Below are 57,671 nucleotides of genomic sequence, written 5' to 3'. Positions count from 1 at the left end.
ATACGGTCCGGATTCAGTCCGGGCAGAAGGAGAGTACCCTCCCGGACCCGCTCCCCACGCTCGCCCATGCGTTCGAATCTGCTGATCCCCGCGCAGTCAAGAGCATGCGGCAGAGCGAAATAGAGAGCATCCGCTGCGCGTTGGCAGCAAGCGGCGGAAATGTTGTGGGGGCCGCCCGGATGTTGAATATCGGCAAGTCGACCCTGTACCGCAAACTGGCGGAATACGGCATTGGCAGAGAAGAGGCTTGACGCTAAAGCCTTCTATTTCGACGGTAATGGATGCCCTTCCAGCGAGAACGGCGCAGCCGTTTGCCTAAATATAAACGTTCTCCTCAGCGGCCCTTTTTGTTCTTACTTAGCGCCTTCCGTTCGGCATTCTCCCACTGCTTCAGCAGCGGATAAGGATCGAAGGCCCATTCTGTAAGCCCTCGGTCTTTGTAAATGCCGTAATGCAGATGCGGGGGGAATTTCCCCTGAGTGCCCGGTTTGCCGTAGCCGGAGCTGCCAGCCCAGCCGAGCTGCTGTCCGGGAATGACGATATCGCCGGCGGACAGCGATTTATCGAATCCGGACAGGTGGGCGTAATAATGGTAGCGGTTCTCGATGTCGCGGATGCCGATCCGCCAGCCGCCGTAGCGGTTCCAGCCCTTGGTCTCCACAATACCGAAGCAGGTACTCCGTACGGTTACTCCGTGCGGCGTGAACAGGTCGGTGCCTTCATGTATCCGTGCACCGCCCCAGCTTCTTCCGGTTCCCCAGGTGCTGCGGAAGGAATATGTGCTGCCGAGCGGGAGCGGAAAGGCGCTGCCCGACAAATCCAGGCGGTCGAAATGATCGTACAGCTTGGCGAATTGGGCGATGCGCTGCGAGGCGCGGCTGTTGTGGTAATACTCCCAGACGCCAATGCTGAAGTCGCTCCCGGAATTTCCGTATTTCATCAGGTGGCGGGCCATAGTGTACAGCGCGTCGAGATCATTCTCCGGATCGGCCTTGCCGTCTCCGGAACCGTCGCGGCCAATGCCATTGAAGAAGGCGATTGTAGCTGGAGAGGTATCCTCCTGGTTGGGATTCAATGGTCCGCACCACACCGGCGCCGGGACGTGAATTCCGGTGAGGCGTTCAGGCGCGCCGTTCTCGTCTTTGCTTTTTTTGGCAAGGGTTCGCTCATATTGGTCAATCGCTGCAAAACGGAACCAAGGAATGCCAGTGGCCGCGCCCATTTGATCGTATAGCGCCTGGCGGACGGTATAAACGTTTCCGGCGCTGGTAGAGCGGAGGGCGTTCCGTGAACCGGCGGCAGCACTGCCGCTTTTTGCGGCTTGCGGTTTGTCCGCCGCCTTATCTTTTTGTTGCGGGGCAGCTGTAGTCTTCGTATCCTTCGGGGCGGCAAGCCCGGCATTTGCTGCCGGATTGTCAAGGCTTCCCCACAGCAGAGCTGCCGCAGACAGAGACAGCAGTGCCCGTCTCGTATTTACGCTCCATAACGGCACAGTAATAGTTCTCCTTTCATTCCCGTATGAACTAACGCTTTACCTTAGATTGAACAAATCCGCGCATTTTATCCATGCTTAATGGGACGAAGGGGCGGAGAGGATTATCTTGTCCAGTCTACGGGCAGGCATAAGCTTCCGATTAAGAAAGCGGCGTAGTTCCGTTCTCCTTATCGATTTTGTCACTCTTCTTTCACAAAAGCAGGCATTTCCCGACGGCGCATGTTATAATGTAAGGCAGTAACTTTAAAGCTTTTCACATTCAGGCGGAAGAGGGGTTTACTACCATGACAAGAAAAGAAATTGCCAAACAACCCAAGCCGGATTGGATTCGGATTAAGCTGACGACCGGCGAGAATTATCAGGATATTAAAGGAATGATGCGTTCTAAAACTTTACATACCGTCTGCGAAGAGGCGCGCTGCCCGAACATTTACGAATGCTGGGCGAACCGTACCGCTACTTTTATGATCCTGGGGGATATTTGCACCCGCGCCTGCCGCTTCTGTGCGGTTAACACCGGGATGCCTACCGAACTGGATCTTCAGGAACCGGAACGGGTAGCAGAAGCCGCGGAAGGCATGAACCTGCGGCACTGCGTCGTAACGAGCGTGGCGCGCGACGATTTGAAGGACGGCGGTGCGAAGATTTTTGCCGAGACGGTAGCCGCGATCCGCAGACGCCTCCCGCTGTGCAGCGTGGAAGTGCTGATTCCCGATTTCCTCGGCGACCGTGACAGTCTCCAGATTGTTATGGACAGTAATCCCGACATTCTGAACCACAATATCGAGACCGTTGAGCGCATGTCCGACCGGGTGCGGGCCAAGGCGAAGTACCGCCGCTCCCTGGAGCTGCTGCGCCGGGCTAAGGAAATGAAGCCGAACATTCCGACCAAGTCCAGTATTATGCTGGGCGTTGGCGAGGAATGGGATGAGATTTTGCAGGCGATGGACGATTTGCGCGAGGTGGACTGCGATATCCTTACGCTGGGCCAATATCTGCAGCCTTCTCCGCAGCATCTGGAGGTCGTCAAATATTATCCGCCTGAGGAGTTTGCACGGCTGAAGGAAGAGGGACTGAAGCGGGGCTTCAGCCACGTTGAGGCTGGGCCGCTCGTGCGCAGCTCCTATCATGCGCATGAGCAGGTTGAATCGGCCGCGAAGACTCGCGGGGAACGCATGGCGGCCAACTGACCGCCGGCGCAACATATTTTTTGTGAAAGGCAGGCGAGTCTTGCTTGATCATTATAGGCGGCAAAAGCTACGAGCTCATGGTGAATCATAAGGAAGGCTGGAATCCGGAAAGCTTCCGTGGAAGGTACAGCGAAGTGCTTGACCGCTACGACTATATTGTCGGCGATTGGGGCTACAGCCAGCTGCGTTTGAAAGGATTTTACCGGGATAATCATCCGAAAGTGAATAGGGATACGGCAATTTGCGGATTGGTCGATTATATCAATGAATATTGCAATTTCGGTTGTGCCTATTTTGTCCTCCGCAAACTGAAGGATGCTCCCAAGGACCCGAATGCCAAAGATATTCTGATCAAGGAGCCGGGCGAGACTGCGAAGGAAGTTCACGTCAATGAGGCTGCTTTCCAGGAGACTTCCGCCAAGGAGGAAGCAATTCCGCAATTATCCTCCAGGAAGTTCCAGGCGGAATCGGCGGTTTCCCGGGAGCAGCCGGCCAAAGAGTATACTCCCAAAGAGAGACCGTTCAAGGAGCGCAACAGAGATAATCGGAACAAGGATTATCAGGGCAAAAAAAACGGATCGCGTGAGACTCAGGCGAGGGAAACTCAGGGCCGGGGGAATCAGGCGAGGGAGAACCAAAGCAGGGAACATCAGACCCGTGAAGCCAAAGCCAGGGACACTCGGCAGAAGCCGCCCCAAGGTCCTGCTGGCCAGTCGTAATGCCTTCGAAGACATTGGCTCATAATTAATAAAGGTGCCGCCGACGTTCAGCCGAACGTCGGCGGCACCTTTTATGTTTTAGGCCGGATAATGGATGATTGCCCTTTATTTTACGGTTAGCGTCAGACGATTTTGTGTCTGGTTATACTCCCAGACCAGGGACGGAAATTTCTTCTTGAAGGCATCCAGAGCGATGAAGGTTTCCCCGTTTTGGGAGAGCGCTTCTTTGGAGGAAACGGTAAAGCTGGATGCTTTGCCTGACCCGGTGGTTACAATGGCCCTCTTATTCTTGGCATCCCATGTCAGATCGCTTTCTACAAGAGCGGAGAGAACGCGGGCAGAGGCGTAGATCCTGCCGCCCTGTTTCACCAGACCAACATTGCCGGCAAAGGCGGTTCCGCTAACGTCGAGAATGTGATTGTCGCCCGCAGCCTCAATCGATTTCATGCCCGCGAGCTGAAGGGCGGTAATAATCTGCGCTGCCTCACCCTTTACCTCAAGATCCGGCAAGAGCCCGATATGGTTGAAATCGGCTTTGTTCGGAGTCAGATACCGTTCCGTAGTCAGCTTGAGCAGGCCGCCGTCCGACAGGTCCAGCAGGCTCTGAATCCGTGCTTTTCCGAAGGTTTTGGTGCCGACAACGGTGGCGAGATGATTATCATGCAGGGCCCCGGTCAGTGCTTCGGAGGCGCTGGCGGTATATTCGTTTGTTAGAATAACTACGGGCACATCCATTTTGGAGCCGTCCGTAATCGTTACTGGTGTAAGCTCGCCCGTATTGTCCGCAGTGTACATCATGATTCCCTTGTCCATGAATTGAGATGCGATGTTATAGGCGGAATCCATGTACCCGCCTCCATTGTTCCGGAGATCGAGGATCATGGATTTCATTCCGGAAGCGCGCATATTTTTCAGTACGGCCGCAAATTCTTCGTCCGAATCCTCTGTGAAGCCGTTCAGCGAAATATAGGCGATTTTCGGCCCTACGATTTTGCCGGTGACGGATGGATAATTGATCTCGCTGCGCTTTACGGTGTAAGTCTTGGCTGCGCCGCCGCGCTGGATGAGCAGCGTGACTTTGGTGCCCGCCTCTCCGCTGATCGGATCGTTCTTTATCTCGCTGATTTTCACACCGTTAATCTTCAGGATCGTATCCCCGCGTTTCAGCCCTGCGCTTTCCGCAGGCGATCCGGGCATGACCTGCTCGATATACAGCTCGTTACCCGAGAAGACCAACTGTACTCCGATACCCACATAATCCAAAGCCAACTGATTTTGAAGCTCTTTGCTCTCATCGCTGCTGAAATACTGGCTGTATGGATCGCCCAGGGAGTTCACCATACCGTCGACCGCAGCGCGGATCAGGGCATCCCTGTCAGCACCGGTCAGGCTGTAGTTCTCTACATACTGCATAACCTCATTGATCAAATCGGTTTCCGAAGAGGTCTGGCTGGCAGTCTCACTGCTGCCTTGGGCAAAAGCGGCGGGAGACAGAATCAGCGATAAAGCCAAACAACTGCCTGCGGCTGCGGCCGCTAACTTCTTGAATGTCATCATTGATACGCCCTTTACGGATTATTTGATCCGTCTTCCATTGTATCGGAGACGGTGTAGCTGTCACTGATGGTCCAGGTGCCTTCTGCTGACTTGTTCAGAATCAGAATGAGGGTCTGGTTGTGAGACGCCGATTCATTCTTATCCGTAATCTGCCGCTCGACATAGGCGGCTGCTTCATTTTCGCTGTAGTAAAAGACATTTGAAGCTGAGACGGCATAGCTCAAATTATACGACTTGAAGAAATCCTCCCAAGATTTTTTTTGCGTATCTTTATGTGCTTCGCCATGAGAAGTTAAGGTGGATAGCGTTCCGGCCACATTTTTGTCGTTCAGGTTCTGATAATGGCGTTTGAGCAATTCCTGAATGGCCGTGCTGATGCTTTGCGGCATTTCAGCGGGCTTCATGCCTTGGTCTCGCGTCAAGAGAAGGGTCGATTTCTGATTCTGTATATTCGATACCTTCCATGATCCGTTACGGACAAGGGTATAGATATACTCGTCCTGCGTGTCCGGAATATAGGCTCCTCCGATGCGGGTGGAGGTCTCTACTGTAGCCACCGTAGCTTCATTCGCCTCAAGGCTAAGGATATCGACGCTTTTGATTTCGCTCTTCAAATCGTAATTGCGGAATGAAAATTCAAGGGCGCTGATACTCAGAGCGAAGTCCGAGCCTGCCTGGGACAAAGAGGTAATCCCCGCTGTATTCTCCGAGTTAAAATAGCTCGTCAGCGTGCTCATCAGGGAGACAATGTCCGCTTTATCCCGGCTGCTGGATATGGGTCTCGTAATTTGGACGCTTCTTGAGGACGCGTTCCAGACTACGCCGCCGCCGGTGGCTTCGCCGACAAAACGCAGCGGCACATAAGCGGTTCCGCCGGACTCCACGGGAGCGGCCGGCAGCTTGCGGACCACGCTGTTGACCGCGGCGCGGCTGCTGCCGATGGTCAGCTTCAAGCTAAGCTCCGGGCTTGTGCCGGTTACTGCGCGGCTGGCGGGGTCCCAGCCTACCTTCAAGCCGAGCTTCTCGAACACGGCCCGGAATGGGACCATAACGGAGCCGTTCTGCAAATAAGGAGAGCCAGAGGAAAAGGAAAGCTGGATGCCGTCAATATAAACCTTGATCGGCGCGGGCGCGGCGAGCGCGGGGACCGCTAGAGCCAGGGACAACAACAAGACCCCCAGCATAATGAACCATTTTTTCAACAAATTTCTCTCCTTCTATATGTAACTATTTGTAAAATAGGCTCATTATACCATTCCGTTTCTCTCTCTGTCTATCAAATTAAAAGCCTGTCCCACTAGATTGATAGGGCGGTAAAGCCCATGCGGCGGCGGCCGGCGCATAGATAACGCACCGGCTGTTTGCACGAGAAGCTGAACTAGTGAAGGGATGACGGTAACTGATGCTATACCAGGAATGCGGAACGCACGCGCTTCCAGAACGGAAACGGACGGTAACGGGCGAAGCTGACCTTTTTCTCCGATACCTGGCATCTGACAGAGATCAGATCATCGATAGGGTAGTTGGTATGGTCAACGGTCAGCATCAGCCTCTGCTCTCTCCGGGAGAAAATATCACAGTGATGATGCTTGGGCAGGAGCAGCGGGGAGCCCATCGTCCGGAACACCCGATTGTTAATCGACGCGACTTCCGCAATCTGCAGCGCCTCAATCGAGGGATGAACCATCGCGCCTCCGAGACTTTTATTGTAGGCTGTGCTCCCAGAGGGGGTGGAAACACAGATGCCGTCGCCGCGGAACATCTCGAATGTCTCGTCGTTAATGTCGATCTGGAGAACCACCGTGCCCTCAACCCCTTTAAGAGTGAACTCGTTAAGGGCGATATGCGAAGTAGTCCCCGATTTCCTATGGATTTCCAGCTCAACAAGCGGGTATTTCACGATGCGCGGCTTATGCGGCCCGGGATCGCCTTTTCCGCACATATAATCGACCAGAGTGGAGAGTTCCTCGCACTTCCAGTCGGCATAGAAACCGAGATGGCCGGTATGAACGCCGACGAAGGCGAGCTCGGGAATCCGATCGATAAAGGTATGGAAGGCATGAAGCATTGTGCCGTCTCCTCCGATGGAGACTACGATTTCGGGAGACTCGGCATCGAGCTGCAGACCCCGCTCTTCAGCAAGCTTATGAAACTGTTGACTGAGATCAATGGACAGTTGATCGCCACGGTCCAGGACATAATATCTCAAGATGAATAGACTCCTTTGTTGGTTCTGTCATACACCGATCATAATCAATCTTGCTTAGGAAAACAATGTTTAACGGGGGAAAGACTGAGCCCGAAAAAAACGAATGCATCTCTTCGTCCGAGAAAGGCGGCCGTTCTTAAGGAAATTTCGGCGAAAAGCGCCTTTCCCGACGTGCGGGCATGCACGTCCCTCTACTATCAGCGCCGGAGAAGAATCCGCAGGACTCTGCCGGAGGCGGCCGCCGCAAGCGACAGCAGCAAGGTGCCGGCCAGCAGCAGGGCGAGAAGCACGAACCCGGCTGCGGGAGAGTACAGGGCGGGACCCGGCGTCCAGGGCGGAGCCAGCGCCGGCGAAGCTTCCATCATCGGCCGCCAGAGAAGCAGCGTCAGTCCGGCCGACATGAAAGCATGCAGTATACGAGCGGCGGCAAAAGGCAGATAACGGAGTCCCGTCCCGTTCCAGATGCTGGAGACCTGAGCATGCACGGACAGGCCGCCCCAGGACAGAATGAATGCGGCGGCGGCGGCTTTGAAGGGGAGTGCGGCTGACGCGCTTCCGGCCGCTTTGGCGCCGAGCGTAACCTCGAAAAAGCCGCTGGTTACCGCCTCGGTCAGCCCCGAAGGGAAACCTAAAACCGAAAGAAACCGCCCGATTACCGAGAAGAGGAAGGCCATTACTCCCGCCCGGTTCAGCAGTTCCATCAGCACAGTGAAGAATACAACGAGCCCTCCTACGACAATAATAAGCTGCAAAGAGGATTGCACCGCCCCCTTCAGCAGTTCCCCGAGCGTCCGCCCGTCCCGGCGGCGCGCTTCGGCCATGGAAGCGAGGGCGGTACGGAGACGGCCAGCTTCCGGCCGCTCCTTCTCCGGCTTGCCGGATCGAGACGTTTCACGCAGCGGGGCGGACTTCTGCCCGGCCGCGGCGTTTCGCTCTTCCCTTCGTCCGTGAAAGGACATCAGCAGTCCTACGAGCAGGCCGCTCCCGTAATGGGCCAGCGCCAGGCAGGGTCCCAACGCTGGATTATGAAAAAATCCGACCGAAACAGCGCCTAGCAGGAAGATTGGATCGGAGGAAGTCGTACAAGCTACGAGCCGTTCCCCTTCGACGCGGGTGAGCAAGCTCTGCTCCCGCAGCTTGGCCGTCAGCCGGGCTCCGACCGGATAGCCGGACACATAGCCCATCGCCAGCACGAAGCCGCCGCTGCCTGGAATGCGGAACAGCGGGCGCATCAGCGGATCGAACAGAGCGCCGAACAGGTGGACGACTCCGAAGCCGAGCATGAGTTCGGAGATGACAAAGAAAGGAAAGAGCGACGGGAACAGCACATCCCACCAGATAGCCATTCCCCGCAGGGCGGCACCAAGAGAAGCTTCGGGATAAAGCAGTACCAATAGCATACAGCCGGCGAGTCCCAAGGCCCAGAGCAAGCGGCTTAGCTTTTTTAAGGTCATTTTATACGCCTCCCGGTCTATGGTAAGATGTATGTATGTAGAGGGACAAACAGTACAAAAAAATAAGTAAGCGGTTACAATCGAGGGTGCATTTTTACTGTATTTGTGGTAATATAAAATTAATTAAAGCACCTTTCCGAAAACTTTAATATTCAGGGATGGAGTGATGATGATGAGCGTAGTTGCCGGCGTTCTCGTTTGCGCTTTTGTTTATGTCATCCGGGCCTCCCTCGTCTCTCCCGGTGATGAGGATTGGCGGACCTATTAATATGCTGCAGACGCTAAACATTGGTTTAGCGTCTTTTTTGGCTTTTTTTAGGGAATATTGAACTTTTTTTCACATTTAAGCGATAGGTACCTTTTCTTAGGACGAAGGTTTGGGGTATGGGGCTTATTTATTAGGTATATAGGAATTTTTTCTCTCGTTTTTCGCGTTAGCAAGATGCCGAACGACCCTGATTTTGGTATAATGAGTAGGTCAATACTATTAAAGTCGGCAGAAAGTTGGTTGCATCAATGAATCCGGAGAAAAGCATATTTGAAAATTTGGGAGGAGCCGAGAAGCTGCGCAAACTGGTGGAAGTGTTTTATAGTAAAGTGCAGGCGCATCCGCGGCTCGGCCCGCTGTTTCCGGCAGACATCGCCCCCGTTATGGACAAGCAATACCGCTTCCTCACTCAGTTCTTCGGCGGTCCGCAGCTGTATTCCGAGCTGTACGGTCAGCCAATGATGAGAGCGCGTCATATGCATGTGCCGATCACGGAGGAACGGTCGGAGGAGTGGCTGGGCTGCATGGGAGAAGCGCTGGAGGAAACCGGAGTAGAAGAGACGCTCCGATCGCTCATACTGCACCGGCTTGCAGGCCCGGCCCGCCATTTTGTCAACATGCCCGGAGAAAGAGATTGAAGCATGACTGACGCGAAAGGATTGAGGGCACATGACCTATTTGGAGCCCCTATACTCCATTAAAGTAACCTGTTGCAATTGTGAACGCGAATTCGTAACCTCCAGAGTGCGTCCCAGCCTTAAGAGGGCTGTTCGCCGGGATGCGGATTTTTGCTCATATTACAAGGAAGAAAATCCCGATTACTACGTCGTCCGGGTATGTCCCTTCTGCGGCTTCGCCTCCACGGAGAACTCCGCGGGCAAGCTGGCCGAATGGCAGCGGAAGGCTTTTAGTGAGCGGGTAGGCAGCCGCTGGCAGCTCCGTGATTTCGGAGGCAAGCGGAACTGGGAGGAGGCGCTGGAGACATACAAGCTGGCGCTGCTCTGCGCGCAGGCCATAGGCGACAAAGAGCGCATCGTTGCCAGCCTTCTGCATCATATCGCCTGGATGTACCGGTATCAGGGCAACACCGAGCAAGAACAGCGCTTTCTTCATTATTCGCTGGAGTCCTACATTAATGTATTTGAGCGGGACGGGGTAGCCGGAAATGATGCGCGCCTGATGTTTCTGATCGGGGAACTTAACCGGCGCATTGGCTGGTTCAATGAGGCGATTAAATGGTTCTCGCGTCTGGTCAATGACCAGAAAATTATGGATGCGGCGATGATTCGGGCGGCCCGCGAGCAGTGGGCGATTATTCGCGAACAGATGCTCGGAGAAAAAGGCGGTTCGAGTACGGGGACGGAAGGACTGAGGGGGATATTATAAGAAAGATTCCTATCGGGGTCTTTTCGAAGAAGTTGTCTAATCCCTCATTAGCGGTTGTTTTTTCTTGCGATTAAAGAATCGTTCAGCTCCGCTGAAAACTTATAAATTCTTTAATCTAAAAAAAGAGCCGGACGGTGCCTTTAACGCACCGCCCGGTCGAACAGCAGATAATCGCCGTCGCTGTCCACGACAACAGGTCTTTCGCTGCAGCAGGGGAAGACAAGCAGCTTCTTCTTGCCTTCCCGGACGCTCTGAAGTTCTTTGGGCTTCATGGGGAGCAGCACATTCTCCGCGCTGCAGAATGGGCAGGATTGGACGTACAGATCGCCCAGTATGAGTTCGTATGGCCACGTGTGGCTGAACGGAATCATGCTTCGTCCTTGCCTTCTGCACCGTCTTTCGGTTCCCCGCCATCCGTATTTTTCTTGGATAGTTCGGCTATTTTTTGCAGCAGAATATGCTGGGGCATATGCATTAAATGTTCCAGAGGCACACCCAGCTGCTTGGAGAGCGCCAAGGCCGTTTCCGGCGAAATTTGCAGTGGCCGCATCATTAATGTCCTCCTGTTCTTTAATGAATGGTATGGCGTGTTATTCACTTTACCATGGGATACGTCCGATTACAAAGTGAATGTTGTATGATGTGAATGGTGAACCGAATGAAAAGTAAAGGAATGGTGGTACAAAAATGAAACAGCCGTTGTCTTTAACTTGGGAGCTGGATTCCATTTTTGAAGGTGGCTCGGCATCCCCTGGATTTGAACGATTCTTGAGCGAACTAGAAGGCGATATTGGCAAGCTCGCGCAGCAAGTAAGAGCGGCTAAGGCTCCGGTGGATTTGGAGTCGACGAAGGCGCTGGACGGCGTCATTGCGCTTCTGCAAAGCTGTACCGCGCGTGTTGTTCAGGCCTCGGAGTTCGCCGGATGCCTCGGAGCGCAGAACCAGCAGGATAAAGCAGCCGTACGCCTGTCGGGAACCGTTGCCGGACTAAGCGCCCGGTTTCAGGGCGTATCCTCTGAATTCGAAAATGTGCTTCGCCAGACGGAAGACGATGTATGGCGGCAATGGATGGCCCGGCCCGAGATCGCGCCGCTGACGTTCGTGCTCAGTGAGAGCCGGGATCAAGCCCGCGAGAAGATGAGTCCGGAGCTGGAGAGCCTGGCGCTTGAGCTTGCGGTGGACGGTTATCACGGCTGGAGCGAGCATTATGAAACAATTGTCAGCTCCATCGCGATTCCCTACACGGATGAGGACGGGGAGAAGCTGCTGTCGGCGGGCCAGGCTTTCAACAAGCTGCACGACAATGACAATCAAGCCCGGAAGGACATGTTCGTCAAATGGGAAAAGGCGTGGGAAGGCGTCGCCGATTACGCCGCGGATACACTCAATCATCTGGCCGGCTTCCGCCTGAAGCTGTATGAACGCCGGGGATGGGACGACGTGCTGAAAGAGCCCCTCGGCATCAACCGCATGTCCCGCGAATCGCTGGATGTCATGTGGGATGTTATCGTCAAGAGCAAGCCGGCGCTCATCGCCTATTTGGAACGCAAGGCGAAGCTGCTGGGACTTACGAAGCTCGGCTGGGAGGACGTGGAGGCCCCGTTGGCACGGTCCTCAGGCAAGATATCCTATGACCGGGCGGCGGAAGAAATCATCACCCAGTTCGGTAAATTCAGTCAGAAGCTTGCGGAATTTGCCGAGCGGGCATTTGACAGCAGCTGGATTGAAGTGGAAGACCGGCCGGGCAAGCGTCCGGGCGGCTTTTGCGTCTCGTTCCCGCTTAGCAAGGAATCACGGATATTTATGACATACAGCGGCACGCCTTCCAATGTCGCGACGCTGGCGCATGAACTGGGCCATGCTTACCATTCCTACCTGCTCGATGACCAGCCGGTGCTTAACCAGAACTATGCCATGAATGTGGCGGAAACGGCCTCGACCTTCGCCGAAGTCATCGTCTCCGACGCGCAGGTCAAGGCGGCAGGGAGCGATGAAGAGAAGCTGGCTCTGCTGGAAGAGAAAATCCAGAACAGCGTTGCTTTTTTTATGAATATACATGCCCGGTTCCTGTTTGAGACCCGTTTCTACGAGCAGCGCAAGGCAGGACTGGTCAGCGCAGAAGAGATTTCCGCGCTGATGGTTGAAGCGCAGAAGGAAGCTTTTGGCGGCATTCTTTCCAGCTACCATCCGCATTTCTGGGCGTCCAAGCTGCATTTTTATATTACCGGCGTGCCGTTCTATAACTTCCCTTATACCGTAGGGTATATGTTCAGCACCGGACTGTACCGTCTCGCCCTGCAGGAAGGCCCCTCCTTTGCGGACAAATATGATGCGCTGCTGCGTGACACAGGCGTAATGACGCTTGAGGATCTGGCAGGCAAACATCTGGGAGTGGATCTGTCGCAGCCGGACTTTTGGCAGGGAGCCGCCGACCTGATTCTTGAAGATATTTCCACCTTCCTGGATATGACTAAGTACTTAGCTTGACTTCGTATTTATGAAAGATTCGCTATTTGTCAGTGTAATTAAGCGCAAGTAATGGATTGAATATTACGTAAATGCGAAATGACCCTCATGATGGATTTAGTCGTGGGGGTCGTTTTTTATGCGAATTTGTCGAAAGTGATCGTTTTATCGAGGTGAAGTTGGAAGAAGATAGAAGAAAAAGCGCATTTTATAGGGATAATAACCCAATTATGTTGATAATTGTTGTGGGGTGTTGCCTTCTATCCTATAATGAGTCCTAAGCCTTAGGGAGTAAGGTAGCAAGCAAGACAGAGGAGGAAAAATATGCTTAAGACGGATCAATTGTCTTTGGCTAGGCAAATGGACCTGGTATTTAAAGAGCTTCAGGAGGAATTATCGGGGGTATCTTCCGGTACGGTTTTTGTGCAAATACGAAATAATATCATCGGAAAGTTTGGAATTCGTCATAATCCTCTGTACGGCCGCAGTGGAACATTTGCGGAGGAAACGGAGGGGCTGACAGCCTCGCAGCAGTCTTCATTTCGTTTGATGGCACTCGAGAGTCTGAAGTTTAAGCGCCGATGGACGCATGGAGAGATTAGCTATGAGTTTGCCGTGAAGAAGGGGATTATCATTGTCGATGCTGTTTTGGAGTCCAATTACAATATGGCTAACCTGATGATCCGGTACCCGAGGAATGTGCAGCAGGATACGGAGGACTGCGGATAACCGGTGCGAACCATGAAAAAGCCCCCGCGCTTCCTTGTGGAAGCGGGAGGGCTGCAAATCATCTCGGCGGACCCTTACGGGCAGACCGAATAAAAGCGATAAACGAGGCATTACAGACCCGAACGACCGGAGAGCTGCTGCTCTGCCAGTTGTACGAGACGCTTGGTGATATAACCTCCCAAAGAACCGGTTTCGCGGGAAGTGTAGTTACCGTAGTAACCGTCTTGAGGGATGGTTACACCAAGCTCTTGTGCCGCTTCAAATTTCAGTTGTTGCAGCGCGGCGTTTGCTTGAGGAACGATCAGATTGTTGGAACGACTGCTGCGACCTTGGCTTTGACCTACTTGACCCATGTTTGTCACCTCCTTCGTCCTTGGTAGAGATAGTATGAGCGCGGTGACGGGAAATCATGCATGGTGCAAGAAGGTTATAAGGCTGGGAATAAGTGTATAAAAAGCGAGCTTTGGAAATTAAAATAAGAGGGCGGTCCAAATGTTTCGGCGGGCCGCCCTCTTGGCAAATAATAGCAGCATGCTCAATTGGCTGCAAATCTCAAATGTCAGGATATATCATTTCAATTGAAGTAGTCAGTTCAAGGCTCTGTCCGGGGGCAAGCGTGAGCAGGCCGGTAAAGTTCGGATCAGAGGAGACATTGGGTGCATCCGGCAGCCATGTATATGGCTCGGCGCAGAGAAATTGGTCGGCGGATCCTTTTGTATAGATAACCCAGTGGCGGAAATAGCTTTCGTCTGCAAGGTAACGCAGCCCATAGCCGTCATCCCGGAGCAGCAGAGCTTCTACGGGCCGCTTCTCTCCAATTCGCAGGGCGGTGTCGAAGCCCGTGCCCTGCAGGTTCATCCCTTCATTCAAGGTATCCAGCGAACCGAGTGGAAGCACATTTCCAGTGGGCAGCAGTTGGTCATTCAATTCGTAGATGCTCTCTACCGGCAGCTTGAGGCTCCATCGCTTCGGCTGACCGTCAATCATGAACCAGGTGTGATAGCCGATTCCGAAGGGAATGCTCCGTTCGCCGCCAAGGTGGGTTACCTTCAAGGTCTGCTTTAAAGACGCATCCTGCAGCCGGAATGTCATCTCGAATTTGAGCGGCGCCGGCAGCTGCTCCATCCAATGGGCATCGTCTGCCGTCTTAAACTCGGTCGTCACCGCGCATCCTTCTTCGTCTTCCTCGATATCGCTGACGCACCAGGATTGCGTCCGGTGCAGGCCGTGAATGTGATTGTCACCGGCGGTGTTGCGGTCGAACTGGTAATGCGCCCCATCAAATTCAAACTGTCCCTTGGAGATACGTCCCGGCGGAATTAAGAGCGGAATGCCGAAGTGATACGGCTTCTGCATATAAAAATCCAGATCGGCCTCTTCCGGCCGACGCAGAACCTCTCGTCTTTCCTTTCGGTCCCACAGGGAGATTACGTTGTTGCCCAGACGTGGCAGCAGCGTGACTTCCAAGTCGCGGCTGTGCAAAATATAAGTATCATAACCGCACCATTGCCCTTTGGTCACCTGTTTCATGATCCATGCTCCTTTATCATTCACTTAATACAAAATGTGAACACGATAACCTTATCATAACAGATTTATGTTCGAGGGGATAAAAATTTGACAAACATCTTTCCCGGCTCTATGATGAACTCAGTTAACTAAGTTGTCAATGCGATGACGGGGATAAGTAGGCGGGAGCGAGGACTTCAGAAAGCCGGTGGATGATGCGAACCGGAGGATGCCTCCCGGATGAATGGACCCCTGAGCGCCGCGCTCGAACGGGAAATCTTTCCCTAGTAGACCGGCCGGATCGTCCCCGTTACAGGATGTCTTAAGGCTGTTACAGTATTCCGCAATGCGGTCCGTTTAAGGGCGCAAGCATGGGAAGGCTGCGGCGGCGAATAAGGGTGGCACCACGGTCTCACGTCCCTTCGGAGTGAGGCTTTTTTGCGTTCTTTTGGAAGCAAGATAACCATTGATCGGAGGAGTTACAGTATGAAAAAAGTTCTGTCCGGCATACAGCCCAGCGGTAAGCTGACGATCGGCAACTATATCGGTGCAATGAAAAATTTCGTCAAGCTTCAAGAGGAGCATGAATGCTATTTCATGGTGGTTGACCTGCATGCCGTCACCGTACCGCAGGAACCGGCCAGCTTGCGCGAACAGTCCGAGGCGGTTGCCGCGCTGTTCATCGCAGCGGGAATTGATCCGAGCCGCTCCAATGTATACCTTCAGTCGCATGTTCCCCAGCATGCCGAGCTGGGCTGGTTGATGACGACGCTCACCTCGATGGGCGAGTTGGAGCGGATGACTCAGTTTAAAGACAAATCATCGGGGAAGGACAACGTGGGCGCGGGATTGTTCGTGTATCCGGCGCTGATGGCCGCCGACATCCTCGTATACAACGCGGACCTCGTTCCGGTAGGCGAAGACCAGAAGCAGCATCTTGAGCTGACACGTGATTTGGCGGGACGGTTCAACCACCGCTACGGCGAGTTCTTCACCATTCCGGAGCCGTATATTCCTAAGGTCGGCGCCCGGATAATGTCGCTGGATGACGGCACGAAGAAAATGAGCAAGAGCAGTCCGAATGCGGGCAGCTATATCGCTCTGCTCGATCCCCCGGACGTTATCCGCAAAAAAATCAGCCGGGCCACTACGGATTCCGGACGCGAAGTCGTGTACGACCCGGCGAACAAGCCGGAGGTCAGCAATCTGATGGGTATTTACGCGGAATGTTCTGGGCTGTCCCTTGCGGAAATCACCGACCGTTATGAAGGACAGATGTACGGCGGTTTCAAAAAGGATTTGGCCGAGGTCATCGTGGCAGCGCTTGAGCCGATTCAGGAGCGCTACCATGAGATCCGCAGTTCCGGCGCCATCACCGATATTCTCGCGACGGGCGCGGAACGCGCCCGCGCCGTGGCGTCGGTGACGCTGGACGGAGTCAAGGAACGCATGGGATTCCTGCCTGCACGGTCAAAGTAAAAGGTTGCGTCGCGGGTACAGCCGCTCGGCCAACATAAATCGCGAGCGGCTGTCACTCTCTTGCGCTGCGGGCTTTGATAATGAATCCCCAGCCGATATTCAGCACGCACAGTGCTCCCAGCAGCAGCGCGGCCCATAGCCGGTAGCTGATGGCGATGGAAGCCGCAGCAAGCAAAAGAATGGAAGAAATCGCGAACCAAAGCGAGAGTCCTTTGCTCAAGGTGTGACTCCTTTCGTTTCACGACGGATTTAGCCGCTTCCGATAAGGTAATGGCGGCCGCCGGGTATATCTCTATTTTATTATGAAATCAGGTAGATGTTAAAGTCTTTCTGAGTACATTCAGCGTGATAAGCGACAAATCCCGGAGCATTGGGCGCTCCGGGATTTGTTTGGTTTTGAGGACTAAAAAAGAGCCGGACAGCAGCCATTTAGCCTGACGCTATTCAGCACGGATGCAGCCTGAAACTATACTTTCATTGAGCCGGGTTCAATCGCGAAACGCTCATCCAGCTTCTCGCTGCTGAGCCAGCCTACATACGTCTGAAGCGGATGATACTGGTGATCCATGACCAGCACGGCGACAAATGGAAATTGTTTCCGATGCAAATAACGGACGTCTCCCCAGCGTACAATGTAACCTGAGGGCAGTTCCTCCACCTCGGCAATGGCATAGGAAGTGAAGTACAAGAAAGCCTGAATATCCGGATGGGACTTGGAACGCTCCACAGCCGGATGCTGTGAGTTGACCGCGTGCTTGAGCCATTCCAGGCGCCCGTAGTTAAGCTGGCCGACGTAGTAGCTGCCATCCTGTCTCGTCTTGACGACATTCCATCGTCTTGGCGTTATCGTGGGAATAAGGATATATTTCTCGCCGGGTTCATGATGGAGATCTTTGGCCTTAATACTGCGGGTTATCCGGATATGGGCGGTGGTCCTCCAAATATAATACAGGACGATGATGCTGTACAGCGATACGAACAAGGGCGCCGGGGGAACAATACCGGTGATCCACAGTGCAATGGCCGCAACATGGCTTCCAAAAATAAACGGATCGAAAATATGGATAATATTCCACGCGATCCAGCGTTCGGTGAATGGCCGCGCCGCTTGGGTGCCGTAGGTATTGAACAGATCGGAGAAGACGTGCAGGGCTACGGCAATAAAGCTCCAGAGGGCAAGATGACCGACGGAACGGATGTCGTTCAGACCGAAGATCGGACTGAGCACAAGGGTAATCAGCGCGGGCCAGAGCAATAAAAAAGGAAGGGAGTGCGTAATCCCTCTGTGATTGCGAATATACACCGCATTATTCTTCAGGCGCAGAGCCGTGTCCGCATCAGGAGCCTGCGAGCCGATAACGGTGGCCAGCATAACGGCGCCTGAGAGCATTGGCTGAGAACCAACGGCGGGATCGACGAAGGAGAGCCCGGCAAGTCCAAAACCCATGACGAAGTGTGTAGCAGTATCCATAGCACAGATCTCCTTTGCACGGAAGTTCTCTATTAATAACTACCCATTTTATCATCTTTATATTTATATTGTAACGAAATATTTCCGTCACGCAGTTGTCAAATTAATGAACATCTTGGTCAAAGATTGTCAAAGTATTTTGCGGTTTGTTATGATAAAGTTAACAGCGGAAGGCTGAGATTTGTCAACGAGAGCTGATAAACAGGCTTGCAAGTTCGTTCTGTCTTTAAAGACTGAACATGAAGGAGGAACTCGAATACGTGAATAATCAATGGAGATATCAAGCCTCTTCCGATTCCGCGGCTATGTCCGCCAAACTCCCCCCTGAAGCTGAGCGGGCCAGTTGGCGCGATTTCATTACGGTAACCAAACCGGGCATTATCCGTTCGAATCTTATCGCCGCCTTTGCCGGCTTCTGGCTGGCTTCCGGCTGGGATGTTAGCTACGGCAAGCTGCTGCTGACCCTGATCGGCACCATGCTTGTTATGGCTTCGGCCTGTGTGTTCAATAATTATTTCGACCGCGATCTGGATATGAAAATGGAACGGACCAAGAAACGCGGACTGCCGACCGGGCGGCTTAAGCCTAATACGGTTCTGCTTTATGCTGCGGCTCTTGGCATTGCGGGACTCATCACGCTGTTTCTTTTTTCCGGAATTCTGGCCGGTCTGTTCGGAATTGTCGGCATGTTCGTCTATGTGGTGGTATATACCCTTTGGCTGAAGCGGACCTCCACCTGGAGCACTTCGGTCGGCGCGATTTCCGGCGCAATGCCGCCGGTAATCGGCTATGTTGCCGTGACGGGCAAGGTTGATCTTGGCGCCTGGCTGCTGTTCGCGATGCTGTTCCTGTGGCAGCCCCCTCATTTCTGGGCGCTCGGCATCCGGCGCAAGGAAGAGTACCGCAATGCGGGGTTTCCGCTGCTTCCAGTTGTGAAAGGCACACGCCGGACCAAAATACAGATGATTCCATATGTCGCGCTGCTCGTTCCGGTTTCGGTGTTCATGTATGGGTTTGGCTATGCCGGCATTTATTATTTGATTGTTTCCGCCGGGCTATCTCTTACATGGCTCTATCTTACACTTAAAGGCCTGAAGGCGAAAGATGACGACGCCTGGGCGAAGCAGAATTTCTTCTTTTCCATTAATTATTTGACTCTGAGCCTGATCGCGCTGGTGCTCAATACGATTCACGGATAATGAAGGGAGAAGATCATGCACATCCTGACACGGTATAAATGGACTTGGCTTCTGCTGCTGCTTGCGCTGGCCATGGCGGCCTATCTGGTCGTAAGCTCCTGGGCTTCCCGGGCGGGAAAGCTGCCGGTTATCGGGGAAGTGCAGGACTTCTCCCTTGAAAATGTAAACGGTGACATCGTTACGCTTTCCGATACGGAAGGCAAGGTGCGGTTAGTTTATTTCTTTTTTACCCAGTGCACGGATGTGTGCCCGATCACGACCTTCGCTCTGTCGCAGGTACAGGATCTGCTCATTAAGGACGGCAGTTTTGGTAAAGACACGGCATTCCTGTCGATTTCATTTGACCCTCAGAACGATACGCGTGAAGCGATCAAGACGTTCGCCGACCGTTTCCACGCTGATTATGCCGGCTGGTATTTTCTGCGAGGGGATCAGGAGAAGGTTCGGGATCTGGCGGCAGGTTCCTTCAAAATACTGATCGCCGGAAACAACAAGGACAATTTCGCCCACGCGAACCTGATCGGGCTTGTGGACCGGAAGAACCGGCTGCGCGCACTGTATAATGCCAGCGAGACAGACCAGGTTACTCCGGAACTTTTGGCGGGCGCCGTGAAAAAGCTGGCTCGCGAGTAACGCAGGGCATGATGCGGCAGCGTGAAAAGCGTCTTTTCGCTATCACCTTTTAAGATGATGAAAGGTAGAAGCCGAAGGCGCTTTTTCTAATAAGGAGTTGGATCAGGGTAGATAATGAATTCTTCCAGTCCCGCTTTTTCCAGCTGAGAGATGTTGTATTCATCGGGAGTGCCTTCGACTCCGGCATAACCCCGGCGGGTGTAAATATGCTCTGCGCCCGGGAAAGCGTCGCGCAGAACGCCGCGTATTTTTTTGCCGGAGCTGTCGTTATCCATATAGAGATAGACTTCACTGTCGCCGACTTGTTTGCGCAGTGTTTCCAGCTTGAGCGTATTGAGTGTGCCAAAGGTGCATAGAATCTCGACTTCGGGCATCAGGAGACGCCGCAAACGGCTGCGGTCATTCTTGCCTTCGACAATAATAGTAATGGACATAATCGTGGCGTCACCTCCGTCCGAATAGTGGCAGCGAACGGCACAAAATGCCGAGTTGCGTACGGGCTTAACTATATTTTACCTAATGTTTGTCGTTTTTAATAGAAGGGCGACTGGGTTGCAGTCATTCCCCGGGAAATGTCGCATATCCGCAGGCTGAATTGCAGAATATGTTTAAATAATGCCACAAACAATCACCCGGACGCCAGCGGCGGTCCGGGTGATTGCGCAAGATTTGCACATTGACAGAGAATTGGATGGATGTTAAACCCAGAAAGTTTTCAGAATGATGACAAGCAGAACGTAGAGAACCAGAATGACACCGGCAGAAGTAGGGCATGGAGCGACAATAGGTTTAGGACAGCACGGATTGGACATTTGCAGTTCAACTCTCTTTCGCAGTGGATTCTTAACTACACGGTATTATATGTCAATTCATCCACCGGGTTTGTGTCCTTGCCCATTGTGTATGGAGCAGACATCATGTTTTTGGGTCTTATTGCACCGGCGTCCGTCATCAGGCAGCACGGCTGTTCCAATCAGGGTGATAAGCGGAAAGCTTCCCCGAACCGTAAAGCGGAAGCAGCAGCAGCGCCATCATCATCAGCAGAAAGGCAATGAAGTATGGCGAGACCATCCCCCGCAGCTGTCCGGCAGCAACGGGTCCGGCGAAGGCGCCAAGGGAGGTCGCAATCGACTGCAGCGAGAAAGTCCTTCCCATACGTCCGGGGCCGCTGATGCCGATGAACAGTGAGGCCATTGCCGGGAACAGAACTCCTTTGGCGGTCCCGAGCAGAAATAGGACAACCGCCGGAGGAATGGAAGGGACAGCGGCGAGAGCGAAGAAGCAGAGCGCCAGACCGAGCAGCGCCGCGCCGATCCGCAAGAGCACGGACACACGGTTCAGAAACAGCATGCTCAGGGTAACAAGTGCGCCCAGACTGAGCAGTGAGAGCAGAATACCTATCGAAAAGATACCTTCGGTTCCGTTGCCGGCCTGGGAAAGAGGAAGCTCGAAGAAGAGCACCCCCTGCGCAGAGGCGATGAAGAACGGCAGCAGGAGATAACGGAAGGAAACCGGCATCACTGAGCCAGAATCTGGTGAAAGCCGCGCTTCGGTTTCGGAGCGGCCGTCCGCTGCTGCGGAGCTTACAGCCTTCGCAGGAAGCTCCCGAACGGCCTTCGGGACGCTAAAGTATGCCATTACGCCGGTGGCAATCAGCAGCCAGCCAAGACTCAGGAAAGTGCCGGAGAAGCCGGCTTTGGCAACGATGAAAGCGCCTGCTGCGGGAGAGAGGACGGAAGCAAGTGTATGCACAATCCCTTGGCCGGACATATATTTGCCCTGCTTCACTGAATCGCCCGACAGTGAAGCGAGTAGCGCCATACAGGCGGGAGAAAGGAAAGCCAGCGCAAACCCGCTTGCCGCCCTGAGGAGCAGCAGATGCCACGGCAGATGGGCATAAGCCTGGAGCAGCAGTATCGCTCCCGCTGAGATCAGACTGTAGACGATATAGCGGCGGCTGCCCTTTCGGTCGATCAGCACGCCGGCGAGCAGATTTCCGGGGAGATGCGTGAGCGAATACATGCCCATCATCCAGCCGATAAAGGCAGGTCCGGCACCCAGCGAGACAGCAAAGGGTGTCAGAATGGGATATTGCGCATGAAGATCAAAGTACGCAAGAAACAAGAACAGATACAACCATAGCGCGGTTTTCAAGAAGTCTCACCTCCGAGCGTCCACCCTGGCCTCCCCGCCAGGGTGGACAGAAATGTAAAGTGAAGAGACACCTTTCTGGAAGGCGTGGACAATCGCTACTTGTACTTTACGTGAGGGTGGAACGGCATATGCTGTTTTTTTTCACTCGCCCGCAGAACCGCCGCCGCAAAGCTTACAATGTTGTCATCCCTTGGCGGATTTATGAATTAAGGCGAATGATCATGTATAATAATGAATATCCGTGGCACGCTGCCGGATTTGGCGGAAAGCACGGGCAAATGAGTAATGGGAGTGTGTTGCCGGAGTGATGGATACTCAGGTGTGGTCGCAGTTTATCAGAGAAAATTGGCTTGTTATCGTCATTGCGCTTGTACTGCTGTTCGCTGTTGTCAATTTGGTCAAAACGATGCTGAAATGGGCCATTGTCATTGTTATTGTTGCAGGCTTGCTCGTTTACAGCGGAGTTACGATAGATCAGATCGGAAATGCCGTAAGCAAGGTGAAAGAGGAGACGGTCGGAACGCTGAAGAACGAGGCCCAGGAAGTGATGCTGAAAGAAGCGCGAGACGCCGTCTACACCTCAAATAGCGACGGAACCTTTACCATTACGACACCCAATATTGAGGTGAAGGGAACGGCTGGTGAGGACAAGGTTAATGTTACCTTCCGGGGAGTCAGTCTCGGGCAGTGGAGTGTAAACGAAACCGTGAAGAGCTTCATTGAGGAAGCACGTAAAGCTCAGGGTGCGAATCAATAACGCCAGAGCAGGAGGGGAGACATGTTGAACGAATGGCTGCAAAGCCTGCGCAATGCCAATATCATAACGATATTTCTGCTGGTTATTGTCGCCCTGTCGCTGATTCAGGGATGGGTCAGGGGATTTTCTTTATCCGCAGGCAGATTATTCGGGCTGATTGGTTCAGGCATTCTGACGATTGCGGCGCTCATTCTAGCCGCGCTCACCGCCGCCTATTTTTCGCCATATGTTCAAACATGGGCTGCGGATACGGCGGCGCCCAAGGGCGAATTGAACCAGTGGCAGCAGATTTATTATACTGCCGTATCGGCGCTTGCGGGACTTCCGCTGCTGCGGTTCCTGTTTCTGCTGATGGTAAGCTGCAGTTTGATTCGGATTGTTCTGGGGCTTCTGGCTTTGCTGCTGCCGATTCCGCGCTTCCGTAAATCCGGCGGACTTTGGGACCGCAAAATCTCGGCCGCAAGCCGGCTCGGCGGGGCAGGTATTGGACTTTTCATAGGCGCTGTCCGGTGCCTCTTGCTGATCATCGCTCTGTATGTGGGAACCAGTCTTATCCCGAGCAGCGGTCTGGCACGCTATGTTGAGGATTCACCGGTATACCGCCAGAGCGTCGAGTCGTTGATTGAGCCTGTGACCGGCACAGCCGTACAGGACAAGCTTCCGGTTCTGACCAAGGCGGTTGCTGCGGAAATGAACGATATCCTCCGGCGCAAATACGAAATTATAGACCGGGACGTTTCCAGCGATATTACCACCGCTGCGGCGGATATTGCCGGAAAGGCGAATAGCGACGAAGAGAAGGCTCAGCTGCTCTACGATTGGGTCGGAACGAGAATTTCTTACGATTACGCCAAAGCCGAGAACTATGAGCAGAACCGGATATGGAAAGAACAGACGCCGCAGGATACCTTTGATACCCGGCTCGGCGTATGTATTGATTATGCGCGGCTGTATGCTGTGATGGCCAGATCTCAGGGCCTTGACGTGCGGGTGGTGACCGGGCGCGGTTACGACGGACGCGGCGGCTATGGGCCGCATGCCTGGAACGAAGTTTATATCTCGGAGCGGAAAGCGTGGATTCCTCTGGATTCTACCTGGGCCAAAAGCGGAGATTGGTTTAATCCGGCGGATTTTGACTCCACTCACATCAAAGAAAGTGTGCTTTGAAGCATTAGAGGCGCGGCTTCGCTTGTGATACAATGGATGAGTCTGATTACAAAGCCTCATTCCGGCATTTATTTTAAATATTTCAATTTATAAAGGAGAGAACAAAGTGAGCCTTTTTCGCAAGCAGGGATCGCCCTCGGACGAGACCAATAGCAAAAGCACCCTGGCGCTGCGGATCAATGTGTTCTTTTTCAGTACGTTTGTCATTTTCTGCGTAATTATTATCCGTCTTGCCGTACTGCAATTCGTGGAAGGTCCGACGCTGACCGAGGTGGAGGCGAACCGGGATACGAAAAATGTGCCGCTTGCCGCCATGCGCGGTTCAATCCTCGCCGCCGGGGGCGAGAAAATCGCTTACTCGACTCCTGTCCAGTCGCTGTACATTACGCTGACCAAGGAGTATTTGCAGCAAAAGACGGACAAGACAACCCGCGTAACGGATTATACTCCGGAAGCGAAGGCGGCTGTCGATAAGCTGGCGGCAGATCTGGTGAATAAATTTAATGAACTCGGCGACAAGAGCGAGGAGAAGCTGACGGTGGAGCAGGTAAAGGACTCGCTCGACTTGAAGTTCAGGAAGTATAACGGCTATACACCGCGTCGTATCAAGGTAGGACTCTCCGCTAAGGAAGTCGCTTATTTTATGGAGCACAAGGATGAATACCCCGGCCTGGAAGTCGTGGAGGAGAACGTGCGGCATTACGACAAGGATAAGGTAGCTGTGCAGACAGTTGGCTATGTCAAGCTGTTCAAGAATTCCAACAGTCTTGGCATCTACCAGAACGTTCTGAACGCGATGAAAAAGAATCCGACAGCGGGCCTGACCTACAAAGATGATGAGTTCGTCGGTTTCGACGGTCTTGAGCTTCAGTACCAGCGAGAGCTTCGGGGGCAGAATGGATACCAGGAAATTTCCATCAATCCGCAGAACATGGCCGAGAAAATTGAGAAGGTCGCTCCTCCCGTCAAAGGCAATGATATCTGGATGACCATCAACAAAAATGTTCAGCTCAAGACGGAGCAGGCGATAACGGATCAACTGAGATGGCTGCATACACACGCCGTTCAGGGCAAGACGCATCCCAACGCCATAACGGGCTACGCGGTCGCGATGGAAGTCGATACGGGAAATATCGTAGCCATGGCCAGTATGCCGGATTACGATACGAATGCGTGGACTGATGGCAGCATTTCGAAAGTCTTGGACATAACCAATTATCAGAATGGTACGATTACTCCTTATTCGTCGGGGCGATCAGGCAATAATTTTGAATCGACGGTTCTAATGGGTTCCACTATCAAGCCGCTGAGCGTATTGATCGGACTTAACGAGGGACTGTTTACGACCTCCACTTGGTATACGGACAGGGGGATTACTTCCTTCGGTAAGGCTGGCCATGAAACGAGTGTTCGAAACGCATCCGGCCACGTCTATGGAGGAATGGACCCAGCCCTGGCTATTGAACATTCATCCAACGTCTTTATGGTTGATATGGTTGGCAAGAGACTTTATGAAAAATATACTTCCAAGGGCATCGACGTATGGGATAAATATATGAAGGAGTTTGGACTGGGCGTGTCGACAGGAGTTGATCTGCCCAATGAGTTTCTAGGTAGAATCAACTATACGAATCTAAAGGCAGCAGGCAGTGCCCAGGCAGCTTTGGTTTATGCTTCTTTTGGTCAACAAGGAGCTTACACCACACTACAACTTGCTCAATATGCTTCTACGCTAGCCAATAAGGGCGAGCGGATCAAGCCGCATCTTGTCAGCAAAATCACGGATCCCTCGGGGCAAGTGGTCAAGACGTTCGGACGCGAGGTACTGAATACCGTCAAAATGGATGATGCTTACTGGAACGAAGTCAAGCGGGGGATGAACAGTGACGTTAGCGCGTTCGATAATTTTCCCTATGACTTCGCCCGGAAGACAGGAACCTCACAGCAGTCGGCAAGAGGAGTATTAAAAGATAACGGCGTCTTCATCGCCTACGCGCCGCGCAACAATCCGAAACTAGCAGTTGCCGTTATCATCCCCGAAGGGGGCTTCGGCTCGAACAGCGCCGCGCCGGTGGCGCGCAAAATTTTCGACGCCTATGACTGGGAGTACGGACTTGACGGCGTGCCGAAGAAGAGTCTTCAGCAGAATCAATCGGCGGCTCAAAGCGGCAGCTCCGCCGCGAACGGCACAACTGGTACGAACTAAAGGAGCTGAAATCAGCCTTTAAATTCGGTATATTAAGAGAGGGGGCATCTTTTTTTGTATGGAAATTGTTTGGTCGGTGACCTCAATTCCTCACAAAAGAACGATGTCCTTTTTATTTTATCCACTCAACGAAAGTTCTAATAAATAGCATAACTCACATTAATTTGACGGCGTTATTTTTGTAGCATGATGCATATTCTTTGATGGCTGCTGCAAGAATTACGATTTTTTATTCGCGCTGATCTTCAGCATGTCGAGAAAAGTGTGTTGAAAATATTAGAGCCGCAGCAATGATTATGTTACAATAAATGGGTTCTGTAGACATCGGCCTACTTCCTGAGATACATATGAATTCTTAAATGTTATAATTGAGGAGAGAACAAAGTGAGCCTTTTTCGCAAGCAGGGCTCGCCTTCGGACGAGACCAATAGAAAAAGCACCCTGGCGCTGCGGATCAATGTGTTCTTTTTCAGTACGTTTGTCATTTTCTGCGTAATTATTATCCGTCTTGCCGTACTGCAATTCGTGGAAGGCCCGACGCTGACCGAGGTGGAGGCGAACCGGGATACGAAGGATGTGCCGCTTGCCGCCATGCGGGGTTCGATCCTCGCCGCCGGAGGCGAGAAAATCGCTTACTCCACTCCTGTCCAGTCACTGTACATTACGCTGACCAAGGAATATACGGAGAAAAAGACGGACAAGACAACCGAGGTAACGGATTTTACTCCGGAAGCCAAGGCGAAGGTCGACAAGCTGGCGGCGGATCTGGTGGATAAATTCAATGAACTCGGCGACTCAAGCGAGGAGAAGCTGACGGTGGAACAGGTCAAGGAGTCGTTCGACCTGAATTTCAGGAAATACAACGGCTATACCCCCCGCCGGATCAAGGTGGGACTTTCCACCAAGGAAGTCGCTTATTTTATGGAACACAAGGATGAATATCCCGGGCTAGAAGTCGTAGAAGAGAACGTGCGGCATTACGACAAGGATACGGTGGCTGTGCAGACGGTTGGCTATGTCAAGTTGTTCAAGAATTCCAACAGTCTTCCCATCTACCAAAATATTCTAAATGCGATGAAGAAGAAAGATTCGAACCCGGGGCTGATGTACAAAGACGAAGAATATGTTGGCTTCGATGGCCTTGAGCGGCAGTATCAGCGGGAGTTGCGTGGGCAGAACGGTTATCTGGTTATCTCAATCAATCCGCAGAACATGGCCGACAAAATTGAGAAGGTCGTGCCTCCCGTCAAGGGCAATGATATCTGGATGACTACTAACAAAAATGTCCAGCTCAAAACTCAGCAGGCGATAACGGATCAGATCAAATGGCTGCATACACATGCCGTTCAGGGCAAGACGCATCCAAACGCCATAACGGGTTATGCGGTGGCGATGGAAGTCGATACCGGAAATATCGTAGCCATGGCCAGCATGCCTGATTATGATACGAACGCCTGGGTTAACGGAAATATTATGGAAATATGGGATGCGATTCAGAACAATTATCAGAACGGTACGATTACTCCAATAATGGCGGGACGCTCCGGACATGGTTTTGAGTCAATCGTGCTCTTGGGTTCCACTGTCAAGCCGCTGAGTGTACTGCTCGGGCTTAATGAAGGACTCTTTAAAACCTCAGATTGGTATACGGACACAGGGATTACCTCATTTGGCAAAGCCGGCTATGAAACGAAGGTCAGGAATGCATCCGGTCACGTTTTAGGCAGAATGTATCCGGCCGAGGCCATAGCGCAATCTTCCAACGTCTTTATGGTGGACATGGTGGGCAAGAAATTAAATAACAAATATGGTTCCAAAGGCATTGATGTATGGGATAAATACATGAAGGAGTTTGGTCTTGGCGTGTTCACGGGCGTTGACTTACCAAATGAGCATAGAGGCCAAATTAACTATAGAAAAGAAGCGAAGACAGGTAGTGTTCAGTCCGCGCTGGTGTACGCCTCTTTTGGTCAACAGGGAGCTTATACGACCCTTCAGCTTGCTCAGTACGCTTCGACGCTGGCCAACAAGGGCGAACGAATCAAGCCGCACCTGGTCAGCAAAATCACGGATTCCTCTGGAAAAGTAGTCAAAACGTTCGGACGCGAGGTACTGAATACCGTCAAGATGGACGACTCTTACTGGAATGAAGTAAAAAAAGGAATGAATAGCAAGGTTGACGTCTTTGACGGTTTTCCCTATGATTTTGCACGCAAGACGGGAACCTCGCAGCAGGATTATTACGATAAGAGCGGCAAACACACCGTCGACAACGGCGTCTTCATCGCCTATGCGCCGCGCAACAAGCCGAAGCTGGCCGTAGCCGTTATTATCCCCGAAGGCGGCTTCGGATCGAACAGCGCCGCTCCGGTGGCACGGAAAATATTCGACGCCTATGACTGGGAGTACGGTCTTGACGGGGTACCGAAGAAGAGCTTGCAGCAGAATCAGGCCGCTCAAAGCGGCACGAATCAATAAATATAAAGAAAAATGGAGGGATGGCGATGACTGCCAAATACCGCCTGCTAGCTTTGGATATGGATGGAACCCTGCTGAATAGTGAAGAACGGATTACACCAGAGACTGTGAAATGGATACACAAGGCGGTGGAAGCGGGCATTTATGTCTGCTTGTCCACCGGGCGGGCGTTTAACTCCGCATACCCTTACGCCAAGCAGCTTGGACTGAAGACGCCAATGGTTACAGTGAACGGAAGTGAAGTGTGGCGGGCGCCGCATGAGCTGTACCGCCGTTCCCTGATGGACCCTCAGCTGATCAAACAAATGCACGCGATTGCGATAGAGTATGGCATCTGGTATTGGGCGTATTCAGTCGATGGCGTTTATAACAAGGAAAGCTGGGACGGTAATATTGACGGGCGGGAATGGCTGAAATTCGGCTATGACACGGAAGATGATGATATCCGCCATCAGGTGCTGATGAAGCTTCAGGACATGGGCGGTCTGGAGATTACCAACTCGTCTCCCTATAATCTGGAGATTAACGCTCTTGGTGTGAACAAGGCGTCGGGCATCAAAGAAGTGTGCGGCTTGCTGGGAATCAAGATGGAGGAAGTCATCGCGGTTGGCGACAGTCTGAACGATCTTGCGGTGATTCAGCAGGCGGGTCTTGGGGTAGCCATGGGCAATGCCCAGGATACCGTTAAGCAGGCAGCGGACGCGGTAACCTCGACGAACAACGAAGATGGAATCGCCGAGGTCATCCGCCGTTTCATCTTTCACGATGAAGCGGCGGCTTTACGGGAGCTATAACCTGATGCGGAGCCTTTGTATTCGCAGATCCTAATATACAGGAGGGACCAAGCTTGGCTATTCTCGGATGGATTCTAATTATCGCACTGTTTGCCGTCGGCTTGGCAGGAGCCGTCTATCCCATTTTGCCGGGAGCATTGGCGATCTACTTTGCCTTTTTCGTCTACGGCTGGTTCTTCGGCTTCGCCTCGTTCGGGCCATGGTTCTGGATTATCCAGACGCTGATCGTCGCCGCGCTGTTCATTGCCGATTATGTCGTGGGGGCATGGGGTGTCAAAAAATTCGGCGGTTCCCGTTCCTCCATCATTGGCAGTACGATCGGTCTGATCGCTGGGCCGTTCGTTATTCCGGCGTTCGGCCTGATTATCGGACCGCTCCTGGGAGCGTTTATCGGCGAGATGATCGCCGGATCAGATCCGGGCAAAGCGCTCAAGGTCAGCGCAGGCTCCATGCTCGGGCTGTTCAGCAGTACGGTCGTCAAAGTTGTGCTGCAAATCGTTATGGTCATCCTCTTCTTTATTTGGATCGGCCTGTATTAAATTCACTGTAAAGAAGGGGAAACAGGTTGTCGAAGAAGGATTCTTTTATCAAAGGCACGATTATTCTCGCCGCCGCCGCTTTGGTGGCGCGCGTGCTTGGTATTTTTCAGCGGGTTCCGCTTGAGCATTTGTTCAACGATGTCGGGGATGCGGCCTTTTCGCAGGCCAACAATGTGTATCTGATGCTGTTGACGCTCGCCACGGCGGGTATTCCCAGCACGCTCAGTAAAATGGTTTCAGAGCGCTACGCCCTGAACCGTCCGGACGAAGCGCGGCAGGTTTACCGAGCCGCGCTTATTTTTGGCGCCGTCGTCGGCGTAATCATCAGCGCGGCGCTGTACATAACCGCTCCACTTTTCGCGAAGCATGCGGGCGTGCCAGAAAGCACGCTGGCGATCCGGGCCATTGCCCCCGCGCTGCTGCTGTTCCCCACAATCGCGATGATGCGCGGGTACTCGCAGGGCCGCAACAATATGATGGCCAACGGGATCTCGCAAATCGTGGAGCAGATTGCCCGCGTGTTTACGGCCATCCTGTTGGCGTTTTTCCTGCTTCACCAGGGTTACGGGAACCCGGTTATGGCGGCAGGAGCTTCGTTCGGCAGCGTGTTTGGCAGCGTCGGGGCATTCGCCATTATGCTGTATGCGGCCATCAAGATGAAGCGGAGCGACAAGCAAAGCGGAATCCACGCCTCCCCGGAAGCCAAACTGCCGCTGCTCGGTATTTATAAGGATATTTTCAGCTTGTCCATTCCGATCATCCTGTCTTCCATGACCATTCAAGCCGTCTATTTCATCGACTCATCCCTGATCGTTCCCCTGCTTAGCGGGCAGGTGGGCGGCACCGAAGCGACGCGGCTGCTCGGTATTCTCGGCCAGAAAGCGCAGAGCATCGCGGGCATCCCGCCCGTGCTGGCGATTGCCCTCAGCACCTCGCTGATTCCGGTCATTTCGGCGGCCTACGCCCGCCGGGACGAGGTTCACCTGAAGCGGCAGATCACACTCGCGATGCGCATCGCGATCCTGACCGGAACGCCGATCGTGCTGTCGCTTGTCGTCGCGGCCTACTCGGTGAACGGCCTGCTCTTCACCAGCCCATCCGGCAGCGGAATGATTGCTCTGCTAACGCTGGGCACCATTTTCCAGATTACAATGACCACCTCGAACTCCATTCTGCTCGGTATGGGTAAATCGCGCATTTCCATGTTCTACGTTCTGGCCGGGATTATCGTCAAGCTCGCGGCGAGCGTTCTGCTCAGCCGGTTCATGGGCATTTACGGCATTATTATCGCCACGGCGCTGTGCTTTATCGTCATTACCGGCCTCAATCTCCGGCTGCTTCGGAGCATCGTGCCGTTTGAGATTATGGGCAAGCGCTGGCGTGGGTATCTGCTGGCGGTGCTCGTATCAGGCGCGTCCGGTTACGGTCTGAACGTGGCAGCGATCAGCCTGACGGGAATGATGCCTGCGCGGCTGGCCTATCTTGTTGGTTGTCTGGCTGCCGGGGCAGTCGTTGTTATCCTTTACCTGGTCTTGCTGATTGTTCTGGGCGTATTAAGCGCCGGGGAGCTTGCGAGCTATCCGCGTCCGGTGCGGAAGCTGCTTAACCCGCTTATGAAGCTGCAGCCGGCGCGCGCGCGGGAAAGAGAGTAAGAGCGGCAGTTGACTTCCGCTGTGCATTTTGCTTCACTTAAAGGGTAACAAGAGACAATTGTCATATGAGAAGGGACGGTGCAAGTTATGGACAAAATCAGCTCTCCCGCTGAATTTCAGGCTGCCATCCAATCCCCCAGACTGACCGTGGCCATATTCAAGGCAGACTGGTGCGGAGATTGCAAGTTCATCAATCCGTTTATGCCGGAGGTTGAGCAGAATTACGCAGATAAGCTGACGCTGGTAGAGGTTGATGTCGATGCGGTGGGCGAGGTCAGCCAGGAACAGAATATACTTGGCATTCCCAGCTTCGTCGCCTACTCGGAAGGCCGTGAACTGGTCCGGTTCGTCAACAAGCTGCGCAAGTCGAGACAGGAAATCGAAGATTTTCTGAACCGCGCGGTGGAGGTCCACCAGAGCATCCACAAGTAATCGCCATTCGCCGCTTTCGCTGAATCTGTGCGGAAGCGGCGTTTTTAATAATCAGCGAGTCCCATCAAGTTTTGCACAATGCAGGTATGCCGCATCCACCCTTATCGGTTATAATGGAAACGCATAACTTTTCTGAAATGAAAGGCCGGGTTATACTCCAGAAAAATCCCATAAAACGGCGGGTGATCGGATTGACGGCGAAACAGTTGAAATGCCTTGGGTACATAACCTGTCTCATTATGTTTCTCGCCCTGCTTGGCGGTGCGCTCGTTACCAAAACGGGGTCCGGCCTCGAATGCGGAAATGAATGGCCGCTGTGCAACGGCAAGCTGGTTCCCGCTTATACGCTCGGACAGATGATCGAATGGAGCCATCGGCTGCTCAGCGGCCTTGCCGGTCTGGCTTCTCTTGCCTCGGCGCTGGCCTTCTGGCGCTATGCCCGGGATCGCCGCGATTTGCAGTCGTATGCCTTCATGACGCTGCTGTTCGTCGTTATTCAGGCTGCCATGGGCGCGCTCGCAGTCGTCCGGTCGCAGTCCGCCGCCGTCATGGCGCTGCACATGGGCTTCTCGCTGATCGCCTTCGCCAGCTCGTCGATGCTGGCTCTTGGTGCCGGCAGACGCCTCTCCGGCGAGCAGACCGGCGCCCTTCCGCCACTTGGTAAGGGCTTTCGCAATCTGACCTGGATTACTACGATTTATGCTTATATCGTCGTCTATATCGGCGCTTTGGTCAGTCATACGGGTTCGCAGGGGGGCTGCTCGGGCTGGCCTTTGTGCAACGGAGAAGTGATTCCGGAGCTTTCCGGAGGAGCCGGCATTATGTTTTTTCACCGGATTGCGGCTATGCTGCTGTTCATTCTTACGGCCGTGCTCGGACATCTGGCGTTTTGGAGGCATGGCGGCTACCCTGAGCTTAAGAAGCTCGGCGTCGCGGCCGTCATTCTGTGCGCTCTGCAGGTGTTCAGCGGCGCGAGCGTCGTATTCACTCTGTATAACGAACAGTGGTACCTGTTTGCCGCATTGGCCCATATTGTGCTGATATCCGGTCTGTTTGGCGTGCTGTGCTACATGAGCGTACGCGTGTGGCAGCTTAGTAGGATTAACAAAGAGAAGATCTCGGCTGCAATCAGCCATTTTGGATAGAGCCCGTTCAAGGAGGAACAATATATTGGGATACAGTAATTTGCGCCAGTGGATAGAACAACTGCGGAAGGACAAAGACCTTGCCGTCATAGAAGCGCCGGTCGATCCTTATCTGGAACTGGCGGAGATCCATCGCCGCGTCATCCAGGAAGAGGGGCCGGCTCTGTTGTTTACGAATGTAAAAGGAACTCCCTTTCCGGTCGTCACCAATCTGTTCGGCACGGTCCGGCGGGTGGATCAGGCTTTTGGCCCCCGTCCCGAAGCGCTCATGAAGTCGCTTATGGGCGCGATGGAAACGCTGCTTCCGCCGACGGTAACCGGGGTGTGGCAGGAGAAAGGGCTGTTGTTTGATCTGCTCAAAGTGGGCATCAAGAATGTTCCGCAGGGCGAGGCGCCTATTTTAAAAGTCTGCCAGAGCACTGATCCGCTTAAGGGATTGCCGCGAGTCACAAGCTGGCAGGAGGACGGAGGACCGTTCGTCACGCTGCCGCTCGTTTATACCGAAAGTCCTTCCAATCCTAAAGACCATAATCTCGGGATGTACCGGATTCAAATATACGATGATCAAACGACAGGCGTTCACTGGCAGATTCACAAGGGCGGGGGATTTCACCATCATGAGGCAGAGCAGCGGAATGAAGCGCTGCCGGTATCCGTCTTTATCGGCGGCCCGCCGGCCTTGATCGCCACGGCTATCGCCCCGGTGCCGGAGCGCATGCCGGAGCTGCTGCTGGCGTCCATGGTGCTGGGCGGCCGTCTGCCGATGGTCAAGGACCCGATGGGCGGCCACCGGATTCCGGCGGAGGCGGAATTCGCAATCCGCGGATTTGTCCCGCCGCATGAGCGCAGGCCGGAAGGACCGTTCGGGGATCACTACGGCTATTACTCGCTAAAGCATGACTTCCCGGTCATGCATGTGCAGCGCATGTGGCATCGCAAGGACGCCATTTATCCGGCGACTATTGTCGGCAAGCCAAGGCAGGAGGATTACTACCTTGGCGACTTCCTTCAGCGGCTGCTGTCTCCGGCTTATCCGCTTGTCATGCCGTCCGTCCGCTCCCTGTGGGCGTACTCGGAATCGGGCTCCCATACGCTGGCGTCCGCCGTCGTGCGGGAGAGCTATTCGCGCGAAGCGCTGGTCTCGGCGTTCCGCATCTTGGGCGAGGGGCAGCTATCCCTGACTAAGTTCCTGATGCTGACGAACGAGCCGGTCGATCTCTCCGATTTTCCAAAGCTGCTGGAAACGGTGCTGGAGCGGTTCGATCCGGCAGTCGATCTGTTTATTTTCAACAAAACATCGCATGATACGCTCGACTATACCGGCCAAAGAATGAATCACGGCAGTAAAGGCGTCATGATGGGGATCGGCGACAAGGTACGTGAGCTTCCGCGAAGCTACGAGGAAGGCAATCTTACCGGCATTCACGCGGCGCTGCCATACTGCGGCGGCTGTCTCGTCGTCTCCGGCCCGTCTTATACGGAAGATCCGGAGCTGCCGCAGCGCCTGGTCGGCACCCTTCGGGAGAAGAAAACCGCCTGGCCGCTGGTCATTCTAGTCGACAATGCAGCCGAAACGGTTAAGACACAAACCTCCTTCCTGTGGACGGTGTTTACCCGCTTCAACCCGGCCACCGATATTTTTGCCGAAGCCACGGTCAAAAATCATCATATCGGCTACGAGCTTCCCATCGTCATTGACGCCCGCATGAAGCCGGGATATCCGGACGAGCTGTTCCCGAGGGAGGACATCGTAGAGCTGGTCGACCGCAAATGGAAGAATTATTTCCCTGCGGGTACATTTTAATTAATCATTCGTTGGCGTTTAACGCGTAACAGGAGGACGGATTATGCTGCGGACTATGCTGGGGGAGCCTCCCCGCGAGAATACCGGAGTGCTGGCCGATGCTATGGGACATATGGCCCAAACCGTATCGATGCTGCGCAGGGAAATGAATGTCCATGAAGACGGGGACCATGAATACCGGAAGCTGGAGATTTGGATTCAAGGGCTGATCTCTTCGCTCGACGAGCTGGAGCAGAGCTTGTTCGCCGCTTCCTTTTTTCGCAAATCGGTGAAGGCGGGCATCATGGATGATATGTCCGTGAACGAGCAGGGTGATTATGCGCGCTATGTCTATTTTTACAAGAACGGCTTCATTCGCGTCTTCTCCCTGCTGGACAAACTTGGAACGGTGCTGAACACGCTTTACGATCTGAATACCTCAAGGGTTAAAGCCCATTTTTCTTACTTTACCGTGCTGCGGCGGTTCCGCTCGTCCAAGAGGCATAGAGAACTGTCCGGCAGGCTGGAGGAAATCAAAGATTCGTACCGCGACCCGCTGGAGAAACTGCGAGGCCGCCGAAACGCTGAAATTCATTATATGAATTCCGAAATGCAGGACGATCTATGGCAGCGGCATCAAGGCCTGCACGATAAAATCCAGCTTGAGGATCTGGACGAGCATCTGGAGGATCTGCGCCAGGGACTTGAAATGGTATGCAAAACTTTGGCCGAAGTCTTCCGTTACAGCAATGAACAGCTCGGCCAGAGCCTCCAAAATCGTAATAAAGTAAACAATAACCTTTAAAAAATATTTGACAAAGATTCCCCATATGCGAATCTGCTTGTCACCCGTTCGGAGGACAAGGACAAGGGCGCGATCAAGAAGCTGGCTGCCGCGCTGACTTCCCCGGAAACCAAGAAGTTTATAGAAGATAAATACCAAGGCTCCATCATTTCGGCGTTCTAATTGTCCACCATTCGAACAAATCCCGCACAGCCCTTTCTGGGCCGTGTGGGATTTTATTATTGCTGGGGTCACCGAATAGTTGTAGTGATATATAAAATTTTATATAATGACCGTTAGGCTATATAAGATGAACTTGAAAAAATGACATAAGGGTAAGGAGTAACGAAGGGGAAGTTTGGAACTGTAGGAGCGATAGCGATCGCCTTTGTCTCCGGATTTCATCCACGAAGGGATTGAATCAAGAAATCTGGAGACAACAGCGGCCGGAAGTCCAAACATTCCTCGAAGTTACAAACGATACCCAAATGGGAAAATCTCAAGTTCATTTTATATAGTAATTGAACAAAAAAATCCCGGCCATTTGCCTAAGCAAACAACCGGGACGGGTTTACGCAAAAATTAGAATACTTGAACGACTTCCTCAACGCCTTCAACTTCTTCGATGAGCGCGCGTTCGATTCCGGCTTTCAGCGTAATTGTGGAGCTTGGGCAGCTGCCGCAGGCACCCATCAATTTCAGTTTCACGATTCCGTCTTCAACGTCAACCAGCTCAACGTCGCCGCCATCGCGCTGCAGAAACGGACGCAGTTTATCAAGAACTTCCAGCACTTCATCATACATGCTAGTACTTTGTGTATTCTCACTCATTTCTCAATCACTCCTTTCGTACGTATATTATAGTACAAATATTTAAAAAATAAAACGGTTAGTAAGGGCCAAGGAGAACTACATGAGACCAATTATTGAATTTTGTGTCAGCAACCTGGGGCATGGCACCGAAGCGCTGAAGAATAAACTGGAACAAAATATGGATTACGATGTTGTTGAGTACACCTGCCTGGGCAACTGCAGCCAGTGCCGCTTCGAGCCGTTCGCCATGGTAAACGGTGAAATCATCGCCGCGGATTCGGCCGAAGAACTGGAAGAAGCCATAGAGACCAAGATCAAGGAACTGGAAGCCTGGGATAAGCTTGAGTTAGACTGACCGGATTATCCGAAATGCCGCTTGGACATCCACAGCACTCCGCTTTTTAGGATGCGGGGCACCCGTCCCATGACGGATCGGCTGCCCAGCAGCCCGAAGCCTTCGCTTTTTCCCAGGGAACCGAGCGTTCCCTTCAGCTTGATTTTGCCCAGTCTCGGCGTTTCATTGCGCCACAGGGCGCGCAAAATTTGCGCAATCTGCTCGCCTTGGGCTCCCGCTGCCTGTGCGCTGGGCGCAAACGGCAGGCTGGCGCAGTCCCCGATCACATACACTTCGGGATAGTCCGGGACCTGATAATACTGGCCAAGTATCACTCTTCCACCGTGGTCCTTCGCCAGATTGAGCTCCTGAATCACTTTGACCGGCTGAATGCCTCCGGTCCAGACCGTAACGTCAGAAGAAATAGCCTCCGAACCGTTGAAGATCGCATCCTTCTCAATATGGGAGACCGAAACCCGGCCAAGCGTCTGCACCTGATGCTCGCTGAACCATTCTTCCACATACTGCGACAGCCTCGCAGGAAAAGCGGACAGCACCCGCTCGCCCCGGTCGAGAATCGTAATGTTCAGATCAGGCCGGCTTTCCCGCAGCTCGGCGGCAAGCTCGACTCCGCTGAGCCCGCCGCCGACAATGTTGACGGTGCCGTATGGCTTCACATCGTTCAGGCGGCGGTAAGTTTCTCTTGTATCCGAGAGCGTCTGGATTCCGCAGGTATGCTCCTCTGCTCCGGGAATACCGTGATAATTATCTGTGCAACCCAGAGCGATAGCGAGCAGGTCATAGGGTACAAGCTCGCCATCTGCCATGAGGACAAGCCGTTTATCCAGATTGATGGCATCGACTTCGCCGTATTTGACGGAGAGCTTCGGGTGGACAGGGAATGCAATTCGAAGATCATGGTCGGAAACGGTTCCGGCGGCAAGCGCATAATATTCCGTCTTGATGCCCTGATAGGGCATCCGGTCGATAAGGATCATTTCCACATCGTTTGGAAGATGCTCTTCCAGCAATTTTTGGATCAGCGCGAGGCCGCCATAGCCGCCGCCGAGGACAAGCAGTTTCTTCATACAGACAGCCCTGCCTTTCAAATGAAGGAGTATGTGAGGTGCAATCGCTATTCGTATACCTTGATCTCGTTATAGAAGGTGTCGCGCTCGACTGGGATTTTGCCTGCGCCCTTTACCAGCCAAATCAATTCCTCTCGTGTCATACCCTCGGGAGTCAGCGCGCCCGCTGAATGGCTGATCCGTTCTTTCAGGATCGTCCCGTGCACGTCCGATGCGCCGAAGCTGAGCGATACTTGGGTGAGCTGCGGTCCGATATTGATAAAATAAGCTTTGATATGGTCGATGTTGTCCAGCATCAGCCGGCTGACGGCGATCGTCTTGAGGTCCTCATACGCGGAATTGCGGCGCATAATGCCTGCATTCTTGCTCTTGGGCTGCATCGACAGCGGGATGAACACCATGAAGCCGTTCGTCTCGTCCTGAAGCTCGCGAATTTGCAGCATATGCCGGACGCGGTCCTCATGGGACTCGATGGAGCCATACAACATGGTGGTATGGGTCCGCATGCCGAGCTGATGCGCCTGCCGGTGCACCTCCAGGTACTCCTCGACGTTTGCCTTGTCGACGCGCATTTTTTTGCGGTATTGGTCGGACAGAATTTCCGCTCCTCCGCCCGTCAGCGTCTGGAGTCCGGCTGCCCGCAGCCGTTCCAGCACTTCACGGATGGTCAAACCGCTGATTCGGGTGAAAAAATCGATCTCCGCCGCCGTGTACGCCTTCAGTGTAACTTCCGGAAAACGGTCATGCAGCGCCTGAAGAGAGTCGACATAGTATTGAAACGGAACATGGTCGTTATGTCCGCCCACAATGTGGAACTCCCGCACGCCGGGGTGAATATGCTGCTCCACATAGGAGACCATTTCCTCGCCGGAGAGCGTGTAGGCTCCCTCTTCGCCCTCATCTTTGCGGAAGTTGCAGAACGCGCAGCGGGATTCGCACACATTGGTAAAGTACAGACTCATATTTTCGATAAAATACACTTTGTTTCCATTTTTCCGCTGGTTGACTTCGTTCGCAAGCTGGCCGATCGTCAAAAGATCGCTGCTATCATATAAATAAACGCCGTCCTCCAGGGTTAATCTTTCGCCGCCGCGAACCTTTTCGATGATATCCGCCATTCTGGCATCAGTGTAGGGAGTAATAAGAGTAGACATTATGATTCCTCCTAGTAAGGTTTAAGATAAGAGGCTTAGCCAGCATGGACGTAAAGCCGCCGCTCTGTGAACAAGAAAACATCCCGCTGTTTCTCACTGGAAAAACGACGCAGATGTTTTCAGGAACAACATATCAAAGCGGCAGCAATTCATTTTTTGGATTAGGACTCAGCCGTACGTGACAAAATTTCGAATTTTACTTAATGCTTTTCCTATTATAAACCTCTCTTCAAAGGCGAGCAACAGCCCCGAGTTCTTCTCTTCCCTTGATCTGTAGCTTGTGGACCGGGTGGGAGTGAAGTATACTTTACTTTATATAGACAATAACTTTTGGCCAATCTCGGCCGATACCATAGATCTTATAAGGAGGCTGGTAACCATGATTTCAATCAGCGATTCGGCTGCGGAGCAGCTTAAGACCATGCGCGACTCGCAGGAGATTCCGAACATGTTCCTTCGTCTTGGCGTGAACCCCGGGGGATGCAGCGGCTTCTCGTATGCGATGGGCTTTGACGACAACGAGACCGATCAGGACGTCTACATGGATGTGAAGGGCCTCAAGGTCGTTATGGAAAAAGAAAACCTGCGTCTTCTCGACGGCCTCGAAATCGACTTCGAGGAATCCGGCATGTCCGGCGGCTTCACCATCAACAACCCGAACGCCACCGCCACCTGCGGCTGCGGACATAGCTTCAGAACGGCGACGGATGAGGGGAAACCGAGCGAGGAACCTTGCTGAGCGTTGATGTGACGCAAGTTTTTCCTCCGCTGATCTAAACGGTAGCCGAATCGGTAGCCCTGCGCAAACGAGCGTTCGGAGCTGTGGATTGCGGCGGTAAAATTGAACGTTAACAACCCCGAAAGCCCGGCGTTAACAACCCATAGAACGTCGATTCAGGGTGTGGATAACATACCTCCCAAGCTTGTTTGATTGCTAAACGCAGCTTAGGGAGGTTTTTTATGCTTAAAGTTGGACTTGAATATGGGGAAAAGAGGCAGTCAAAAAGGATTGTCTCTTTTTTGCACCCAAAAAACCCATTTTTTTCGATTATATCCCAAGAAAATTATGGTATCATCTTACTATTAAACCAACGGAGGTAGTTCTATTGATCTATGCATTTGTGGCGGTAGTAATTATTCTGTTTTTTGGTATCAGCTTCTTGTTCTTTAGAATTCTACAAAAACGCAATAAACCTTCACTTTTTATTGAAGAAAACTATGATTTGAAGTCGATTACTATTGCAGATATTGACAGGATGGAAGATGGTTCAGGGTTCGAAATGTACCTATACAGACTTTTTATTGAACTGGGCTACTCAGGTGTATACAAGACTGTCGGAAGTCGTGATTTTGGAGCAGACGTAGTCTTTACAGATCGGGATGGTATCAGAAATGTTGTGCAAGCAAAGCGGTATGGGGTAGATCATCCAGTTGGTATTAGCGCTGTGCAGGAGGTCTACTCTTGTATGAGGTACTACAAAGCCAAGAAAGCCATCGTGATCGCTACAGCCAAGTTTACCGAACCCTGTGAGACATTGGCAGGGATTAATCATGTGAAGCTGCTAGATCGAACGGACCTAATCAATATTATTGAAGCTTTTAAAAAGGATAACGGCAGAGCGGCACAAGATATCATTGAATCGGAGCCGAGAATGATTTTGGAATCGTGGAGTGAGGCGAGCAATCCGGTACTGCGTGAAGTTCGCAAGGACTATAAGGCGGAGAAATATGTGAAGAAGGTAATGGGGAAGTAACTTTGTACTTTAAGAAAGTTTCATGAAAACTATAAACTGGGATGGATTGGAAAATAGTATCCTATTCGAGGTTAAGTTTCACGACCAGGCTGGTGCGCCTTAAGCCAGTGAGGGTTCGGGAATACAAGAACGTTATATGATAGACGAAGAATAGTATAAAAAATGAAAGGATCGAATTTCATGACACTTTTTGAAACATTTCAGTTTAAAAAAACAAATGGTGAGGTTCTCAATTTTAATCAGTTAACATTAAATGAATTAAAGCAATTACATTGGAATGAAGGAAGATTTGATTGGGAGATAGCTGAATTATTTAACATATCGAAATCGAAGGTACAGCAAAAGAGAAGGAAGATGGGTATTACGAGAAAAGAAATGATAATAGAAGATCTAATAAACAATAAAGATGAAGATTATCATGAATTGAACCAAAAGGCATTTGAACGAATCATGACGACTGAAAATATTGATGTGATATCAAAGGCGTTGACAAACTTTGCTTTTAGATCAGGTCCTGTTGAAGACATACACTCTAATAATCAACTAACGCAAAAGGATATGAAGACATTAAATAAATTTATAGTCAACAGATTATCGTACGTTATAAAACTTATAATTGAATCTAGAGGAATTGAACTTGAATATTTAATTCGCTCAAATGCGCTATTTAATACAGGTTGGGATGCTGCCGAAGAAGATGACGGTGATAATTTTTATTTAGTGAAGCAAGAATTGTTGAAGTGGAATAGATAGTGTTAGTAACTCAACTTTCGGTGCGACCAAGCATAGGTTATGAAATTTAGCAGGTGAAAATCCTGCTTGGAAAGACTCTAGCCAAGTCACCAATAGCGAGTCTTGGACGGATGGGAGTAATTCCATGCGTTAAGCGTAGACAGTCAGGTAGCAGGCCTGAATGTGATGGAGCCTCGAAACGAGTAAAACGGGAAGGTTGACGGCGTCGAAATACTGGAAAACTACATCCGGCCTCATCGTTACAGGCAAGAGAGGCAGGACTTCCCCGGGGTCGAAGAGCCAGGCATGTTAACTAATGATTTCATAGCAACTTGGGAGACCCGGTCATGTTCTTCCGAAGAGGAAGTATGGCAAACAACCGGTCACAAGGGAGAATGTCAAATGACGAACCCGGAGTCGGATCACGGTGTCGTACCACTGAAACCGGTGTAATGCTGGCGGAGGGAAGGCCGTGACCTATCCTCGCTCTTGGCAGGGCCACATTTTCTACACACAGGGGTAGACAAAAGATGCAAACAAAACTGGCAAGAATAGCAGAATTGGCAAAAGCAAAGCCGAATGAGTCCTTCACATCGCTGTACCATCTGTTGAATGAAGAACTCCTGATGCAGTGCCACCGTGAACTCGATGGTGCAAAAGCAACCGGCGTAGATGAAGTAACGCAGGATGAGTACGAAGAGAATGCCGAAGAAAACATCCGGAACCTGGTAGAACGACTGACAAAGAAGCAATATCATCCTCAACCGGTACGGCGCGTGTATATCCCAAAAGATGCAAATAGCAAACGACCGCTGGGGATCCCGTCGTATGAAGATAAAATCGTCCAATTGGGATTGAACAAAATCCTGCAAGCGATCTACGAACAGGACTTTCTGGATATGTCGTATGGATTCCGACCCAACCGGGGTTGTCATGATGCGCTGCGAGCGTTAAATCGGGCATTGGAATTTGGCAGAACCAGTTATGTAGTGGATGCAGATATCCACAGCTTTTTCACGAACGTCGATCACGAATGGCTGATGAAGTTTCTGGAACTTCGCGTATCGGACCCGAACATCCATCGGCTCATCCGACGATTCCTAAAGGCTGGAGTGATGGAAAACGGGGTATGGGAATCAACGGAAGCCGGCACGCCGCAAGGCTCTATCCTGTCGCCATTACTATCGAATGTCTATCTGCACTATGCATTAGACCTGTGGTTCGAGGTGGCGGTGAAAAGAGCATGCCGCGGGGAGGCGCACATCGTCCGCTATGCGGACGATTATGTCTGCTGTTTTCAGTACAAAGACGATGCAGAACGATTCTACCAAGCTCTGCTGCCCCGATTGGCCAAATTTCAGTTGTCCATCGCCGAAGAGAAGACCAAGATTGTAGAATTCGGACGATTTGCGGCTGAAAACCGAAAGAGAAGAGGGTAAGGAAAACCGGAAACGTTTGACTTTCTGGGATTCACTCATTACTGTAGCAAGAGCTTCAAAGGGAAATTCAGGGTGAAGCGGAAAACGAGCAAAAAGAAGTTCAACGCCAAAGTAAAAGCGTTCCATGAATGGTTACGAACGGAGCGACATACCGATGAAAAGGAACTGATGAAAACGGTCAAACAGAAATTGATCGGTCATTATCGGTATTACGGAATCACAGACAATAGCCAATCTTTGGAAACCTTTGCGTTCCGAGTACGAAAGGCGCTATTCAAGTGGTTAAATCGCAGAAGTCAGCGAAGGAGCTTTTCGTACGAGCAGTTTGAACGATTTCTCATGCGGCATCCATTACCTGCGCCTAAAATTTACGTCAGCATCTACGGTTAATGAAACGCCACTCTGTAAGAAGATAGGAAGAGCCGTATGCCTTAATTGGGCACGTCAGACTGTCTAACAACTGATTGCTGAGCACGCTTTAAAACGTGGGTTTATGCAATTTTGCTCAAATAAACGCCCTGCATATTAGATTTTGAACGAGCTTGGTCACTGAAAAGACGTATGAGGTCCTTCACGCCCTTTATTTTGATCATTCTCTTGAAATTATAGGCAAGACAAATCAAATTGGTCTCAGTGCCTACTGATGCCAACCCTCGTGTTAAAAAGTATGTATAGCCCAAGTGACGTTTCATCGTCCCGAAAGGGTGCTCAACGATTGCCGCTCTTTGCTTATAAATATTACTTTGACTACGTGTATTTTCGGTAATCTTCTCGATCACTTCTTCGTCTTTAAGTCTGGTTACCGCCCTTCCGCCTTTGGCAGACGTGCAGGACTCTTTTTGTCCGCAAATATCGAAGGCTTCGCAAGTGTAACGCCTATACTCTTTTCCATTTTGTTTTCCATTCCATTTGAAGGGTAATTCATAACCCAACGGGCAAATATATCTATCGTTGATGGCGTCATATTCAAAGTTCTCTTTATCAAATCCGCTTGCCACTTTGTTTTGCTTTCCCTTTTGCGGCTTAATTAAGAGTTCGGTGCTTTCGTCGACAACGTCGATGATTTCAAGATAATTATAATAGCCTGTATCAGCCAGAATTGTAGTTTTTTGATCATGGAAAACTTGCTTTGTTTTCTCCGCCATATTGGACAGCTGTCCTTGATCGTTGACATCATTGACCGTATCGCAGTCCACGATCAGTTTATACTTGCTGTCCACCGCAGTTTGAACATTGAAACAAACTTCATGCTTCCCGTTGTTTTTCATTGATTTGGCATCCGGATCGGTAACACAAAGCTGTTTTTCACCTGTTTTCTTGAGTTTTTGTTTAATTACCTGCAACTCGTGCATTCTCTCTTGATAGACCTCTAACTTTTCCGTGATTTCCTGCTTTTTTTGGCGATTGTCCTCCGTTAAAAAGTCATGCAAATAGGCATCGATTTTTTCATCGATATACTCTAGCTTCTTACTGACAATATTAGCATTAAAGTGTTGCTTTTTAGAGCAGTTCGCCTTTAATTTTGTGCCGTCAATCGCGACAAGTTGACCATCAATCAACCCGAAACCTTTTAACAGTAAGGTGAACCCTTTAAACAGCTTTTTTATAGCCGTTTGGTTATTCTTCATGAAAGCAGATAAAGTACCGTGGTCCGGATGGAGCTTGCCAATTAGCCACATCAGTTCAATGTTTCTTTTCGTTTCGGTTTCCATCTTGCGAGAGGAACGGATGCCGTTCATATAACAGTAAAGATAGAGCTTGAGAAGATCTTCCCTGCGATAAGGTTTTTGCCCCGATTTGGTGCCCGAATACACCTGAAACCCCAATTCTTCCAGGGCCAAACTATCGACGTAAGCATCGATGACTCGGACAGGATTTTCTTCTTCTACAAAGTCGTCCAACGTATTTGGCAGTAAATGAATTTGATGTCTATCTTCACCTTCGATATAAGGCATACACGCTCATCTCCTTTGATGTAGAGTTTCGACAAAGGTCATCTATTTTCATAATTGTTAGACAGTCTGACGTACGGATCTGTGAGGGGCGTGAGCTGCGAGGCTCACGTCTACTCGACCAGCAAGAAATCGGCAGGTAATCCTTGATGTAGCTGGGCAAAGCGGAGATCCAGTGCTGGAGTTGACTTTTAATCATAGCAGATAACTTTTTACCGACTTGAGTGACGATTTCGTTCATCACTTCCACTAATTGTTGCAAAGCAACTGCCCAGTCCAAGGTGTCGACTTCATCGCAAAGCAAATAAAACAGTCCGCCAAAAAACCGCTGATTCGTACTCTGCCGATGCTGCCAAGCGAGCAGAATGTAGCGGGAGAAAACAATTGTCGTGTGGCTGACAAGCAGATCGTAAGACCGTCCCTGAAACTCTTTTTGCAAACGCAGAAGGGACTTGGCGCACTTGAAGAACACTTCGATCTCCCAGCGTATCCTGTAAATCCGGATGATCTCCTGAGCGCTCAAGGTCAGATCAGTAGAAAGGATTGCGAGCCATTCGTTCTTCATGGAACGATGACGGACAAACACAACCGTCACCGGGATGCCGGGGGCCTGATCCGTTCGAATCAGGCGAAGGATGTTGCGGTTCTTGCCTTCGACACGTGGCGCAACTGCGTACAACGCCTTCAGGCAAATTCTTTGGCCGCCCACGATGTAGCGTTTGTTATCGTTCTTCACCATGCCGATCACATACAGCCCGCGACGCATGACTTCTTGAATGAGCGGCGCATGGGTAAACCAACTGTCCATGAGCACAAAAGAGGCTGAGACGCCGGACTGAATGGCACGGTCAAGCATGGCAGCGATCACTTGAGGTGCGGAGAAGAACGCCTCAAGGCGACGTTTGTAACCGGCGCTACGCTTGTCGATCCCTTCCATCATGCCAGTAATGCCGGACTTTGTGGAACTTAGCAAAGCAAAGTCCATAGGGATAAAGGAATGCCCGTCCGACCAACCCATGGTTAACATGCGAAATCCTTTATAGTACGCGCCTGTCGCATGATCCTTGAAGCGCGCCAGCATTTCGACAGCTTTGCTTCGGTTACGCTCGAACATCGAATCGTCAAAGATGAACACCGTCTCTCTGTGGGCAGAGGTCAGCTTCCTGACCCGCCGAACGGTTTCACTGCTTAGTGACAACAAAAACCGACGCCACGCATACCCGCTGTGATTCAAAAAACGGTATACCGTATCTTTACCGGGAAACGTTTCGCCTTTAAAGCTTTCGAAACTAGTTCTTCTGGCGAAACAACAAAACGAAAACGATGCGAAACAAATACGTACAGGTAAAGCCAAACTTCTTTTTGAAACCGCAGCATTCAAGTGCTTGAGGACTTTAAGCTCCTGAAAAGCCGGTTTAATTTCTTTAGGCAGTTGATCAAGTAGTTGCTTTTGCTCTATCATGTAGAGGACACCTCTTCTGTATGGTAGTGATTGCTGGACACTCTCACTTTACCAAACGAAGCGGTGTTTTTCTATTTCTGTCAAGCCATAAATCAAATCGATCTCAAAACCATGCTGTTCTTGTAGTTAAATCGATTTTCGCTGCGAAAGTTGAGTTAGTAATTCAAAGAACTGTCATATAACATAGTATTTACGCGGCGGAGCTTTCGGCTTTGGTCTGCAAGAGGCTATTCAGAGAAGCGAGTTTAGCAGACAGCCCTGAATTGGCTAAGTCCGTCGGGACCCGGTGCTGAGGAGCGTGGATCCTCTCGGGTTCGTGAATACCAGATCGATACGTGAAATTGTCGTTAAGGCTTTATTAATGGAGGAAACTCATGATGGCTAACAAAAAACTAGTTCTAATAATTTCTATACTATGTTCAAATATAGTACCTATCATAATTTTAAAATCTTTTTTTTGTATTATTTCTTGACTTTTATACCAAAGGATTTTTAACTGGACTAGGACACATTCTTGTATGCGGGTTTATGATAATTTTGAATGTTATTGTTGGACCGGCATTAACCTCAAAAATTTATAATAAACAAAATGATCGGTTCAAAACGAAAATCTTTATTATTATTGTTATTAGTATCACTCTACAAGTAGCTTTAAGTATCCTTATTGAAACCCCCTTCAAAGACCCTCCTGTACTAAGCTTCTTTTGAAAGAATAGATCATTCAATGAGGACGATAACTTCAGATAACACAGCATTCACGCTGCGGGCTACGCCCTGGGTCTGCGATAGAGAAATTGTTGAAGCATTTGGCAGGCAGACAGCCCCTGTGAGGAATAAGTTTGGTGCCCCGGCGCTGCGTGATAAGACATATGAAGAGCGAGTAAAACAGTTTTTGTTAGTAGTTAAATAGCTAAATTTAATATACAACCTAGAAGACGAACTCGAACAAGAAATGAATAATAAATAATCGAACAAGACTAAAGGACATTAAAGTACAATAAAGGACGACAAGATTTTGAAGGTAGCTCAGTGGGGCCAGGTACAGCACATAACATTGCATTCACGCGGCGGGCCCTAACGGTCCCTTGGTCTCCAGAAGCTAAGGCGAAGAAGTTATTGCTGGCAGACAACCCTGCGAGGCTAAGACTTCGACCCGACGCTGTAGCACCTTAACCCTCTTGGGTTCGTGAATGCGGGAACGTTATCAGAAATCATTTGCAAAATCATACTACTAGGAGCAAAAAGCATGGAGAAATTCAAAAGCTATATTTTCAACTCAATTAGGACTGATTTTTCTAAATATCTTGATTTTAAGGATCGAGCAAATACTACCGATACAAAGAAGCGGTATATTGATGATCTTGAAGTGTACATAGAGGAACATCTCGAATTTAGAACTTTAGTTGAAGATTATACTGATATTTTTAACAAATCAGATATAAAAGCATTTTTAACTTTTAGAAAGAGTGCAACTGCAAAATATGCACTTTCTAATCTATTATCTTTCTATCATTATAATGAGAGAATTAGTGATAGTTTTTTTCTGGAAATCAAAAACGAACTAAAAAAATATAAAGCTAAAAAGCCGAAAGATATGGACTTTTTATCTGAGAGCGATTTTAAATTCCTTTTTAGTTCTGCATTAGAATTAGAAGAAAATGATCAAGAGAGAACAGAAAAACAACTATTAAAATTAATACTACTTATCTCATATAATTACATGTTTGAACAAAGGCATTTATTTAACCTTTTATGGGAAGATATTGATATACAGAATAGAACAATTAGAAATCCTAGATATAATGTAGTAGAGCTCAACCAAGATAAGTTCGAAATGAATAATGAAATATATAAATTGGTAATTTCTTTATATGGAATTTCGAAAAAAGAAGGCAGCGAATATATCTTTGAGAATATGAGACATGATAAGAATTCAATAAATAACTTATTGGGAATTCTAAATGGTAGACAAAAAAACTATCTGAAACTATCTTCAAAAGTAAATTTACAAAAGGTAATTAGGTCTAGGATTCTATTAGATCTAATTAACTCAGAAGGGAGATCGCTTATTAACTTTTATAAGATATTTGGATTAACTAAAGATACTCAATTAACAACAGCAATTAAAGAATATTTAGTCCTAGAGAAATCAAGGATGACAAATGACATCTGATAAAAATATATTCACGCGGCGGGCCTTGCGACCCTTGGTCTGCGGGAGGCATTTCGAGGAAGCGGAATCAGCAGAAAACCCTGCACCGACTAACCACGTCGCGGCCGTGCCTTTGTCCCTTAAGTCGGTGAGGGTTCGTGAATACCAGAACGTTAGGTGAAATCATCTGTAAACAATACTAAACAAGGGGTTATTTAATGCCACCATATTATTCGGTTATAGCTTTCCATACTCCGCGTTCTCTCGGGATTTTGTAAGTGAAGTTTATAATACTTTTTTTGATTACTTCCCCTTTCAATCAGGCTACTGGAATTCCGAGGGTGAAACACTAGGTACAATAATTAGTTGGAACACTGAACTTCTATCCAAAAGATTTATTCTTGGCTATGACCAGCATGTTAAACACAACTATAAACAAATATTATTGGAATCACAGACAATTAGACATATAAGGTTAATTTGGAGTTATGATCCAAAAAATGAGATTACCTTAAATATGATAGTGCAAGAGAGAGAAGTATTATTAAATGAAGAAGGTTTGAAATTCGACGGAGCACAACTCAAACCTATTTTAAACTTAGCTATATCCATCTTGAATAATCACCAAGTGAATGTGTTACAAACTTATCATGAAATAGACGCTCCCATTACTATCAGTCAGATAATGAAGGTAATCTGCCAGCAATTAGTCCATTTTGTATTGTTGGAAACACTGATTACTAAAAAATCAAGGACAGATTAGAAAGTTATTATTATACTGAGAACCTAAAAAACAGTGTGTTAGTAATAGAGAGAGAATACTCTAGCTTAATCGATGAAGACTGATGACATCACCTAACACAGCATTCACGCTGCGGGCTGATGCCCTGGGTCTGCAGAAGAAATTTCAGATAGCAGACAGACAACCTTACGAGCCTAAGTCTGACGACCCGGCAGCTGCGCTGCCTTAAGCTTCTCGGTTCGTGATTACAACAACGTTAAGCGAAATTCTCGAAAGACCATGTTAATTAGTATGCCTATGAAGTGAATATACAATAATCATCAATAAAAGAGGGTTAATATGCCGAAATGGAAGAAAAACAAAAAAGTTGAAAAGCAAGGAGTCGCTTTTTTAGAGCAATTAGTTATCGATCAAGGATCAATCTTCAGAGAAGTGCCAGGCGATAATGATACAGGTATTGATGGATTTATTGAATTTGTCGAAGATGATATTGTTTCGGGTAAGTTATTGGCGGTGCAAATAAAATCGGGGGAGTCATATTATAACAATAAAGAGGAGAAGTTTGTTTTTTATCCAGATGAAGATCACTTAAACTATTGGGAGAATTATATGTTGCCTGTTGTCATGATATTCTATTCTCCCGTAAATAAATGTAGTGCATGGATTGGTATAAACGAGCATCTTAATTATTTACGATACCATGACAAATCTCCCTTAAGTAAAATTGAAGTTAGGCATAGAGATGGAGTATCAATAAATGATTTAAAAGATTATATAAACTTGAAATCTGATTCTAGAATTTTATTGAAGTGTCTTGATAAGTGTTTTGATGCCGATAAAAGTATTATTTTGAAACATTTCGAGATTCTAACAAACCATCCCGAATCTAGAGATAGAAAAATAGTAATCAAGGTTGCCAGAGAATTAGTTGCTCATGAAGATAACGACGTAAAGAAACAGGCGTTATGGTATTTAGGGTATTGTGTTGGAAGAAGTAGGTGGTCATGGAATCCAAATAATCTAGAAGAGAAAGAGTTAATGAGTTTTGCGGGAGACATCTGTTCAGATATATCTGAAACCGAAATATATGAACTATTGTGTATAGTTGATAATGAAAGCTTCTCTGGGCCAATGGGTTTAGGTGAAAGATTATTAGATGTGATTTCCTGCTGTCTTGACAGTGCAATTTTAATATTAAAGAAAACTGCTGTTGATGTATCTGAACCGATAGGTCGAAGGGTGAATGCTTTGTATTTATTATACGGTTGTGATGATGAATGGATGGATGAAGATCTGCTTAATAAATCCTATGATATAGAGTATAAGGATCTGTTTGATTATCTGTCTTCTGATAGTTAATCACCAATTATTATTTGGCTTTAAGCTATATAGGTACTCTGGTATATTCGGAGAAGTGAAAACTTCGCTTAACAACGTATTCAAGCATCGGCCAGCTGGCGCCGCCCTCGGTCCGCAAGAGGCATTTCGGAGAAGTAGAATAAGCGGACAACCCTGCACCGACTAAGCGCAATCACGCCCGGCCTGTCGGCATTAAGTCGGTGAGGGTTCGTGAATGCAAGAACGTTAGACGAAATCAGTGAGTTTAGTGAAACTTTCTTTTGATAAGAACGTATGTTTGGTATGGACTTCAAAATTTTAATAAAGGGGGAACTTTTATGGGGGCAGTAAAAGATTTAAAGGAGTTTCTAAAAGATTTACCTCTCAACAAATTTCATATTTTTCTCATGTTATTCTTTCCTGTTTTCTTTCTTTTTAAGCTTATGTACAAAGATGAATTTAACTTATTCGTTGTGAGAGTAAGTAAACTAGGTAGTAAAGTTCAAGAAATTGTGCCTTTGCAAGGACTGTTTAAGTTGTTTGAGATAATGATTATTTTGCTTTTTCTATATTCTGTATTGCTTGGATTTATACAATACTATATCTGGAGAAATCAAACAAGAGCCCAGGGGAATCTAAATATTGATAGATATGTTATGAAACATAAAGTTGATGAGTGGGCACTAATTATTCCTGTTTGGCACACAATAGTAATATCTTACAGTTATCTGTTAGATTATTCAATTGACTTAAACCCTGTAAGTTTGTTTATCGGTATATTCTGTACCATAATTATGATAACTAGAGGTTTCATATTTATGTTTTGTAATACTGAGGAGGTTTCTTTCTAAAATCATCGATGTCACTGACATCAGCTAACACCGTATTCACGCTTCGGGGCTTACGCTCCTTGGTTGTCAGATGTATAATCATGGAAGTAGCTCGGACAACAAACGCCCCAGCCTAAGATAAGAGCTATCAAAGGCTGGGGCGTTTCGTGAATATCAGAACGTATACGCAATGCCACAAAAACCTTTAAATAATAGGAGAATATGCCATGAGACAAATCGTTCTCATCTTGTCAATTTTTTTAATTACTTTTTTAACTGGATGTACGCAAACAAATAGGTATCAATTTAATGATAACGATATAAAGATTTCATTGATAAATCAACAACATGCAAATGACTATAGAGCATACTCAATGGAAGTAAAGAATACAGGGAAATTAGAAATAAAATATATAAATCTTTATCTGTACTATCCAGTGATATTACCAACTGGATCTAAAGGGAATCCTTTTAAAATGGAAGGGAAAACTGAAATTAGTAAACCAATAAATCTAAAATCAGGAGAGAAGATTATTTTTAATTTTTTTGCACCGACCAAAGAGGTCTTCGGAGATTCGAAGTTACTAGACTTTGATGATCCTCAAATAGAATTGAATGGAATAGTAAAACAAGGAAAGTCTGAACTTCCTTTTGTAATGAGTGGAGGATATCTTAATAATAAGTAGACGTGATAAGTATTTCAAAGAAGAGTGGAACAGCGTATAACAAACGTATTCACGCTTCGGGCCATTCGGCCCTCGGTCCACCAGATGGATTTCGAAGAAGCGGATTCAGCGGACAACCCTACACCACCTAACCGCATCGCGGCCGGTCCTTCGGACCTTAAGGTGGTGAGGGTTCGTGAATACAACAACGTTAGAGGAAATGGCTGCAAACACTATAAACCAATGGGGGCAAATTCATGGGAGTCGAATGGTACGACGTTATCGCCAGAAGAAATGGCGGATATAAGAGTAATGCTGTATTTACGGTAGAGGGGATTTCAGCAGAAGAGATTTTCGAAGAACGATTAATTGGTATGCTACCTAATTATACATCGGTCTTAGATGCCGGTTGTGGGCATGGAGAATTTACCGTAAAGATGTCAAGATATACAGAATCATTGGTAGCTTTCGATAATTCTATTGAACTGATGAACATCGCGAACTCATTACTTAAAGAAAGTAAAGTGAGCAATGTAAAGTTTATTTATGCTACAACCAAAAAACAGTTACCTTTTCAAGACGAGCAATTTGACTTAATTTATGACAGAAGAGGGCCAACCTCAATATTAAACCATAGTAGAATACTTCAGGCTGGGGGAACTGTATTTGGGATTCATTCAGGTTCATTAGAGAAAGTAAAAGAACGATTAGAAAGTAATGGATTTACCAACATTGAAATCGAAGAATTTAGTAGTGCGATTTATTATTTCCCTGATGAGAATGAATTTGCTAAGTTCATCACAGGAATACCGGGAAATCCTGATTATACTTCCCCTAAATTAAAAAAAGAATTAAGCAATAAGATTCAAGAGAATACAATAAACGAAAAACTATGCATGAAAGAATATCGGTACATATGGAAGGCAATTAAGAAATGATCTGTTGGGATTCTCGAAGAAGGCAGTCACATCCTCTAACACCGCATTCCCGCAGCGGACCCTGAAGGGTCCTTGGTCACCAGTTGCTTTTCGGGGAAGATGACTCAGGCGAACACCCGCACCACCTAACCGCGTCGCGGCCGGTCGGGAGCCAGCTTCGCTTTTGGCTCTGTGCTTCTCTTAAGGTGGTGGGGCGTCGGGAATGCAAGAACGTTAGGCGAAATGACCTAAACCATGAAAGGAGAAAAAATATGTCTCAATTCCCCATATTAGAAACAGATAGATTTGTACTAAGACAGCTTAAACAAGACGATTCAAGAGAAATATTTCAATATTTCTCTTTGGATGAAGTTACAAAATTTTATGATTTGGAGAGTTTTACGAATATTGAGCAAGCAGAAGAACTAATTGATAGATGGAATCAAAAGTTTGAAAGAAATCAGGGCATTCGCTGGGGAATCACTTTGCGGTCGGAAAGCAGAGTAATTGGAACATGTGGATTTCATGGATGGATGAAAAATCATTATAAAGCTGAAATTGGATATGAATTAACACCAGAATATTGGCGGCAAGGTTATATGACTGAGGTGATTCAGAAGATAATTGAATTCGGATTTAACAATCTTGGATTAAACCGTATTGAAGCATTTGTAGAACCAGAGAATGTGGGATCAAGAAAGGTGCTTGAGAAAATTGGATTAAGTGAAGAAGGGACATTGAAGGAACATTTTTATTGGAGGAATCGGTTTGTTGATACTGTCATATATGCAATACTTAAGAAAGATTATAAAGTGCGTTAAGTAGTGGGATATCAAAGAAGAGGTCACTTCGCCTAACACAGTATCTACGCTGCGGAGCCTGCGGCTCCTTGGTCTGCAGGAGTTCGGTTCGAGGAAGCCGGTTCAGCAGACAACCCTGAACTGCCTAACCGCGTCGCGGTCGGACCCTTCGGGTCCTTAAGGCAGTGAGGGTTCGTAGATACAAGAACGTTATCCGAAACACCTGAAAGCCTAAACATAAAGGGGCATTTTAATTGCAATTCATAGAATTAAATACCAATCTTTATAGAGTACTTGATCAATTAGTTCAACAAGATTCCTTGAATAAGCAATTCAGATATACTGGAATACTAGATGTTTTTAGTTACTGTTTATCTGAAGACGAAGCCAAGACATTGATCCATCCATACGAATATCATTTGAAGCATGAATATAAATTTATTAACTTATTTAAATCCTTGTTTGAGGAAAATGCTTCATCCACCTGTTTCGTGCATTTAGGCAATTCTATAGAAGAGTTGCGTAAGATTAATCATGGGTTATTAAACCAAAATGAACTAAAAGAATTAAACTATGTAACGAACCGAGGAAGTCGGATTATTCAAATCGAAGATATTAATGAGATCGAACTATTTCTAAAATTATCAACAAGAGAAATCCACTTTTGTGACTATATCTTTAATTATGGAGAATTAATGGTAAGAGGAAACTTTGACCTTAGTTTTCCGATTTATTATAAAGAAAAAGAATATCTAACCATAATTGAAAAAAATAATTTGTATGTAAGATAAAGCAAAGGGAATTTAAAGGATTATGAAAACATAAAAAGGCTTAATGAAAAGCATACAAAGAAGCTAGAAATACAACTGATTTATATTAGCACGTTCAGGAAGACAGGTGCATCGGATAACATAGCATTCACGCTTCGGAGCTATCAGCTCCTTGGTCTGCAGAAGCAAAGTCGAGGAGGTCATGGCTGCAGACAACCCTGCGAGGCTAAGTCTTCGACCCGGCGCTAGAGCGCCTTAAGCCTCTCGGGTTCGTGAATGCTGGAAACGTTATAGGAAATTAGCGAATAATATTAATAATTCAAACTATTCCCAGGGGGATTCGAATGAACGGAGTAAGGCGTTTATATATAACCAAAAGCAACAAGGTATTTAAAATACCTCAAAGTAATAAAGTTTCTAAAAGATTTATTGAAGACCTAGCCCGGCAAGAGGTTCTTGAGGTTCTTCTATACTATGAAATAAAAGAAAGAAAACCATCAAAACTATTGATGGTTGAATTTGATCGGATCACTTTAGACACTAATGGAGAATATCAAATAACTGAAGAAGAAAAGAGTAGAGGACTACATAACTTCTTGCACTTTGGACTTGTAACACCTGAGGAATTAGCGAATAGAGAGGGTCCCCCAATATTGCCACTAGCCCCTGTACTACCTTTAAGAAATGAAAAAGAAGCTCTGTATAAGTATTTAAAAGAAAAGATTAATGTACTGTTCAAGGATACACCTTTTATTGTTGAAATGAGGATAGAGTCTTTAGAACAAAAACATAGGGAGTACATTGACCTGGTAAAGAAATCTACAAAATTAAAATGAACTACAAAACATTAGTATATTTTCTACATGAGAAAAAGGCTTAACATTAATTAAGTACACAAAGAATATCTAAAAAATGTGATTGTAGCCCAAGAAATTGCTGGCATCCTCTAACACCATATTCCCGCTGAGTCGCATACCAATTGGGGTAAGTATTTTTTAAATACATTTGAGGGAGTGTCTTCGATGAAAATAGGTTTTTTAATTATTGATATGCAAACAATCCATCTACAGGATCTAGAAAAGAAAATAATAGATAGAGCTTGCGAGTATATCAATTATGTGTCAGATTTGCTTCGTTCTAATGATCATGTTGTCATACATGTTCAAGACATTGAAGGTCTTAAAGAATCAAATAGAGATTTATATAATAGTATTCCAGAGATTCAAATCAAAGATGAAGACTTGATACTAACCAAAGAAAACTCGAATGCATTTTGGAAGACAGAATTAGAACAAATTTTATTGAATCAAAGCATAGAGTTAATTATCATTTCAGGATTTGCTGCAGAACATTGCGTTTTATTTACCTATAACGGAGCCATTGAACGAGGATTTAAGCCTGTAATATTACAAAATGGAATTTTAAGTAATAAAAGTGATGTGATAACTTCAACATACCGGGATAGGAACTTGATCTCTTATCCTGTCATTGAATATTTAATTACCAACTAAAATTTGGCAAGGGGTTTTGGAAATATGAATCAAAAACAAAGGATGAAATGGGAGCAATTAAGATCTAAGGGTAAGAAGAATTTTATTATTTATAAAGGAATACTTGGTTGGGGAATACCGACAGCAATATTATTTACTTTATTTATGTCATTTATGGAGAATTATTCTCTAATATTTGATAAGAGTTTTGTTGAGTTTTTTATTATTGCGATTATTTTGTTTCCCGCTGGAGGTATAGTGTTTGGTTTATGGGTATGGAATTGGACAGAAAGAATATATATGAGAAACATTGATAAATAGACAACCCAGTCGGGCCTATGAATACCAGAACATTATCCGAAAATCTTGAAAATCTATTTAGTTCGAAAAAACATAATAAAAGGAATATTTGTATGAATAATGAAGATAAATATAATGGGATATTAAGTTTGGGGCAAATACAGCCTAAGATTCTAGTCACGATACTTTTTTATGCTGGGATCATAACAATTATTTATTGGTCAATACCCTTTGGAAGGTATATATCAATTACAAATAAATATATGAAGTCAGTTCAAATAACTGAAGGAATGTATACAGGAGTGGCAGTAGAGAATAGATTTTTAGGAATTATTGCAGGAATCATTTTCTTTTTAATACTGTCAGTAGTATGGAAGGTGTTTTGTGAATTATTACTCTTAATCTTTGTTGCTTTTAGAACATATATAAATAAAAACAAACAGTAACAACGTATTCACGCTGCGGAACATGACGGTCCCTTAGTCAGCCTGAAGGATTTTTTGGGGGGGATTTCAGGTTGTCAACCCTGCGGAGCTAAGTCTTCGACCTGGCGCTGAGCGCCATAAGCCTCTCGGATGTGAATGCGGGAACGTTATTTGAATGCGGGCTAAAACTTTAAAAACCTAAATAATCTGTGGAGGTATTGATGGAAGAGAGAAGATCAAAATATATAAAATACATTCAAGATAATACCCAAATATTGAAATCAAAGAAATAAAGACTAACCTAACTGATGGTCAACATAACGATATTATTATTATCAATGATAGTGTGGTTTTTCGTTTTTCCAAACATGAATTTAGTAAAAGTCTTTTAAATAACGAATACAAGGTGCTTCAAATTGTGAAACAATTTGTTGACGTGCCAGTACCAAATTTAGAAATGATTGATGAAGGGATTTCAAAATATTCTTATATTAAGGGGAATCCCATTTATTAGAATAATATTTTAAAATTAAGCGATAACCTTCAGGATCAGATGGCTCAACAACTAGCTTTATTTTTATCTCAATTACACTCCATTCCGATGAATACAATTGAAGAAAATAATATAAATGGGTTCCCTGGTAATGGAACAAAGGAGTCATTTAAGGATTTGTATTTAAGTATTAAAACGAAGCTGTTTCCTCATATGAAAAGTTATGTCATTGAATGCATTCAAAATATCTTTAATCCTGTATTCAAAAACAAGAATTTTCTTGATTACAATCCTACCTTAATACACGGGGATCTAGCTCCATATCACATCATTGAAGAGTCTAACAAAGTTATTGGAATAATTGAT

Annotated in this window: 61 protein-coding genes (2 of these 61 cut by a window edge); 43 read left to right on the top strand and 18 right to left on the bottom strand. The window is 48.6% G+C overall.

The features are described from left to right. Positions 1-251, top strand: partial view of a sigma-54-dependent Fis family transcriptional regulator gene (locus KP014_RS26420; RefSeq protein ID WP_051500554.1) — the final stretch only. The gene continues 1,612 nt to the left of window position 1, outside the view; 251 of the gene's 1,863 nt are visible here — the last part of the coding sequence; its start codon lies beyond the left edge, outside the window; its stop codon occupies positions 249-251. A gap of 83 nt (positions 252-334) precedes the next feature. Here the strand turns inward: KP014_RS26420 and KP014_RS26415 are convergent, their stop codons facing one another. Next, the gene (locus KP014_RS26415; protein WP_246590590.1) at positions 335-1,492 is read right to left on the bottom strand and encodes a M23 family metallopeptidase; all 1,158 of its coding nucleotides are present in this window, start codon (positions 1,490-1,492) and stop codon (positions 335-337) included. A 287-nt stretch (positions 1,493-1,779) separates the two neighbouring features. Here KP014_RS26415 and lipA point away from each other — a divergent pair, with 287 nt between their 5' ends. Both lipA and KP014_RS26405 read left to right on the top strand, forming a co-directional pair. Beyond that, a complete protein-coding gene (gene lipA / locus KP014_RS26410) occupies positions 1,780-2,685 on the top strand; it encodes a lipoyl synthase (protein WP_036602745.1) in 906 nt (301 codons plus the stop codon). A 44-nt stretch (positions 2,686-2,729) separates the two neighbouring features. Next, complete coding sequence (locus KP014_RS26405; protein WP_090834661.1) at positions 2,730-3,404, top strand: YutD family protein; 675 nt, start codon at positions 2,730-2,732, stop codon at positions 3,402-3,404. Between the two features lie 105 nt (positions 3,405-3,509). On the opposite strand, the gene KP014_RS26400 is transcribed toward KP014_RS26405, so the two are convergent. The 4 genes from KP014_RS26400 to ylbJ all read right to left on the bottom strand — a co-directional run bounded on the left by KP014_RS26400 (position 3,510) and on the right by ylbJ (position 8,624). Then, a complete protein-coding gene (locus KP014_RS26400; RefSeq protein ID WP_051499668.1) occupies positions 3,510-4,961 on the bottom strand; it encodes a S41 family peptidase in 1,452 nt (483 codons plus the stop codon). A gap of 11 nt (positions 4,962-4,972) precedes the next feature. Then, the gene (locus KP014_RS26395; protein ID WP_090834664.1) at positions 4,973-6,163 is read right to left on the bottom strand and encodes a copper amine oxidase N-terminal domain-containing protein; all 1,191 of its coding nucleotides are present in this window, start codon (positions 6,161-6,163) and stop codon (positions 4,973-4,975) included. Positions 6,164-6,366: 203 nt separating this feature from the next. After that, positions 6,367-7,170, bottom strand: coding sequence for an NAD kinase (locus KP014_RS26390; RefSeq protein WP_036597263.1), 804 nt, complete (start codon positions 7,168-7,170; stop codon positions 6,367-6,369). Positions 7,171-7,367: 197 nt separating this feature from the next. Then, on the bottom strand, positions 7,368-8,624 hold the full coding sequence (gene ylbJ, locus KP014_RS26385) for a sporulation integral membrane protein YlbJ (protein WP_090834666.1): 1,257 nt from the start codon (positions 8,622-8,624) through the stop codon (positions 7,368-7,370). A 516-nt stretch (positions 8,625-9,140) separates the two neighbouring features. Between ylbJ and KP014_RS26380 the strand changes: the two genes are divergently transcribed. Both KP014_RS26380 and KP014_RS26375 read left to right on the top strand, forming a co-directional pair. Further along, complete coding sequence (locus KP014_RS26380; protein ID WP_036589706.1) at positions 9,141-9,530, top strand: globin domain-containing protein; 390 nt, start codon at positions 9,141-9,143, stop codon at positions 9,528-9,530. 31 nt (positions 9,531-9,561) lie between these two features. Then, a complete protein-coding gene (locus KP014_RS26375) occupies positions 9,562-10,278 on the top strand; it encodes a DUF2225 domain-containing protein (RefSeq protein WP_090834668.1) in 717 nt (238 codons plus the stop codon). 140 nt (positions 10,279-10,418) lie between these two features. Here the strand turns inward: KP014_RS26375 and KP014_RS26370 are convergent, their stop codons facing one another. Then, complete coding sequence (locus tag KP014_RS26370; protein ID WP_025695895.1) at positions 10,419-10,649, bottom strand: hypothetical protein; 231 nt, start codon at positions 10,647-10,649, stop codon at positions 10,419-10,421. Continuing rightward, entirely contained in the window at positions 10,646-10,828 is a 183-nt protein-coding gene (locus tag KP014_RS26365) for a YycC family protein (protein WP_036594730.1), read from the bottom strand. Before KP014_RS26365 ends, KP014_RS26370 begins: the two co-directional genes overlap by 4 nt. 137 nt (positions 10,829-10,965) lie before the next feature. Here KP014_RS26365 and KP014_RS26360 point away from each other — a divergent pair, with 137 nt between their 5' ends. Both KP014_RS26360 and KP014_RS26355 read left to right on the top strand, forming a co-directional pair. Next, positions 10,966-12,765 carry a M3 family oligoendopeptidase gene (locus KP014_RS26360; RefSeq protein WP_036594693.1) on the top strand — a complete coding sequence of 600 codons (1,800 nt, stop codon included), beginning with the start codon at positions 10,966-10,968 and terminating at the stop codon, positions 12,763-12,765. Positions 12,766-13,068: 303 nt separating this feature from the next. After that, positions 13,069-13,473 carry a hypothetical protein gene (locus tag KP014_RS26355; RefSeq protein ID WP_036594695.1) on the top strand — a complete coding sequence of 135 codons (405 nt, stop codon included), beginning with the start codon at positions 13,069-13,071 and terminating at the stop codon, positions 13,471-13,473. Positions 13,474-13,583: 110 nt separating this feature from the next. Here KP014_RS26355 and KP014_RS26350 read toward each other — a convergent pair whose 3' ends face one another. Both KP014_RS26350 and KP014_RS26345 read right to left on the bottom strand, forming a co-directional pair. Further along, positions 13,584-13,826 carry an alpha/beta-type small acid-soluble spore protein gene (locus KP014_RS26350; protein WP_036594698.1) on the bottom strand — a complete coding sequence of 81 codons (243 nt, stop codon included), beginning with the start codon at positions 13,824-13,826 and terminating at the stop codon, positions 13,584-13,586. A gap of 199 nt (positions 13,827-14,025) precedes the next feature. Beyond that, positions 14,026-15,003, bottom strand: a complete 978-nt coding sequence (locus tag KP014_RS26345; protein ID WP_036594701.1) for an aldose 1-epimerase — start codon at positions 15,001-15,003, stop codon at positions 14,026-14,028. A gap of 465 nt (positions 15,004-15,468) precedes the next feature. Between KP014_RS26345 and trpS the strand changes: the two genes are divergently transcribed. Then, complete coding sequence (gene trpS, locus KP014_RS26340) at positions 15,469-16,461, top strand: tryptophan--tRNA ligase (RefSeq protein ID WP_036594703.1); 993 nt, start codon at positions 15,469-15,471, stop codon at positions 16,459-16,461. A 52-nt stretch (positions 16,462-16,513) separates the two neighbouring features. On the opposite strand, the gene KP014_RS26335 is transcribed toward trpS, so the two are convergent. Both KP014_RS26335 and KP014_RS26330 read right to left on the bottom strand, forming a co-directional pair. Beyond that, the gene (locus KP014_RS26335) at positions 16,514-16,681 is read right to left on the bottom strand and encodes a hypothetical protein (RefSeq protein WP_175491956.1); all 168 of its coding nucleotides are present in this window, start codon (positions 16,679-16,681) and stop codon (positions 16,514-16,516) included. 246 nt (positions 16,682-16,927) lie between these two features. Further along, positions 16,928-17,932, bottom strand: a complete 1,005-nt coding sequence (locus tag KP014_RS26330) for a metal-dependent hydrolase (protein WP_036594705.1) — start codon at positions 17,930-17,932, stop codon at positions 16,928-16,930. A gap of 305 nt (positions 17,933-18,237) precedes the next feature. Between KP014_RS26330 and cyoE the strand changes: the two genes are divergently transcribed. Both cyoE and KP014_RS26320 read left to right on the top strand, forming a co-directional pair. Continuing rightward, positions 18,238-19,131 carry a heme o synthase gene (gene cyoE, locus KP014_RS26325; protein ID WP_246590793.1) on the top strand — a complete coding sequence of 298 codons (894 nt, stop codon included), beginning with the start codon at positions 18,238-18,240 and terminating at the stop codon, positions 19,129-19,131. 15 nt (positions 19,132-19,146) lie between these two features. Continuing rightward, positions 19,147-19,764, top strand: a complete 618-nt coding sequence (locus tag KP014_RS26320) for an SCO family protein (RefSeq protein ID WP_036594711.1) — start codon at positions 19,147-19,149, stop codon at positions 19,762-19,764. Positions 19,765-19,850: 86 nt separating this feature from the next. Here the strand turns inward: KP014_RS26320 and KP014_RS26315 are convergent, their stop codons facing one another. Further along, positions 19,851-20,198: a DNA primase gene (locus KP014_RS26315; protein WP_036594714.1), complete on the bottom strand. Its 348-nt coding sequence runs from the start codon at positions 20,196-20,198 to the stop codon at positions 19,851-19,853. A 517-nt stretch (positions 20,199-20,715) separates the two neighbouring features. Then, positions 20,716-21,918: an MFS transporter gene (locus KP014_RS26310; RefSeq protein ID WP_036594717.1), complete on the bottom strand. Its 1,203-nt coding sequence runs from the start codon at positions 21,916-21,918 to the stop codon at positions 20,716-20,718. A 307-nt stretch (positions 21,919-22,225) separates the two neighbouring features. Here KP014_RS26310 and KP014_RS26305 point away from each other — a divergent pair, with 307 nt between their 5' ends. From KP014_RS26305 to KP014_RS26250, 12 genes are all read left to right on the top strand, one after another. Further along, entirely contained in the window at positions 22,226-22,675 is a 450-nt protein-coding gene (locus tag KP014_RS26305) for a hypothetical protein (RefSeq protein ID WP_036594723.1), read from the top strand. Positions 22,676-22,696: 21 nt separating this feature from the next. Beyond that, positions 22,697-23,842: a transglutaminase domain-containing protein gene (locus KP014_RS26300; protein WP_036594726.1), complete on the top strand. Its 1,146-nt coding sequence runs from the start codon at positions 22,697-22,699 to the stop codon at positions 23,840-23,842. 106 nt (positions 23,843-23,948) lie between these two features. Continuing rightward, a complete protein-coding gene (locus tag KP014_RS26295; protein WP_090834669.1) occupies positions 23,949-26,048 on the top strand; it encodes a peptidoglycan D,D-transpeptidase FtsI family protein in 2,100 nt (699 codons plus the stop codon). Between the two features lie 384 nt (positions 26,049-26,432). Further along, the gene (locus KP014_RS26290) at positions 26,433-28,526 is read left to right on the top strand and encodes a peptidoglycan D,D-transpeptidase FtsI family protein (RefSeq protein ID WP_090834671.1); all 2,094 of its coding nucleotides are present in this window, start codon (positions 26,433-26,435) and stop codon (positions 28,524-28,526) included. A 26-nt stretch (positions 28,527-28,552) separates the two neighbouring features. Further along, positions 28,553-29,320: a Cof-type HAD-IIB family hydrolase gene (locus KP014_RS26285; RefSeq protein ID WP_090834673.1), complete on the top strand. Its 768-nt coding sequence runs from the start codon at positions 28,553-28,555 to the stop codon at positions 29,318-29,320. A 53-nt stretch (positions 29,321-29,373) separates the two neighbouring features. Continuing rightward, positions 29,374-29,859, top strand: a complete 486-nt coding sequence (locus KP014_RS26280; RefSeq protein ID WP_036589311.1) for a DUF456 domain-containing protein — start codon at positions 29,374-29,376, stop codon at positions 29,857-29,859. A 26-nt stretch (positions 29,860-29,885) separates the two neighbouring features. Then, entirely contained in the window at positions 29,886-31,511 is a 1,626-nt protein-coding gene (locus tag KP014_RS26275) for a putative polysaccharide biosynthesis protein (protein WP_036589309.1), read from the top strand. An 87-nt stretch (positions 31,512-31,598) separates the two neighbouring features. Then, positions 31,599-31,943, top strand: coding sequence for a thioredoxin family protein (locus tag KP014_RS26270; protein ID WP_036589320.1), 345 nt, complete (start codon positions 31,599-31,601; stop codon positions 31,941-31,943). Between the two features lie 191 nt (positions 31,944-32,134). Continuing rightward, positions 32,135-33,088 carry a COX15/CtaA family protein gene (locus KP014_RS26265; protein WP_036589318.1) on the top strand — a complete coding sequence of 318 codons (954 nt, stop codon included), beginning with the start codon at positions 32,135-32,137 and terminating at the stop codon, positions 33,086-33,088. A 25-nt stretch (positions 33,089-33,113) separates the two neighbouring features. Continuing rightward, positions 33,114-34,892 (top strand): UbiD family decarboxylase, encoded by a 1,779-nt coding sequence (locus KP014_RS26260; protein ID WP_090834674.1) that lies wholly within the window; start codon positions 33,114-33,116, stop codon positions 34,890-34,892. 43 nt (positions 34,893-34,935) lie between these two features. Further along, a complete protein-coding gene (locus KP014_RS26255; protein ID WP_036599385.1) occupies positions 34,936-35,676 on the top strand; it encodes a Cthe_2314 family HEPN domain-containing protein in 741 nt (246 codons plus the stop codon). A 3-nt stretch (positions 35,677-35,679) separates the two neighbouring features. Continuing rightward, entirely contained in the window at positions 35,680-35,838 is a 159-nt protein-coding gene (locus tag KP014_RS26250; protein WP_090834679.1) for a MetQ/NlpA family ABC transporter substrate-binding protein, read from the top strand. Positions 35,839-36,237: 399 nt separating this feature from the next. Here the strand turns inward: KP014_RS26250 and KP014_RS26245 are convergent, their stop codons facing one another. After that, positions 36,238-36,486 (bottom strand): NifU family protein, encoded by a 249-nt coding sequence (locus KP014_RS26245; protein ID WP_025692191.1) that lies wholly within the window; start codon positions 36,484-36,486, stop codon positions 36,238-36,240. Positions 36,487-36,568: 82 nt separating this feature from the next. On the opposite strand from KP014_RS26245, the gene KP014_RS26240 reads away from it, so the two are divergent. Continuing rightward, the gene (locus tag KP014_RS26240) at positions 36,569-36,823 is read left to right on the top strand and encodes a YuzB family protein (RefSeq protein ID WP_036599383.1); all 255 of its coding nucleotides are present in this window, start codon (positions 36,569-36,571) and stop codon (positions 36,821-36,823) included. Between the two features lie 5 nt (positions 36,824-36,828). Here the strand turns inward: KP014_RS26240 and KP014_RS26235 are convergent, their stop codons facing one another. After that, positions 36,829-37,890, bottom strand: coding sequence for an NAD(P)/FAD-dependent oxidoreductase (locus KP014_RS26235; RefSeq protein WP_090834675.1), 1,062 nt, complete (start codon positions 37,888-37,890; stop codon positions 36,829-36,831). Between the two features lie 47 nt (positions 37,891-37,937). Beyond that, the gene (gene mqnE / locus KP014_RS26230; RefSeq protein ID WP_090834677.1) at positions 37,938-39,044 is read right to left on the bottom strand and encodes an aminofutalosine synthase MqnE; all 1,107 of its coding nucleotides are present in this window, start codon (positions 39,042-39,044) and stop codon (positions 37,938-37,940) included. A 44-nt stretch (positions 39,045-39,088) separates the two neighbouring features. Here mqnE and KP014_RS26225 point away from each other — a divergent pair, with 44 nt between their 5' ends. The 6 genes from KP014_RS26225 (at position 39,089) to KP014_RS28955 (ending at position 43,359) form a co-directional block, all read left to right on the top strand. After that, positions 39,089-39,226 carry a hypothetical protein gene (locus tag KP014_RS26225; RefSeq protein ID WP_175491957.1) on the top strand — a complete coding sequence of 46 codons (138 nt, stop codon included), beginning with the start codon at positions 39,089-39,091 and terminating at the stop codon, positions 39,224-39,226. 197 nt (positions 39,227-39,423) lie between these two features. Next, on the top strand, positions 39,424-39,783 hold the full coding sequence (locus KP014_RS26220; RefSeq protein ID WP_036591523.1) for a HesB/IscA family protein: 360 nt from the start codon (positions 39,424-39,426) through the stop codon (positions 39,781-39,783). A gap of 370 nt (positions 39,784-40,153) precedes the next feature. Beyond that, positions 40,154-40,798, top strand: coding sequence for a restriction endonuclease (locus KP014_RS26215; RefSeq protein ID WP_036591528.1), 645 nt, complete (start codon positions 40,154-40,156; stop codon positions 40,796-40,798). Positions 40,799-40,978: 180 nt separating this feature from the next. Further along, positions 40,979-41,551, top strand: a complete 573-nt coding sequence (locus tag KP014_RS26210) for a hypothetical protein (RefSeq protein ID WP_036591526.1) — start codon at positions 40,979-40,981, stop codon at positions 41,549-41,551. A 509-nt stretch (positions 41,552-42,060) separates the two neighbouring features. Further along, positions 42,061-42,969, top strand: coding sequence for a group II intron reverse transcriptase/maturase (gene ltrA / locus KP014_RS26205; protein WP_246590588.1), 909 nt, complete (start codon positions 42,061-42,063; stop codon positions 42,967-42,969). A gap of 72 nt (positions 42,970-43,041) precedes the next feature. Beyond that, positions 43,042-43,359, top strand: a complete 318-nt coding sequence (locus KP014_RS28955) for a group II intron maturase-specific domain-containing protein (protein WP_246590587.1) — start codon at positions 43,042-43,044, stop codon at positions 43,357-43,359. Positions 43,360-43,460: 101 nt separating this feature from the next. On the opposite strand, the gene KP014_RS26200 is transcribed toward KP014_RS28955, so the two are convergent. Together KP014_RS26200 and KP014_RS26195 are read right to left on the bottom strand one after the other, a co-directional pair. Then, positions 43,461-44,924, bottom strand: coding sequence for an IS1182 family transposase (locus tag KP014_RS26200; RefSeq protein ID WP_216700365.1), 1,464 nt, complete (start codon positions 44,922-44,924; stop codon positions 43,461-43,463). Further along, a complete protein-coding gene (locus tag KP014_RS26195; RefSeq protein WP_425517234.1) occupies positions 44,905-46,383 on the bottom strand; it encodes an IS4 family transposase in 1,479 nt (492 codons plus the stop codon). The genes KP014_RS26200 and KP014_RS26195 overlap by 20 nt, the downstream gene beginning before the upstream one ends. Before the next feature lie 1,246 nt (positions 46,384-47,629). Here KP014_RS26195 and KP014_RS26190 point away from each other — a divergent pair. The 14 genes from KP014_RS26190 to KP014_RS26130 all read left to right on the top strand — a co-directional run. After that, entirely contained in the window at positions 47,630-48,556 is a 927-nt protein-coding gene (locus KP014_RS26190; protein WP_036597349.1) for a hypothetical protein, read from the top strand. A gap of 496 nt (positions 48,557-49,052) precedes the next feature. Further along, positions 49,053-49,298, top strand: coding sequence for a hypothetical protein (locus tag KP014_RS26185; protein WP_051500243.1), 246 nt, complete (start codon positions 49,053-49,055; stop codon positions 49,296-49,298). Between the two features lie 82 nt (positions 49,299-49,380). After that, entirely contained in the window at positions 49,381-49,506 is a 126-nt protein-coding gene (locus KP014_RS29190; RefSeq protein WP_281426437.1) for a hypothetical protein, read from the top strand. A 110-nt stretch (positions 49,507-49,616) separates the two neighbouring features. Next, the gene (locus KP014_RS26180; protein ID WP_051500242.1) at positions 49,617-50,636 is read left to right on the top strand and encodes a DUF4365 domain-containing protein; all 1,020 of its coding nucleotides are present in this window, start codon (positions 49,617-49,619) and stop codon (positions 50,634-50,636) included. Between the two features lie 317 nt (positions 50,637-50,953). Continuing rightward, positions 50,954-51,466 (top strand): hypothetical protein, encoded by a 513-nt coding sequence (locus KP014_RS26175; RefSeq protein WP_036597347.1) that lies wholly within the window; start codon positions 50,954-50,956, stop codon positions 51,464-51,466. 206 nt (positions 51,467-51,672) lie between these two features. Beyond that, entirely contained in the window at positions 51,673-52,131 is a 459-nt protein-coding gene (locus KP014_RS26170) for a hypothetical protein (RefSeq protein ID WP_036597345.1), read from the top strand. A 236-nt stretch (positions 52,132-52,367) separates the two neighbouring features. Beyond that, the gene (locus KP014_RS26165; protein WP_036597343.1) at positions 52,368-53,048 is read left to right on the top strand and encodes a class I SAM-dependent methyltransferase; all 681 of its coding nucleotides are present in this window, start codon (positions 52,368-52,370) and stop codon (positions 53,046-53,048) included. 251 nt (positions 53,049-53,299) lie between these two features. After that, positions 53,300-53,848, top strand: coding sequence for a GNAT family N-acetyltransferase (locus KP014_RS26160; RefSeq protein ID WP_090834269.1), 549 nt, complete (start codon positions 53,300-53,302; stop codon positions 53,846-53,848). A gap of 233 nt (positions 53,849-54,081) precedes the next feature. Continuing rightward, positions 54,082-54,618: a hypothetical protein gene (locus KP014_RS26155; RefSeq protein WP_036605344.1), complete on the top strand. Its 537-nt coding sequence runs from the start codon at positions 54,082-54,084 to the stop codon at positions 54,616-54,618. A 323-nt stretch (positions 54,619-54,941) separates the two neighbouring features. Continuing rightward, a complete protein-coding gene (locus KP014_RS26150) occupies positions 54,942-55,433 on the top strand; it encodes a hypothetical protein (protein ID WP_036605342.1) in 492 nt (163 codons plus the stop codon). 186 nt (positions 55,434-55,619) lie between these two features. Further along, positions 55,620-56,108: a cysteine hydrolase family protein gene (locus KP014_RS26145; RefSeq protein ID WP_036605340.1), complete on the top strand. Its 489-nt coding sequence runs from the start codon at positions 55,620-55,622 to the stop codon at positions 56,106-56,108. A gap of 24 nt (positions 56,109-56,132) precedes the next feature. After that, positions 56,133-56,408 carry a hypothetical protein gene (locus KP014_RS26140; protein ID WP_036605338.1) on the top strand — a complete coding sequence of 92 codons (276 nt, stop codon included), beginning with the start codon at positions 56,133-56,135 and terminating at the stop codon, positions 56,406-56,408. Between the two features lie 92 nt (positions 56,409-56,500). Then, entirely contained in the window at positions 56,501-56,833 is a 333-nt protein-coding gene (locus KP014_RS26135; protein WP_036605336.1) for a hypothetical protein, read from the top strand. A gap of 499 nt (positions 56,834-57,332) precedes the next feature. Next, positions 57,333-57,671 carry the 5' portion of an aminoglycoside phosphotransferase family protein gene (locus KP014_RS26130; RefSeq protein ID WP_281426479.1) on the top strand. The gene runs 261 nt beyond the window's last position, so only the first 339 of its 600 coding nucleotides appear in the window; it begins with the start codon at positions 57,333-57,335; its stop codon lies off the right edge, out of view.

This window comes from Paenibacillus sophorae (genome assembly GCF_018966525.1).
Classification (GTDB): domain Bacteria; phylum Bacillota; class Bacilli; order Paenibacillales; family Paenibacillaceae; genus Paenibacillus_AQ; species Paenibacillus_AQ sophorae.
The sequence above is the reverse complement of the archived record's forward strand: the minus strand, read 5'-3'. Positions and strand labels throughout refer to the sequence as shown.

What these genes read in the sequence shown, in the direction of transcription:
- KP014_RS26375 (WP_090834668.1), top strand. Translation starts at nt 9,562, where the DNA reads ATGACCTATTTGGAGCCCCTATACTCCATTAAAGTAACCTGTTGCAAT.
- KP014_RS26300 (WP_036594726.1), top strand. Translation starts at nt 22,697, where the DNA reads ATGTTGAACGAATGGCTGCAAAGCCTGCGCAATGCCAATATCATAACG.
- trpS (WP_036594703.1), top strand. Translation starts at nt 15,469, where the DNA reads ATGAAAAAAGTTCTGTCCGGCATACAGCCCAGCGGTAAGCTGACGATC.
- KP014_RS26180 (WP_051500242.1), top strand. Translation starts at nt 49,617, where the DNA reads ATGCCGAAATGGAAGAAAAACAAAAAAGTTGAAAAGCAAGGAGTCGCT.
- KP014_RS26245 (WP_025692191.1), bottom strand. Translation starts at nt 36,486, where the DNA reads ATGAGTGAGAATACACAAAGTACTAGCATGTATGATGAAGTGCTGGAA.
- KP014_RS26320 (WP_036594711.1), top strand. Translation starts at nt 19,147, where the DNA reads ATGCACATCCTGACACGGTATAAATGGACTTGGCTTCTGCTGCTGCTT.
- KP014_RS26305 (WP_036594723.1), top strand. Translation starts at nt 22,226, where the DNA reads ATGGATACTCAGGTGTGGTCGCAGTTTATCAGAGAAAATTGGCTTGTT.
- KP014_RS26195 (WP_425517234.1), bottom strand. Translation starts at nt 46,383, where the DNA reads ATGATAGAGCAAAAGCAACTACTTGATCAACTGCCTAAAGAAATTAAA.
- KP014_RS26400 (WP_051499668.1), bottom strand. Translation starts at nt 4,961, where the DNA reads ATGATGACATTCAAGAAGTTAGCGGCCGCAGCCGCAGGCAGTTGTTTG.
- KP014_RS26240 (WP_036599383.1), top strand. Translation starts at nt 36,569, where the DNA reads ATGAGACCAATTATTGAATTTTGTGTCAGCAACCTGGGGCATGGCACC.
- KP014_RS26160 (WP_090834269.1), top strand. Translation starts at nt 53,300, where the DNA reads ATGTCTCAATTCCCCATATTAGAAACAGATAGATTTGTACTAAGACAG.
- KP014_RS26220 (WP_036591523.1), top strand. Translation starts at nt 39,424, where the DNA reads ATGATTTCAATCAGCGATTCGGCTGCGGAGCAGCTTAAGACCATGCGC.
- KP014_RS26365 (WP_036594730.1), bottom strand. Translation starts at nt 10,828, where the DNA reads ATGCGGCCACTGCAAATTTCGCCGGAAACGGCCTTGGCGCTCTCCAAG.
- KP014_RS26370 (WP_025695895.1), bottom strand. Translation starts at nt 10,649, where the DNA reads ATGATTCCGTTCAGCCACACGTGGCCATACGAACTCATACTGGGCGAT.
- KP014_RS26165 (WP_036597343.1), top strand. Translation starts at nt 52,368, where the DNA reads ATGGGAGTCGAATGGTACGACGTTATCGCCAGAAGAAATGGCGGATAT.
- KP014_RS26225 (WP_175491957.1), top strand. Translation starts at nt 39,089, where the DNA reads ATGGACGTAAAGCCGCCGCTCTGTGAACAAGAAAACATCCCGCTGTTT.
- KP014_RS26175 (WP_036597347.1), top strand. Translation starts at nt 50,954, where the DNA reads ATGGGGGCAGTAAAAGATTTAAAGGAGTTTCTAAAAGATTTACCTCTC.
- KP014_RS26270 (WP_036589320.1), top strand. Translation starts at nt 31,599, where the DNA reads ATGGACAAAATCAGCTCTCCCGCTGAATTTCAGGCTGCCATCCAATCC.
- KP014_RS26210 (WP_036591526.1), top strand. Translation starts at nt 40,979, where the DNA reads ATGACACTTTTTGAAACATTTCAGTTTAAAAAAACAAATGGTGAGGTT.
- KP014_RS26330 (WP_036594705.1), bottom strand. Translation starts at nt 17,932, where the DNA reads ATGGATACTGCTACACACTTCGTCATGGGTTTTGGACTTGCCGGGCTC.
- KP014_RS26255 (WP_036599385.1), top strand. Translation starts at nt 34,936, where the DNA reads ATGCTGCGGACTATGCTGGGGGAGCCTCCCCGCGAGAATACCGGAGTG.
- ylbJ (WP_090834666.1), bottom strand. Translation starts at nt 8,624, where the DNA reads ATGACCTTAAAAAAGCTAAGCCGCTTGCTCTGGGCCTTGGGACTCGCC.
- KP014_RS26190 (WP_036597349.1), top strand. Translation starts at nt 47,630, where the DNA reads ATGGAGAAATTCAAAAGCTATATTTTCAACTCAATTAGGACTGATTTT.
- KP014_RS26345 (WP_036594701.1), bottom strand. Translation starts at nt 15,003, where the DNA reads ATGAAACAGGTGACCAAAGGGCAATGGTGCGGTTATGATACTTATATT.
- ltrA (WP_246590588.1), top strand. Translation starts at nt 42,061, where the DNA reads ATGCAAACAAAACTGGCAAGAATAGCAGAATTGGCAAAAGCAAAGCCG.
- KP014_RS26140 (WP_036605338.1), top strand. Translation starts at nt 56,133, where the DNA reads ATGAATCAAAAACAAAGGATGAAATGGGAGCAATTAAGATCTAAGGGT.
- KP014_RS26235 (WP_090834675.1), bottom strand. Translation starts at nt 37,890, where the DNA reads ATGAAGAAACTGCTTGTCCTCGGCGGCGGCTATGGCGGCCTCGCGCTG.
- KP014_RS26135 (WP_036605336.1), top strand. Translation starts at nt 56,501, where the DNA reads ATGAATAATGAAGATAAATATAATGGGATATTAAGTTTGGGGCAAATA.
- KP014_RS26170 (WP_036597345.1), top strand. Translation starts at nt 51,673, where the DNA reads ATGAGACAAATCGTTCTCATCTTGTCAATTTTTTTAATTACTTTTTTA.
- KP014_RS26285 (WP_090834673.1), top strand. Translation starts at nt 28,553, where the DNA reads ATGACTGCCAAATACCGCCTGCTAGCTTTGGATATGGATGGAACCCTG.
- KP014_RS26380 (WP_036589706.1), top strand. Translation starts at nt 9,141, where the DNA reads ATGAATCCGGAGAAAAGCATATTTGAAAATTTGGGAGGAGCCGAGAAG.
- KP014_RS29190 (WP_281426437.1), top strand. Translation starts at nt 49,381, where the DNA reads ATGACATCACCTAACACAGCATTCACGCTGCGGGCTGATGCCCTGGGT.
- KP014_RS26360 (WP_036594693.1), top strand. Translation starts at nt 10,966, where the DNA reads ATGAAACAGCCGTTGTCTTTAACTTGGGAGCTGGATTCCATTTTTGAA.
- cyoE (WP_246590793.1), top strand. Translation starts at nt 18,238, where the DNA reads ATGTCCGCCAAACTCCCCCCTGAAGCTGAGCGGGCCAGTTGGCGCGAT.
- KP014_RS26185 (WP_051500243.1), top strand. Translation starts at nt 49,053, where the DNA reads ATGATAGTGCAAGAGAGAGAAGTATTATTAAATGAAGAAGGTTTGAAA.
- lipA (WP_036602745.1), top strand. Translation starts at nt 1,780, where the DNA reads ATGACAAGAAAAGAAATTGCCAAACAACCCAAGCCGGATTGGATTCGG.
- KP014_RS26150 (WP_036605342.1), top strand. Translation starts at nt 54,942, where the DNA reads ATGAACGGAGTAAGGCGTTTATATATAACCAAAAGCAACAAGGTATTT.
- KP014_RS26350 (WP_036594698.1), bottom strand. Translation starts at nt 13,826, where the DNA reads ATGGGTCAAGTAGGTCAAAGCCAAGGTCGCAGCAGTCGTTCCAACAAT.
- KP014_RS26315 (WP_036594714.1), bottom strand. Translation starts at nt 20,198, where the DNA reads ATGTCCATTACTATTATTGTCGAAGGCAAGAATGACCGCAGCCGTTTG.
- KP014_RS26355 (WP_036594695.1), top strand. Translation starts at nt 13,069, where the DNA reads ATGCTTAAGACGGATCAATTGTCTTTGGCTAGGCAAATGGACCTGGTA.
- KP014_RS26200 (WP_216700365.1), bottom strand. Translation starts at nt 44,924, where the DNA reads ATGCCTTATATCGAAGGTGAAGATAGACATCAAATTCATTTACTGCCA.
- KP014_RS26145 (WP_036605340.1), top strand. Translation starts at nt 55,620, where the DNA reads ATGAAAATAGGTTTTTTAATTATTGATATGCAAACAATCCATCTACAG.
- mqnE (WP_090834677.1), bottom strand. Translation starts at nt 39,044, where the DNA reads ATGTCTACTCTTATTACTCCCTACACTGATGCCAGAATGGCGGATATC.